Source organism: Botrimarina hoheduenensis (genome assembly GCF_007859815.1).
GTDB classification, from domain to species: domain Bacteria; phylum Planctomycetota; class Planctomycetia; order Pirellulales; family Lacipirellulaceae; genus Botrimarina; species Botrimarina hoheduenensis.
Genome location: NZ_SJPH01000008.1, coordinates 114,032 through 158,139 on the forward strand (window position 1 = coordinate 114,032; position 44,108 = coordinate 158,139).

The following is a 44,108-nucleotide window of genomic DNA, read 5'->3' on the forward strand; positions in this document are numbered from 1 at the left end:
GCCTTGGCGGCCAGCATGAGAGTCTGGCTGGCGATGCCGACAGAACGCATCGCTTCGTCGCGCTCCATCTGGGGGCCGGCTTGCGAGTAAAAGCCGCTGATCATCGGCACGAGCATGTCTTGCGTCTGCTGAGGCGCGTTGCGCCAGTAGCGTTCGGGCTCTTTGCCCCACGCCTTCAGATCGGCGCACACAAGGATCGTCAGGTTGGCGTCGGTCACCTGTGCCTGATCCCACGCCGCGGCGCGGAGCTGCTGTTTGAGTTCGTTGTCGCGAACCAACACAAAACGCCAGTGCTGAATATTGAACGATGTCGGAGACAGCAGCGTGAGGTCCATGAGCCGATCGATGTCGGTATCGGACATGACAAAGTTAGGGTCGTAGTGCTTCACTGCGCGGCGGGCTTCGATCGCATCGTGCGTGTTCATGGCGAGAGGTTCGTGCGTGAGGGGATTGATCGAAGGGTAAGGGAGGGTGCGCTCTCGCGCTGAAGATCGTATCGTCCGACGGCAGGCATGCGATAACCCTCGCGATACGGTCTTGCAGCGTCAAGGCGGCAAAGCCGATGAACTAGGTCTCGTAGGTAATCCGGCCATGCTGCTGGCTGCGGCTGATGCGGTCGGTGGCGTACAGCCCCGCGAGCACGAACTCGACGCAGCTAGCGCGGACCGCCGGATCGGCCGAGGCGTTGACTTCAAAGGCCTTGTCCCAGACCGGGGGGACCCTTTTCAGCAGATTCGCGTAGTGTGACGAGGGGAGCATGTCGCCCACCTCGATCTTCACTCCCTGCGAGAAGATCTCGGCGATCTCCGCGAGTCCGTGCTCTTCAACGTATTCGGAGAAGACCGTGCCAATCGCCTCGGCGACGACGGCGTCGAGCACTTGTGCCTCGCTCATCTGATGTGAGCCCATCAGGTCGAGCTCGAGTTTGCCCAGCGAGCTGGCGTAAAGGTGCCCAAGATCGCTGATGCGGGGTGCCGCCGACGCTTCGCCCAGCACCGCGGCCCGGTGCCGTGCCGAAGCGAGCATCGTGCGGTAGTTGGCGATCGACATCCGCGCCGAAACGCCCGAATCGTGGTCGATGTACTTGCTCTGTCGCGCGGCGCGGCTGATCTCTTCGATAAGTTCCTTCATGAAGTAGGGAACCACCACGGCCAAGCCGGAGTCCTGCTCAGACTCATGCTCGGTCTGCACTTCTTGTTCTAAGATCTCCACCCCAATACCGCGCTCACGCGGGTAGTGGGTCTGAATCATCGAACCGATCCGGTCTTTCAGTTGCGGGATAACTTTGCCGCTACGGTTGTAGGTGGCGGGGTTCGCGCTAAAGAGGATCATCACGTCGATGTCAAACTTGACCGGATAGCCACGGATCTGAACGTCGCGCTCTTCGAGAATGTTGAAGAGGCCAACCTGTACGAGTTCGTCGAGCTCGGGCAGTTCGTTCATGGCGAACAGGCCCCGGTGCATGCGCGGGATTAGGCCGAAGTGCAGCGCCTCCTCGGCCCCCATGCTGATGCCCGAAGCGAGCATCGCCGGATCGATCTCGCCGATCAGGTCCGCGAATTTTGTGCCCGGTGCGAGCCGTTCGGCATAACGTTCTTCACGCGACCACCAGGCGATTGGCAGTTCATCGGCGGGAGTGCTGCTCGTGAGGTGCTTGCCCCGTTTGGTGATGGGGCGATAGGGATCGTCGTGCAGCGGGATCCGCGGATCATCGATGTAGGGGATTTCTTCATCCAAAAAGTCCACTAGTCGCCGCATCAGCCGACTCTTGGCCTGCCCCTTTTCGCCTAAAAACAGCAGGTCGTGCTGAGCCAGCAGCGCGATGTTCAGCTCCGGCAAGACGGTGTCTTCGTAGCCCACGATGCCCGGATAGAGCTCCTCGCCGGCGCGTAGCTTGGCCAGAAAATTGTCGTGGATCTCTTGCTTGACGGTTTTACTCCGCCAGCCCGACTTGCGTAGTTCGGAAAGGGTGCGGGGAAGCGCGGCGGTGTCGAGGGGCATCGGCGGAATCGGGGGCTTGCCTGAAGGAAGAAATCGCTGCGCGGCGCGATACTGCGTTAAACACCGTGCAAAACGGTACGCTCCGACTATAGGCCGACCACCGCCGATGGCGAATCCACCTCTTCCAGCAGGATGGCCGGCGTACGCGAAAGCGGGCCTCGGTCTCGTCTGGCCAGCGCCGCCATCCCTACCGCCGCGGTCCCGAGCGAGACGATAGCGCACCACCACGGCAGGTTGGGATCCGAGCGATAGAGCGCGGTACCGATTACCGGCGCAATCACTCCGGCGACCGCGATCGTGACCGAGTAAGCCCCCATGTAAGCTCCTCGCTGCGAGCGGCGCGACCGGCCAGCGACGTAGGTCGCCGAGAACGGGGCCGAGATCATCTCGCCTACTGTCCAGAGAGCGACCAACGCGGCGGCTGCCAAGAAAGATCCGCACCACGGCGTCAGCCCAAAACCAATTGCTACGAAGATCGTTCCGATGGCGACTAGCATGAGCGGTGGAAAGCGTTTGATCGAATGCGTGAGCGGCATCTCGAAGAGGACCACCATCAAGGTGTTTACCGCATAGAGCACGCCAATCGCGAACTTGCTAAGGTGGCACTGCTCGCGCCAAAAAAGGGGAAGTGTTGTCACAGTTTGGAAGGCAACAACTTCGATCAAGATGAACAAGCCGAGAAAGGCCAAGAACTGTCTGTCGGTCCATGGACCCCGCGTGGTCGAGGCGGGCAGGTTGCCATCACTCGTATCGGGAAGCTCGCGCAGGTGTTTGCCGAGTGTTGTTAGCACCACCACCGCAGCAATGCCGCTGGCGGCCGCGTTGACCGGAAAAAGCCAGAAGAAGTTGATTTCCGCCAGCAAGCCGCCTATCACCGGCCCGATCGAGAACCCCAGGTTGTTTGCCAGACGATTCAGCGCGATCGCCTGGGCGTGTTGTTCTTCGTCAACAAAGAGAGTGACGCCCGTTGCCGCCGCGGGACGCGCCAGATCGGCCATGAACTGCCTTAGTACCAGCGCGGCCAGCAACCACTCCAGTTCGCTGCAGAAGGGAATCACGGCGTAGGCAGGTACGCTTAGGGCGAACGACGCAAGCATCACCGCCACGGGGCCGATGCGGCTAGTGAGCCAACCGCCCAGATAGCACCCCAGCGCTCCCCCCAGGCCGCTCGCCGCCAGTATCCAGCCGATCGCCAGCGGCTCGAATCCACGGACTTCGCTCAGGTACAAAGCCAGAAACGGGAAGACCATCGTCCCGCACCGATTAAGCAGCAGCGCGAGCGCAACGAGCCACACCTTGTGCGGCAGTCCCTCGAAAGAGGCGGCGTATCGGCGAAGCATCCAGCGCGCCATGGCCTTGCAAACCAAAGTGAGGGGGGCGGTTTATCTGAACACCTACGTGCAGACAGGGCCCAGCGGGCCCGGGTTCGCGTGAGGGGGGCGGCTGGCGATGATTGGCCGCGAGCCACTAATGCAGAAGAACCCCTGCCTTCTCATCAAGAGGAGGCAGGGGCTCAGACGCGATTGTTCAGCAACTCAATCGGTGTCGGCAAGAGCCGACGCGGCAAGCAAAATGGCCGCTACCGCTTAGCTCTGCGCGGGATCGACGCCGTTGGTCCAGGGCCCGGCGAGCTTCTGATAATCTTCGGGGTACAGCTTGCTGCCAGTGTCTCCGGCGGTCCAGCCGGGAACGTGGCGGGGGGCAGCGTGGGCGTACGACATCTCTTCCCACTGCTTTGCCCACGAGCTGTCGCCCGTGCCAAAGGTCATCGTGTCGCGATCGAAGTGATAGACCTTGCCGTTGCGATAGCTCATCGCACCGAGCTTAACGATCACCATCGCCGCGGCACCGAGCTCGGGATCGCAGTTGACCATCGCTGGGTCGTCGGCAAGCACCGCTTCCACAAAGTTATCGAAGTGTGCGAACGTGGTGCTCTCGGGTCGTGTGACGTCGACGCGCTCGCTCTTGATCTTCGAGTTCATGGTCACCTGCGGTCGCTCGGCGACGAAATCGTAGCCCGTGAACTCCTCACCCGTGCCGAAGACAGCCGAGCCGTTGTGGCCGCGGATCAGCTGCTTAATGGGGGTGTTCGAGCAGCACATGGTGGCGGTTGCTAGGCCCTGAACGCCCTCCGGGAAGTCCGCGGCGACGGTCGCCACGTCCGGCGCCTCGCGGCCGTCGTACTCAAAGAAGATGCCGCCGGCACCGACCACCCGCCCGGGGAAGCGGAGCCCCGTTGCGGTGAGCATCGACGTCGTGCGGTGCACGAACAGGTCGGTGTACAGACCCGAACCAAAGTCCCAGTAGCAACGCCACTGGGCGAACTTCGCTCGGTCGAACGCCTGTTTGGGGGCCAGTCCCTGCTCGTGGCCGAGGAACGTGTCCCAGTCGATATTCTTGGGCGTCATGGCCGGCGTTAGGGTGTAGTAACGCCACTGACCCATCGACGAGTTGCGATAGTACTCGGTCTGGTACTGCAGCACCTTGCCGAGCTTGCCGCCGCGAATGTCTTCGTTGACTTTCTTCCAAACGGGTAGCGAGGTGGACTGCACGCCCACCTGCATGACCTTGCCGGACTCTTTCCAGGCCTTGTGAACGTCCAGGGCCTCCTGGACGGTGTGCGTCATCGGCTTCTCGCAGTACACGTGCTTGCCGGCGCTGAGCGCATCAATCGTTTGCTTGGCGTGCCAGTGATCGGGCGTCGCGATCACCACCGCATCGATCGACGGATCGTTGATGATGTCGCGGTAGTCGCCCGTCTTGGTCGGTGCCTTGCCGGTTTTCTCTTCGATCTTGCGTGCGGTGCCATCGCGGTACTCATTAAACACGTCGCAGACGACCGCACACTCAACGCTGCCCGGGTTGTTCTGCAGCTGGATGGCGGAGTTGACGTGCTCTTGGCACCTGCCCCCCACGCCGATGAAGCCGATGCGGAGCCGCTCGTTTGCCGCCACGGCCGCTCGCGCTCGCGCCGCCGGAGCGACAACCGCCGCCGCAGCGGTAGCGGCGGCCGAGGTTTGGATAAAGTCACGTCGCGACACAGGGCCGCTCTTGTTTTCGGAGTTCTTCATCGCTTCGCACGTTCCTGGTTAGGTCACGCTGTACCGCAGATAAATCCAATGCCCCACAGCCGGAAGAAGCCCGGCTCATGGGCGACACTGATTCTGCGGAGATAATGCACGAGTTGTCGGAAGGAGTTTTGGTGCGGCCGCCGGATCGGTTGCCGAGGGGCAGATCCGAGATCTGAACGCCGCGCTAAGGCTGCTAGATTATCATATCCTGGCAAGCCAGCCAAACGGTAGCCGAACAGCCACACCGGACCGCTGGCGAGATGCTCGCCGGGTCCAAACGCCGGATTGTGGAGGCCCTGAGCAGGCAGCAGTCGCCGCGCAAAATCCGCACGCTGCCGAGTAACTTACGCGCTCCTATCCAGCCTCAATGGCGGTGACTGCCACCCTTCGCGACGCATCACTGCTGGCGTTATGGCGCCCGACCGATCGGCTGCCGACGACTTAAGTTTAGTTGCCGAGGGCGATCCTCCTGGCACAGAATACCCTCGTGAAAAGGAGGGGCCTGAAGCTGTACGCAGGGGAGCAAGAGTACGCAGTCACGCCGTGCGATACGCCCTTGCTGGTTACAGTATCGAACTGACAGCTCGGCTACCCCTTTGGCCTTATCCCCGGTGCACCTCATGCTGAAACCACTCCCTCGTCCGGTGTCACGTTCTTTTCCCTGGATCGGCATGCTGGCACAGTGCTGGCTGCTCTTGGCGTCACTCGTCGCGTGGGCCGACCTGCCCACGCCCCCCGACTTCACGCCCTATCGGGCAGAGATCGCGGGCTGGGAAAGCGACATCTCTAAGCTAGAAGCGATCCGTGAGCCCACCCCCCACCGTGATTCGATTTTGGTTGTCGGCAGCAGCAGCATTCGGCTGTGGGAGTCGGTTGATGCCGACCTCGCCCCCTACCGGGTGATCCGACGCGGCTACGGCGGTGCCAAGTACTCCGATTTGGCCTACTACCTTCCCCGATTGATCGAGCCCCATGCGTATCGCGCGGCGGTCGTTTTTGTCGGGAACGACATCACCGGAGGAGCTGGCGACAAGAGTCCGGCCGAACTTGGTGAGTGGTTCGGCTATGTCGCGGATCGGTTGCACCACCATGAGCCCGAGGCTCAAGTGCTCTGTGTCGATGTCCGACCTACGCCCCTACGTTTTCAAGCGTGGTCCGACATCGCGGCCGGCAACGCCGCCCTTAAGCACGCCTGCGAGAAGCGAGATCGGACTCACTACGTCGATACTTCAAACCACTTTCTCACCGAAGACGGGCAAAGTGTTAAGCTCTCATTGTATCGCGAGGACAATTTGCACTTGTCTGCCGAGGGCTACGCGGTCTGGTCGGAACAAATTGTCCGGGCCCTTGATCGCGTGCTCTCGGCGTCAGAGCCCTGAGCGGGTACCGAGCCCTTAGCTAAGGGGCAGGCTAAGCGTTTAGCGTTAGACGCCGCGCCACCGCGGACCGGCAAGGGTGGCGAGGGCCTCATCCAGCGGATCGGTCGAGGCTTTGCTGCCGGTTGGCGTGCGACCGTCTGATTTCAGACCACTCTCCTTGAGCTCCGAATCGCTGGCATTGGGGTCCGAAGCCAGCAGCAGCAACGCTTGCCCCAGGGCATCGTCTCCGGTGCGTGCCGTGCTGCGTAACCTTACGAGCCGCTGCGCTCGTGACGACGCAGCGGTAGCGAGCCTGTAGCCAACTGGTGTTGGCGGTGCTTCGGATGCGCCCGGTTCCGCCAGCGATTCGGCCGCCGTACTGGCGGGAGTCTCCGCCGTGGTCGCTTCCCGCGCTGCGAGCGGAGCGACGACCACGGGCGAAGCCGAAATGCCGATCGAGCCGGTGGCGATGCTAGAAGACTTGATCGCGGTCGCTTGCAAGACCGAGAAGCCCGCCGCTACCGCGCCGGCGTGGTCGCGATAGACCGTGTAGTCGGCGACGTCGACCTCGCCGTCTTCATTCAGATCGGCCGCGCGATCGGAAGAGCCATAGGCTGCTCGCCACGCCAGCTCGTCGGCGATATCGACCTTGCCGTTGGCGTCGATGTCGCCTGCCATGACGATCGCCGAAGCGATCGATGCGGGCATTGGTGTCACGCTGCGCGTGGCTGCGCTGAGGGCACCGCTGGTCGTGCCGGCCGAAGAGGCTCCCCCCGCAACCGGCGGATCGAAGTTGCCGACGATCGGCAGGGCCAGCTCATCGCCGAATTCGGCGTACCGATCGTTGCCGAACGGAGCTGGTGTGAACGGATGGTTGAGGTAGGTCGCGCTGCCGTAATTGGCGGGACGGGCCGCCGAGTCGGGGTTGCCCGACAGCTTGAGGTACCACTCCGAGGTTGTCCGCGGCGTTGCCGAGGAGTTGCGCGGGACCCACAGCCCGATGTCGTCGATGCCGTCTTGATCGAAGTCGGCGGCAACGGGACGGTCGAGCACCCCAGGATAGCCCCAGATAATCAGTTCTTCCGCGGCGTCGGTGAGACCGTCGTTGGCAAAGTTAAAAAAGAGCTGGTTGCTGTTGAACACCGCAGCATCATCGAGGCCATCGCCATCGAAGTCGCCAACGATCGGGTGCCCCATCAATCCATTGTAGAAAAGCGCGTCGCCTCCGCTGAGCACAAAGTCTCGGTTGGTGTCCAGCAGCCAGGATCCCCGGTTGTACAGGCCGATCTCGTCGCCGTTGGCGAGGTTGCCGTCAAAGTTGCCCGCAACAGGGATCGCCCCGGCGGTGTCAAACCACTGCACGTAGCGACTCTGAGCCGCGATGATATCGCCGGAGCCTAGCGACACCACGCCGTCGTGATCGCGATCGATCAGCCAGCGATAGATCCCCAGTTCGGCCGAGTAACCGAACGCGGCAAGCGTGTCGAACCCGTCAGACTGCCCCGCGGTGTCGAGGCTGAACTTGCCGGCGAAAGCAAGGTCGTTAACGTTGTATCCGCCCGGACCGATTGCACCGGCCGGTGTTCGCACGGGCAGCGTGAACGAGAGGTCTGCGTTGGTCGCGTCGCCACCGATAACGCTCGTCGAGGGATTCCAGACAAAGTCGCCGTTGGCATCGATCGAGATGTTGGCGGCGACGAAGGTTCCGATCTCGGGCCGGGAGTCAACGGTGAAGCGGCTCACGAAGTCACCGCCCGGCACTTTGTCTCCCGAAGGAAAGAGCGGCGTCTCCTGCGGCTCAGCGGCGTTCGACTCGCCGTCTAAGCGGTTGCCCGGATCGTCGGTCAACGAATCGACAATCGTCAGGGTGTACCGGTCGTCGGGGAGCGGATCGAAGAAATTGAGACGGATGGTGGTCTCGCCGGGGCCGCCCGACATGGTGTTGTCGATGAACTCGATTGACTCGATCGCGACCAGGCCTACCCGATCGCCAACCAGACGGTAGCGGCCCGGATTGGTCGCGATCGTGTCCGCGACTGCCGGGTAGACGAAGCCGCCGCCGACCGCCCCCGTCACCGCCGCAACGATCGCGCTCGCGATGTTCTCGCCCGAATTGGGATCGATCTGGAAGTAGAACGGATCGCCCGGATCGATCGGATCGCCGGCGATGCCGCTCGCGATACTCGCCCCGCTTTGGTTGGTGGAGCCTGTCAGGCGCGAAACCGCTTCCAGGTAATCGCGGGGACCGGAGCCGTTGAAGTTGGCATTGTCTCCCAGGCCGATCACGATCGCGCCAAGCCCGATCAGCGCGTCGATGGTTTCCTGGATCCCGCGTCCTGCGGCGACCGGGCCCGAAAACTCGGTGTCCCTGCCGGGCAAGAAACTCGCTTCGGAAACCATCACGCCATCGACTCCGACAAACACTTCGCCGCTATCAGCCGAATTGGTGTCGAAGTAGCGTGTGCCGACGTCGGTGGCGACCAGAATGATGGGGGTCGCTCCGTCGCGGAAGCCGCCACCGCCCCGGTTTCCCGCTGCCGGCAACTGCATGCCGGCCGGGGTGTAAGAACCAAAATTGGGCACATCGCCCGAGGAGCCCGGGTTCGTTTGCGGATTGTTTCCCGGCCCCTGCGAGCCCGCGACCCCGTTGTCCAGCACCGAACCGTTCGAGTTGCCGTCGTACCCTAACCCGGTCGCGATCTGAAACAGGGCTTCGATTCCCGACTCGGGCGAGTCGTCTCCGCCGCCTGGTGCCACTCGGGTCAAGGCGCTGTTGATTGCGTCGGTGAAGCCGACCGTGCTATCCAGGACGATCGGTTGGTTCAGAATGAAGGGCAGGTTGTTGCCCGTGCTGTTGCCCGAACCGTTGCCGAAGTCTTCGAAACGTCCCACGCCAAAGCCCAGGTCCATACCGGGAATGGCTGCCTGCAAGGCGGCGATAATGCTGGGGAACTGGCTCGTCAGGGTGGGGGCGACTCCCGAGAAGCTTCCCGTATCGTCAAACAGCAGGAACACATCGATTGCCCCGGCACCCACCGCGCCTCCCATTCCCCGCATCGGGAAGTCGACAAAGTCGATGTCTAGGCTGTTCACCAGCGGTGTTGGGCCGTCGGTCGATGGCTTGGGATCAAATAGGTCATAGTCCCGTTCGCCGGTGACATAGACTCCGCCGACCTGGGGTCCCTGCGTATCCAGGAAGATACCCAGCCGCTGCTCGGTGTCTCCTTCGCCATCCGAAGCGGTGTTGACGTTGCCGGCGACATCCTCGGCGGTCACGAGCAGTTGGCGTAGACCATCCAGGGGGAAGACCGAAGCCGCATTCAGGTCGATCGCCGAAGTGATCTCCCACCGACCGGTTGCGAAGGCGTTGTTACCGCTTAGGGGGATCGCCACGGTTTGGCCGAGCAACAGATCGCCCGCCGTGACGGCACCGTCGCCATCCAGATCAGCAAAGAGCCGGACAATGGCGTTCGCTTCGGCCTGGCCGAAGAACGTTGGGGTCGAGTCACTTGTGATGCGATCGCTCAGCGTGGTGGGGTCGGCGGCGACTCCGGTGTCACTCGCCGCGTCCAGCCCATCGGTCGCATCGGTCGGATCACCGAACGCTACAGGGGGCGCTACCGTATCGATCTCGAAGGGGAGCAAGAAGTCGGGGCTGATGTTGCCCGCGCGATCTTCGATCTCCAGCTTGAAGTTGTGAACGCCGTCGGGGATGGCGGTCCCGTTCGTGTTGTTCAGGGTGAGCGAAATCTGGCGGGTGATGTCGGCAAATGTCACAAAGTCGCCGGTGTCCGCAAAGCTGTCGTAAACGAGCGTTTCGCTGGCTCCCACGTTGCCGTCGGGACGCACGTACAGACGGAACTTCACGTCATTGGGGAAGCCGTTCGTGGCTCCTCCCGCCGTGGTGGCGTTGCTCCGCATGACAACCGTCGGGCGGGACACCAGCGTGACATCGTCGGCGCTGGACCGTCCGGCGTCGGTCGTCAGGTCTAGGAACGGCGTGTTGGGCGCGTCCGTGTCGATCCAGACACGCAGCGCGTCGCCCTCGGCTGAACGCACACCGGCGGCGTTTTCGTAGATCGCAAAGAGGTCATAGGTTCCGTCGGCAAGCGGTTCGAGCGTGATCTCCCAGAGGCCCTGACCGTCGCCCGCAACGCCGTCGCTGCCGTCGGTTCCGATCGTGCCTTCGCCGACCAGCAAAGCGGGGCCCGCGACGCCGTTCACAACCCGGCGGGCAAAGACATCAACCTCCAGGTTCTGCGGACCAAAGCCGCTGACCGCGATCTGGCGGATCGAGGTGACATTGTCCGTGTCTCGCATGCCCGTGTCGCTGCTAGCCAGCAGGTCGGGAGCGGCAGGAGCACCAAGCTCTCCTTCCGAGGCAATCGTGATGAAGATCGGTTCGGAAAGCAGCGAGTAGCCAACAGCGCCGCCACCCACGCCGCCCCCCCCATTGAATGCCGCGATCAGCTCATTGGTATTCGAGAACCGGATCGCCGCGGGGTCCATCGCCAACAACAGGTCTAGCGACGAGCCCGCACCGACGCCAAAGGCCCGTATGTTCTGTCCCAGGGTGTCGCGGATCGTAGCGACTTCATCAGCAAATCCGGAGCCGCCGTCACCGTCGGAGAGGAATACCACGTCCGTTGAGCCGTTGGGGAAACCCGCCTGACTGAGCGACGACAACACCCCTTGAAATGCGGATTCGAAATCCGTCCCGCCGGTGTCGCGCAACAGCATCAACGCCTCTTCGACGTTCGTTGTGCCATCGCCATCGGTGTCGGCAAGCGGCGTCGTGAAGAACTGAATCCCCGGCGTGTCGGGGTCCATGTCGATCAGATTCGCTACGGATTCGAACGCCACGATCGAGACCATCGCGGTGTTTCCGCTGCCGCGGTCAATCAGTTGCTGATTGAGCGCCTTGAACCCCGCGATCTCGGCGTCGAGGATCGTATTCGGTGTCCCGTCGCCGTTTTGGTCACCGATTGAATCGCCAGCAAAAGTGTTGCCGGTGCTGCCGGAGATATCGATCACAAACACCGCGTTCTCGGCGCTCAAGAGCGGTTGCCCAAGAATCACCCGCGTGCGTGCCGATACGATGTACTCTCCATCGGGCAGCGCGGGCGCGGTGGCGGTCCATGCTGCGCTCAGGCCGAGCCGATCGGCATCGATCACCGTTACGGCACCGCTGGTGCGATTGGTGATCAGCAGATCGGTGTCGTAACCGATGCCACCTTCGCTATCGATGGTGCCGATCTGAACGTCGGCGCGGGGAATCTCGAGAAAGGTTTCCAGATCGTTCTGGATGACGAAGGAAGGCGTGTTGTCCGAGGTGATACCGTCTGAATTCGAGGCCCCGGTGTCGGAGTCGGGCGTGAGCGCCAGGCCGCTGGGCACCGGCGCGTGGAGATTCTCGATTTCCAAGGCATAAACGGTCCCCGAACCGAGCGCGCCGTCTGAGTCCGTGACCGTGAAGTAGTAGAGTTCTCCCTCGATCGCGGGCAGGGTGATCACTTCCGACGCGGCGCGGGGCCCGCCGATAAGTGACGCGCCCAGATCATCAACCACATCGATATCGATCGCGTTGTTGGTGGCGAAAGCCTCGAGAACGATTTTGCCCGTCTGGTGAGCGCGGTAGCGAAACACATCGGTTTGGTCGCCGACGGCGCTATCCACGCGGAAGTTGGCGATCGAGACCGTCGGCTCCGAACCGATCGATTGCCCCAGCGGCGGCTCGAGGTCGTTCAATGCCTCGATGTCGTTGCCTCCGCCCCCTGCCCCGCCACCGATCAGCACTGCCAGCAGGCGGCGGTCCTCCAGCGGTTCGGCCCTAAGCCGACGCCCCCGTTTCCAATCCAGCACCCGGTCGATCGAGGAAGTCTTGCGAGAACCGGTGAGCAGCGCTTTCCCGCGGCGGACGAATCGGAACATGGCGGTCTGTCTGGGGGGGCAGGCTATCGAGACCGTGCCAGCAGATCGGCTAGCAGCGGGTCTTATGGATGGGCAATATGAGTTGGTTGCGGAGTATAGGCATTCCTTGCGGAGGGGATCAAGCAACTGTTGCGGACAACCCGATGCCACGCGGCCCTGTTGAGAACGTCAAATCAACAAAAAAACCCGCTCGCGCTGTCGCGCGAGCGGGTTGCTTAGTGCAATCTTGTTGCCGCTCTCGGCGGTTTGCCAAGAAGCGACCCCCCGTGCAGGGGGTTTGTGAGCCTTTAGTACCGAAGTTCCACGCGGGCAACCAACCCGTCGAAGCTCATCGTGTCGCCCAAGTCGGTGTAGTTGTCGGCCCGTACGGCATCGACCCAGTCGCTGGTCGTGACGACGTTGCCCCAGTGTTGGAACTGGTAGCCGGCCGATACCCGCATGCGATCGTTAGTCGTCTTAAGCCGGACACCGATCTCGTATTCAACCTGCGAGATGACGCGATTGTCTTGCCAGCGTGCTTCGGCAAGAAGAACGTCGGTGGTCGAGTTGACCATCGTGTAGTCGGCGTTGACGCGGCCGCTCATCGCCGCAGCAGACACCTTGCCATAAACCACAATCCCGCGTCCGACGTGACGCTCCAGATCGAGGCCCGCTTTGAGTCCTCCGCCATCGAAATCGATCATCGTGTCGGTGTCGATGGTTCCTGCGGCTCCGCCGGAGAAGACCCCCGTTTGGGCAAAATCCTGCTCGAGGTTGCCATAGACAGCACCTAGCGAGTAGCCCAGCGAGCACCAGTCGCAGCCGAGCAGCTGATCGTGAAACAGCACATCGACGAGTTGAAAGTCGATGTTCTGAGTCGCGTCAACAGGCCCGACCGACGCGGTGATGGTGGAAAGCGGGTGGTGCACCAACGAGCGAACAGCGCCCCCGCCCCCCGGGATAACTGGCGGAATGAGCGAATCCGCCGCGCTCGATTCAAAGAACGTGTAAGACGCTGTGAGGCTCGCGCAGTCATCCAGATTGATTCCCATGCCCGCACGGAACCCGGGCTCGTAGTCTTGCTGGATTGATGCGATACGTCCGTAAGGCGCGGTGCCGGCTCCGCCGATCCCGTCTTGCTGCTGGGCGTGCGTGACGTCGCCGCCCGTGGGCCGCAGATACAGGAACTCGCCAAAGAAGAAACCGTGGTGCCGGGGCTTACAGGGCGGGCCGCACTCGCAGGCAAGCTCGCCACATGCGTCGCAAGCCGGCTGATAGCCATAGTCACAAGACTCCGGCTCGTAATTGAAGCACTGCTCCGGCGAGGGATGGCAGGCTCGCTCGATGAGGTCAGCCCCCGTCGATACCGTGCGGTAAGCCGGGGCGGTTGGCTGCCCCGCCGCGGGGGCTTCTGGCCCGTCGCCGACAAACACGACCGTGCTTTGCGGCTCTTCGATGGCGTAGAAATCTTGATCGGCAAAGGCCGCTGAAGTCAGCGACAGCGCCATCAAGAACGAGTTTGCAACAGCTGCGCGGCGCGCACCCCAGGCGTGTCTGGCAGACATTGGGCCCCCCCATCTTGCCATCTTGTGGTTGGATCGAAAATCGATCGCTTACACTCCCGCTATCGACCCGTACGGTCGTTGGACTTCGATCGATCTTGACGATTGTGACGAACAATCGGGTTGTGATAGCGGCCCCTTGCGTCGGGCAAAGCGAGGCACAAGCAGGCCGGGACACTACCTGGAGCTGGTCAATGCCCGCAGCGGAGGTGTCTCCTGCACGATGTCTGCAGACGGGGCGAGGCTCGCTTCGGGGGGGGGGCTTTCTCCGTCTGTCCCCTTGCCCCGACGGCGGATCGCGCTAGTTTGTCATGGTACAGGCACGTTGGGTGCCACCTTGCCAGCCTCCCAAGCCCTCGCCCCCCTTTACGGTTTGCCCCGTCGCCTTCCTGGTGCCGAGACCCGGGCAGCCTTCTGCGAGGCATTCAAGTAGCTCTCCCCTCAGGCCCTCCGATTGTCCCGCTCGACGCCCCCCTCTGCCCGTCCCGCCTCCGCCAAAACGCATCGCCAGGAACCTTCTCGGGCGCGGTTTGAGCGGTTCCGCCAGGCGTACGCTACGGGCGATGTTCGCTCCTACACCCACGATGAAGAAAGCGAAGCTCCGTCAGCCGCCAAAGCCTCGGATCAAAAGAAAGATCGGCACGGCAATGACGAACGCCGCCGGTACCTTCGGCTGTACTTGGCGTGGCTCTGGCCTCATCGGGGTGCCATCCTGCTGATGATGGGCCTGGCCCTGGCGGTGGCAACGCTCGAGGTCGCCCAGCCACTCTTCATGCGCTATGTGGTTGACGATGTGCTCCTGCGCGAGGGGCTCACCCGTGCGGAGCGTCTTGCCCGGCTGCATGTGGCCGGAGCCGTCTTGTTGGTGGTGGTTCTCTCGGATCGGTTGCTCGATATCTGGAAGAACTGTCAGCAGCGGCTACTCAATCTGCGGGTGGTCCTTTCTCTGCGGCGGGCCTTGTTCGGGCGACTGTTGCGTTTGCCTCTCGGCAAGCTCAACGACATGAAGACGGGCGGGATCTTGTCGCGTCTGAGTGGCGATATCGACCGCACGACGGGGCTGATGCAGCTGGCGGTGATCTCGCCGGCGGTCTCGCTGGCGAGGCTGCTGATCGCGGTTGGCATCTTGCTCGCGGTCAACTGGCGGCTCGCGCTGACGGCAATGACGGTGATCCCCCCCGCCATGCTGATCAGCATGTGGGTGGCACGGCGTATCCGACCCATCTATCGCTCGATGCGCAAGGAAAACTCCGAGATCGACGCCCGCGTTAGCGAAACCTTTGGCGGCATCCGCGTGGTGCGGTCTTTCCAACGTGAGACCCGGGAACTGGCCGGCTTCCTGGTGGGTCGTCACACGATCGCCCGCAAAGAACTGTTCGCCCACCGGCGTGAGATCGTGCTCTGGAGCAGCTGGGCCCTGATCTTGGCCACCGTGAACGTGGTGATCATCTGGTACGGCGGATTCCTGCAGCTCGCGGGGAGCGCTACGGTCGGCGATATTATGGCCTTCCAGTGGTACACCTTCATGCTGCTCAATCCGGTCTGGCAGATTGTTAACTCGTTCAGCGAGATGCAGCGTTCGCTGGCGGGCATGGAGCGTGTGTTCGAGGTGCTGGAGAGCTCCGAGGATAAGCCCGATCGGCCAGGCGCTCTTGAGGCACCGCGCCATGTGGATGAGATCCGCTTCGAGGACGTCACGTTCGCCTACAACGACGGCGTGCCCGTGCTGCACGCATTTAATTTGACCGCCCCCGGCGGATCGGTTATTGCCTTGGTCGGCCGCAGCGGTGCCGGCAAGACCACGGTTACCGATCTTGTTGCGCGTTTTTACGACCCGACCGAGGGGCGCGTCACGCTCAACGGGATCGATCTGCGTGATCTGCGTTTGGACTCTTATCGCAGCCTGCTCGGCGTCGTCCAGCAGGAGACGTTCTTGTTCGACGGCAGCGTGCGTGACAACATCGCGTACGGCCGCCGTCACGCGAGTGATGCCGAGGTGATCGAAGCCGCGCGAGCGGCTAACGCCCACGAGTTTATTACGGATCTGCCCGCTGGCTACGATTCGCTCATCGGCGAACGCGGCGTGCGTTTGTCAGGCGGGCAAGCGCAGCGACTCTCGATCGCCAGAGCGATCCTTGCCAATCCACGGATCCTGATCCTGGACGAAGCCACCAGCAACCTCGATAGCGAATCTGAGCAGCTTATCCAGCAGTCGCTCGATACGCTGATGCACACACGCACAACGTTTGTTATCGCCCACCGGCTTTCGACGGTTGCCCAGGCCGATGAGATCGTCGTGCTAGACGAGGGGCGAATCGTTCAGCGGGGCAAGCATGAAGAGCTGATGCGGCGTGGCGGGCCTTACCGCGAGATGGTCGCCCGGCAACGCGATGCCATGAGCGACGGCGCGGCGCTAACCATCGGTTGACGTAGCGACGATTGGTTTAACCTGCTGGCCGGATGCCACGCGGCCAGTCGCCGCGATCGCGGACGATGTGCGGCTCAAGCGATCGTTGCCAAGCTTAGCGGTGCTGGCAACGTCGTCAGAGAGAAGTCTCGTCGGGACTGTCTTTCAAGGTCAGCCCAAACTCACGATCCCAGAATTCGAGCAGCTGTTCGGTAGTCTTGATTCCGCCCCCGGCGACATTGTTTCCGATCACCTGCGTAGGCAGGCCGATACGCTTGATCGAGTTGAGCGTGGCGAACAACTCGATGTGGCGTTTGAGCCGCTGATCGAGTTGGCCCGACTCGTCGCGCAGCTTGAGGCTCAGGGCATCGGCATCGACGAACCGGCGGGCCTCGAGCAGCGCGGCCGTGTACTTGGGCAGGCGGTCGCCTTCGAGCAACCAGCGATGCATGGGTTCAAAGGACTCAGGTGCCAACTCCGAAACAGCGAGCGACAGCTTCGCGAGCTTGCACGCTCCGCGGCGCTCTTTGGCTCCGCGGGCCACATAGGGATTGCACAAAACTTCGCCGGGAACGGGCATCACAATAACGGCTATCTGACCGTCACGCTGCGCGAGGGCTTCGGTTAACAGCTCGTGAAATTCGCGGCAGTGGGGGCACGCGTAGTCCATGAGTTCCAGGACCATGTGTGGTGCCTCGGGCGACCCCAGCACCGGGTGTTCATAGGCCTCGATTGAGAGCCGATTGTTGAGAAAAGCAACTTTTCGCGAGCCGCCCGGTCGTCGGTAGCTGGAAAGTTCGCTTGCCGACTCCTTATTTTCTGAGGCACTCGACGGCCCGTTGGAATCGTCGGGCGAAGTGAGCGGGAACGCAGAGTCGTCCGCCGGCGTTGCCTTTGCAGCAGGAGGCCGATCGAAACCCGTCACTTGCAAGTCTTCTGGAGCCGTGAACTCAGTCGCCGGGGGACCCTCGCTTACCGGACCGAAGAGTTGCCCCAACGCCAGACCCGCAACGGCAAGCACTCCTAGCAGGGTGGGTGCTCCCAAGGCCGGTGGGCTGCCAGCCAGCGGCGCGCTAACGGGTTTACCTAGCAGTGCGGCCCCGGTCGGGGCGGCATCGGCGCTGCGATAACCACGCAACACAAAGAGACCCGTGACTGCCAGCACTCCGCACGCATGGGTCGCTAGGCAGTAAATGCAGAAAGAATCCAACGCGGTAGCTTGCACCCCGACGAACCAGCAGGCAGCCCCAACGGCCGCGAAGCCGAGCCCCTCGACCAGGCGCCAACCCATCGCGGCGGCTGCGTTGTGGCGTCCGATCAGCGCTGTGGCTGCAAGCAACAAGAGATAGGTGCCGGCACCTAGCGCCGCGACGGGGGCTCCCCACCACTTGGCCCAGCGACTCGCCAACGCGGCTTCGCAATCAAAGGCGCTAAAGAAATCACACCCCGCGACGGCTCCAGCCTGGGCTCCGGCGATGATCAGGTAAATGCTCAGCCCCAGCGCCGTCACAAGCAGACACCTTGCTCCCCACAAGAGCCTGCTATCGAGCGGCATTGATGAAGAAGCGGAGTGCATTGCGGGGCTGCTAGCAGGCGGTGGGCGAAGGAAGGCCTTCCAGTATACGCCGCGTGAGACCCTCGTTGGGGGGGGCGACAGTGCGGGTCTTGCGGGTTGTTCTCATCCTGAGGCCTGGGCAGTGCCGATATCAGCGGGTGTTGAGAGACATGACGCCGCGGAGATGGCGTGGTGGCTTGGGAGACGCCCCTGCGCGTGCGGATTCCGGCCCTCTTTCAGCCCCCGACCTGTTCGCTATTCCGCCCCTAAGTACTGGTTGCGAGTTCTCTTTCAATGAATATGCATCCCAAGATTCGTCCGCTCTGGCAGCGGATTCCTTTGTGCGGTGCTCTGGGCGGGCTCTGGGCGTACAAAACGCTTCGGCTGCCGCATGCGGTCTTGCCGCGCGACATCAAGGCGATCGTCCGCAACTGGGATCCGCGGATGTTCAGCAAGCTGATCGGATCGGGTCTGACGAAGGCCTACATCGATCAGCCGTGCGAGTTTCGCATCCCCGCCAAGATCGAATCCAAAGCGGTCGTGGCTCCTGAGCATCGTATGAGCCAGGATCAGCTTAACTCGTTCTACAAACGCGGCTTCGCCGGCCCCTTTGATGTCTTCCAGCCGGAAGAGATGCAGGATTTCAAGAAAGACCTGCTCGCGATCGAGGGAACAAAGAGCAGCACGTACGGCTTCCAGACGCCGCGCGATCGGCACTTTGAGATGCCCCGTCTGTGGGACTACATGAAGACGCCCGCGGTCACGGACCGCATCGCCCAACTGCTGGGCGAGGATCTGCTTTGCTGGCGTTCGCAGATCTTCTATAAGGGGCCCGGTTCGCCGTCCATTCAGTGGCACCAGGCGAGCACGTTCATGGTAGAGGACTACCAAGACCCGGCTCTCTTTCCGCGTGATCGGAACGATCTGTTCCAGATCACCGCCTGGATCGCGGTGGATGAATCCACGACCGAGAACGGCTGCCTCCGTTTTGCTGCGGGCACGCACAACCGGATTCGGACCATCAGTTTCGGCGGCAACGAGGGATTTTACAACGCGTCCTTCTCGCTCGACTTTGAAGAATCTGAAGCCGAGATCGTAGAGGTTCCCTGCCGAGCGGGGCAGATGATCCTCTTCACCGAACGCTGCATCCATGGTTCGGCGGCCAACACGACCGATCGCCATCGCTTGGCGTTCAACATCCGCGCTATTCCGACCGACGTGGCCGTTTACCCGGGCAAAAAGTTCTACCGCTCGGTCTACAACGGCGGCAAGTACTACCTCGATAACTGGGGCGTTGCTCAGTTGCGGGGCGAAGATCAGCATCGCCTGAGCCGCACGATCGATCCGGCTGTGTCACAACGCGGCGTCACGCCGCACTCGCTCCGTGCCGCGGCCTAGTAGCGCGGCTACGGACAACACCGTTTCCCGGGGGGGAGAGACGTCGATATGCGATTGCTTCGGGGTCAACGTGCTCTGGTCACCGGCGCAGCGAGCGGCATTGGCCGCGCGATAGCGCTCGAGCTTGGCCGGAGCGGCGTAGACCTCATGTTGGTCGATGTCAACGTCTTGGGTCTTGAGCGGGTGCGTCGCGATCTCGAACCTTTTGGTGTCGATGTCGCGACGCACCACGCCGACCTCTCTGAGGTGGCACGCGTCTACGAGGTTGCCGAAGTGGCCCTGACGCGGTGGGCGGGTGTCGATGTTCTCGTAAACAACGCGGGCGTGACCTATCACGGCCCCACGCACACCATGCCCGCCGAAGAGTGGGAGCGACTCCTCGCGATCAACCTCCATGCCAAGCTGCGGCTGACGCAGCGGTTGCTGCCCGCACTGCTCGCGCGGCCCGAAGCGCACATTCTGAACGTGTGCAGCGTTTTGGGCCTGTCGGGTATGCCCCGCGTGGCGGCCTACTGCACCACCAAATTCGCGATGGTCGGCTTTAGCGAAGCGCTCCGCGCTGAGTACGGCCGCATCGGTCTGGGGGTGACGGCGCTGTGCCCCGGCTTTGTCGAGACCGGTCTGTTTGCCGCCGCGCGGCCTGAACTGCCTGGCGGCTCGCCCAAGCGGCCGCCTAGCTGGATGTGTGTGTCTCCCGAGCGGGTCGCCCGCCGCGCCGTGCGTGCGATCCGTTACAACCAGCAGCGCGTTGTGATCGATCCCGTCGGGCGTTGGGTCCATGGGTTCAAGCGGTTGGCCCCGGCTCTGTTCGATACTCTGCTGGCCATGGGCCGTACGCGGCGGATTGCCAAGAAGCACGCCGTGCTCAGCGCCCTCGACCCCGATCTTCAGCGGGCCTTGCGGGCCAAGCTCGGTCTGGGCGTGCCCACCGACGCTCCGCAGCGTGTCGCGGCCTGATTCGGCTCGCTACTGCGTCAGCGAACCTGTGCAGCTGCTCCCGGCACCGGCCGTGCATCCGAAGCAGTGCTGGGCGGTGCGGATCTCACGACCAACGAGGGTCGTCGGATCGAGATCCCACAAGAACCGATCCTCGCAGCCCGGTGTGCGGAGCTGCAGGGCGTAGTTGAAATCGCAATCGTGGACCCTGCCTTGGCTGTCCACGTGGATCTGACGCCGGCACATCAGCCCGTCGATCGTAGCGGGATTGTACGCTTCGCGCAGCAAACGTTCATAGTTTTCCAGTTCGCCTCGGCGCTGGAGATCGTCGCGCCAACGTGCGATCGGCATATTGGTGATGGTCCACAACTCGCTGAAGTGCAGGTCGAATCGGGCCTTCAGCTCACGGCGGTAGTCCGCTTCCAGCACGCCCTGAGGGGGCGGCAGCGAAGGCCCGGTTGGGTTGTAGACCAGCGTCAGTCGCAACTCAGGAGTGGTTCCGTAGCCCACCGCGTTCAAGCGCCGCAGGCCCTCGATCGAATCGCTATAAGCGTTTGATCCACGCTGTTTGCGAATGTTCTCTTCGAGGTAACACGGGAGCGACGCCACGACATGAACCTTGTGCTCCGCAAGAAAATCGGGGACCCAGTCGTAGACCAACTTCTCGCGAGCGTCGCGAACCTGAAGGATCGTCGGATTGCAGCGGTCCATGACCCGCTTTCCCCGCTTCCGTACGCCCTCCACCAGCGGACGGAAGTTTGGATTCATCTCGGGCGAGCCACCGGTCAGATCAACCGTGGTCACATCAGAGGCAGCCGCCAACCAGTCGAGCAGCCGCCCGGTTGTTTCCTCCGTTAGATTCTCGTGGGCCGCGGTCCGCAGCGGCGAAGACTGCACATGGCAATGGCGGCATGCCAGATTGCAGGCGAGCCCCACATTGATCTGGAGGGTGGTGAGCGTTTCCGCCGCGCGCAGCGTGCCCCCTATCTGTTCACGAAACGTCGGCAGCGGGACGAGCGGCAAGAGCATCGGTACAGAACGAAAATTGGCAGGCAGGAACTACCGCGTGAAACGAAAAAGCTCGCGGACCCTACCAGGGCCGCGAGCTTAACGTGTTAAGGGGGCGGAGTGAAACCGAGCCGTTTCCTGCTCAGTAAGCCAGATCACACGGTATGGTGACGGCGATTGATCTGCTTCGAGGGGTTACGGCCGCGCCAGCCACCTGTGTTGCGGTAACCGAACTCGGTTGCGAACCATTCGGCGTAGCGTTCGCGATCGGTATAGCCAGCATTACGGTTGTCCAGCAGGTGTCCCAACTCGTGGATGAGGATGTTGTTCAAGTAGAAGTCGCGGATCGTTTCTGTGGTCCAATGCAGCGTCCAGGATCCCGCATCACCCTGCCGCCACACGCCTCCGTACATGCGAGCCTCGTTCGCGATCGCCGGCGGGGGAGGAGTGGGGAAGTACTCGATGAGCCCTTCATCGACCGGATAAAGGTACAGCGTCGATCCCCATTGCATGCCGTAGCACGGCAAGCTCTGCTTTTTACGAGTCATTTGACTGAATTGGATGACCTGCAGGTCTTTCACGAAGTGTTGCGGAAGCTGAGCAAGCCGATCCGCGACTTCCGCGGGCGTAACGACGTGGCGATAGCCGAAGCCCGGCTTCTTGACGACATACCGCACGCGGTGCGGGGCTTCGGTCGGCTCGTGCCAGTCCTCGGGAGGCGAGAAGGGCAGCTCCAGGTTTCGCTGAGCGACGCCACGCAGCGATTGGGGCGTTACACTCCGCGACAAGCGCGCGTTGGCGGCGGAGTTGCGGCCACGCGCCTGGCGCAGCTGTGTCGGCGCGCGGTGCGTCGCTTGCTGCGGTGAGCGCGAACGGCCTGAGTTCTTGTGATTTTTCATGGCGATCGAAACCTTGGCGTATGACCGAATGACGCGGTCCGTAGTTGCTCGATCGGCCTCCATACCGGGGTGACAAACCGGACGAATCCGCCGAAGCTGACCCGCCGAGGAAGGGGCCTCTGTGATTGATGACGCACAGAAAGTCTCTCTGGTTCTCATCCTAGACTCGGTCTGGCTAGGTTCGCAAAAAAGTCCATAAACTGTTTTCATATAAGTACTTACGCATGGATTGCAGCGGCGTTTTGGCGGGCTGAATCGGCTTTAACGAGGTCCCCTGAAGCGGCTCTCATGGGGTTTGCGTCGCGTGGAAATGACGCAAATTGGGTGGCCTTCGCAACTTGGGTTGACCCGCGTCGCTGAAACCTCAAACCGATCTAAATTTCCCCCTAAATGGGGGGTGCGGTAAAACGCATCCTCTCCCCTCATGACCGAGCCGTCAGAACCGCTGCGGACAAGCAAGGAATTCCACCCGAACGGGGGGGGTGTGGCCGAGGGGGGGGGAAGTCGGCTTGGCGTCTTCGCTCGTCATTGGACCCCCGGCGAAACCAAGACACGCTTAGCGGCCTCGGTTGGTGACGGGCCTGCAGCGGCCGTTGCACGAGACATGCTCATGGCGACCTTGCACCGCTGTTCGACAATCGGCGCAGAGCGGTTCGTGGCTTTCACCCCCCCCCAAGCGCAGCCAGCCTTCTTAGAGATTGCGCAGGAAATATCCGGCCAGTGGCGCTGCGTCGCTCAACCTGGGGGGCCACTGGGTGACCGCATGCGCCGTTATCTTTCCGGAGCCGATGCTGCTGAGCCTGGTGCCACGATCCTGATTGGCTCTGACAGCCCCGATCTCCCGCTAGAAGCCCTGCGCGAGGCGCTCTCGTGGCTGGCCTGTGCCGGCAGGCGCTTTGTGCTGGGGCCAGCTTCGGACGGGGGCTACTGGCTGATCGGAGCCAAAGGCGAACTGCCGCCCGTCTTCGACGACATGCCGTGGGGCTCCGCTCGGGTTTACTCGCTTACTGTCAGCCGCCTCATCGCGGCCGGATGGCGTGAAGGGGTCGATTTCCGTACGGTCACACCCTGGTACGATATCGATCGCCTCGATGCACTCAACGAACTGCGTGTGCGTCTGTGCAGAAGCACGGGTGATGGGGCCCTCAGCACTTTGCAAGAACAGTTAACCGCGATTCTCGGGCCGCCCTCAGCGAGCACGATCTAAACTCACCAGAGTTGCTCGGCGAAGCAGGCACCGGTTTCGGCGGGATGAAAAATGTCAGCCGTAAATCGATCGAGCGAGCTAGTTGTCGTGGGCGGCGGTGTGATCGGCCTCTCGATCGCCGATGAGGCGCTGCGGGCCGGCCTTTCCGTAACCGTCCTCGAACGGGGGCGTTGCGGCCGCGAGGCCTCTTGGGCCGGTGCCGGCATCCTTCCGCCTCGCTCCTGGTACGTGAAGGATCCGCTGCTCGATCGCTTGGCAAAGTGTTCCGCCGAATTGTTTCCCTTGTGGTCCGCTCGGCTCCTGGAAGAGACCGGCATCGACAACGAGTACTGGCATTGCGGAAGCACCTATCCGGTGCGTGGGGCCTCGGCGGCGGAGACACGCGCCACGCTGGCTCGCTGGGAGCAAGACGGCGTAGTGATCGAGCCACACGATGAGCACTTTGTCCACGTGCCAGCGGAGGCTCAGGTTCGCAATCCTCGGCACCTTCGCGCGCTCATTGCCTCGGTGCTTCGCCGCGGCGGCAAGATTGTCGAAGGGGCCCGTGTTGTGGGTTTCCAGCACCAAGGCGATCGGTTGTCCGCCGTTTGCACGACTGACGGCGACTATCAGGGGGCGGCATGCTGCCTAGCCGCGGGGTGCTGGACCCCTCATCTCGCCGAGCTGACGAACGGTGTGGCCCCCGGGCAACCGGTCCGTGGACAGATTCTGCTCATGAGGCCGCGTAAAGCGCCACCACACATCATTCACGATCCTCCTTGGTACCTTGTTCCGCGGCGCGACGGCTTGGTGCTCGTGGGGGCGACGGTAGAGAACGTTGGCTTCGCACGCGGCGTGACCACCGAAGCGCGAGCGCGTCTGCTTGCAGCCGCCGAGCGGATGATGCCCGGGCTGGGGTCGGCACCGGTCGAGGCGTTTTGGTCGGGCCTGCGACCTGCTTCCGCAGACGCTCTGCCACAGATTGGCAGATTGCCGGGATATCACAACTTATTGGTCGCAGCCGGGCATCATCGCTCGGGGCTCCAGTTCTCTCCGCCAACAGCCAAGCTCATCGTCGCCGAGCTTACGGGAGCCAACCCTCCCCTGAGCGAAGAGCATATTGAGAGGCTGAAGCCAACGAGGTTTGCCCCCGCCGTTCGGTCGTAAGGGCGGCCAAGATCGGGGCCGACTAGGAAGCCGCCGTACCCGGGATCGCACTCGACCGGCCCAATACCTGGGCGATCATTTGCTGACGTACGGCGAGCATCTCCGCCGCGATCGCGATCGCGATCTCGCCGGGTTCGCCCCCCTCGATCGAAACGCCGATCGGGCAACGGAACGAGAGGGCTCGTTCTTTGCTCATTCCGTCGGAAACCAGCCGTTGGGCTAACTCGCGGCGTTTCTCCTTGCTGCCAACCACACCGAGATAGGGGATCTCTATATCGCGTGAGAGTATGGCACGCAGGATCGGATAATCCGTTTCGACGCCCATGGTTGCGCAGACCACGAACTCATCTCCCTCGAGTCGTTGGGCAAGATCGGCGGGTTCGGAGCGGCACAGGCGTTCGAGTCCCAGCGAAGCGGGAAGCAGGCCGACCCATTCGCGGTGAGAATCGATGCAGATCACCTCGCAGTCCATCAGCAGCAAGGCTCTGGCTAACCGCTGCCCGATATGGCCGGCACCAAACAGGTAAACCCGCCAGGGGCGCGTGTTTTGTGGATCAAAGAAAAGTGTCATGGTTCCCTCGCCGGGCATGCCAAGGTTGCGGTCGAGGTGCCACTCAACCAACTGCGGGCCAGGGGGACGAAGACTTTCGAGCATCGATCGCGCAAAGCCGATCGCTTTCTGCTCGACAGCCCCGTCACCGACGTGCCCCTGCACCCTACCGTGTTCACCAACAAGCATCTTCGTGCCGCGACCGACCGTGCCGTTGGATTCGACGACCGTCACCAGCACTAATCTTTCGCCCTGCACGGCGCGTTCGGCAAAACGGCTGATAAAACGCTGTGAGGCGTTCATGGACGGCAGCGGGGGCGCGCGGGGGGTGGCACAGAGGGGGCGGTCCGACGACAGATCGCCGGGTATGGGGATCGATTATAGCGACCCGCCGTTAGCTGACCCCCCCGTTTGCTGCGGGGTACCGCCGCCGTGGTGCCCGGTCGCGAGCATCGGTCCGGTCGTAGCGGTTGCTGCAATCGGTGCGGCCGCTCCGGTGGCCGGAGCCAGAAAGCGGGGTGGTGAGCATGACCTACCTTTCGAAAACCGAAGGGACTTCCGCGGCGAAACACGGCGCTCGTTATGCGCTTGTTGGTTCGGCTGGCGAGTCCGCTCGGCAGGGTTCCCTCTCCATCGAACAAGAGATGCTCACGCTCGATTCGCCTACCGCTGAAAGCCCGCTGCTGGGGTCCCTTCTTTCCGAGGACTCGTTCAGTCCCCGCGCGCCCGAATCGATTGAAGAGACCGGTGTCAGCCGAGTCTTTATCGAGTCGTTACTCGAGAAGTTGATGCTTCAGCTTGGGTCGGCAACCGGGCATGATCTGGCGAAGCGGATCTGCCTGCCGTTCCGTCTGGTCGAGCCGCTGCTAGAGGGCATGCGGTCGCGTCAGACCGCGTATCACCAGGGGCAAGCGACGCTCAACGATTACTACTACGCGCTGACCGATACGGGTCGCGAGCGTGCTGCGGTTGCGATGAAGGCATGCGCCTACACGGGGCCCACGCCCGTTCCGCTGGAAGACTATGTGCTCTCGGTGGAGGCGCAGACGATCACTGCCGAGGCGGTGCGTCGCGATCAGCTCGAAGCCGCTTTTGACGACATCAGCGTTGAGCCTCACCTGCACGATGTCTTGGGCCCGGCAGTCAATTCGGGTGCGGGGCTGTTCCTGTACGGTTCGCCGGGGAACGGCAAGACAACGCTCGCGCAGCGGATCACACGTTGCTTTGGTCGCCACATTTGGGTGCCCCACGCCCTGATCGAAGACGGGCAGATCATCAAGCTCTACGACACCGCGGTCCATTCGGCTGCTCCGGTCGAAGAGGAATCGCTCTTGAGCAAAGCGGTTGACACGCGGTGGATCAAGATCCGTCGGCCGACGGCGATCGTCGGCGGCGAACTGACGATGGATAACCTTGAGATCCGGCACGACGCCGTCTCGAACGTTAGCGAAGCCTCGCTGCAGTTAAAAAGCAACTGTGGCTGCCTGCTGATTGACGACTTCGGGCGGCAACGCATCGAGCCGACTGAGCTTCTCAACCGGTGGATTATCCCGCTCGAGAACCGCTGCGACTACCTAACCCTTCCCGGCGGGAAGAAGATCCGGGCACCTTTCGATCAGTTGATTATCTTCTCGACGAATCTCGAGCCGCACGAGCTGGCAGACGAGGCGTTCCTGAGACGGATCCCGTACAAGGTGGAGATCAAGGACCCCTCGATCGGCGAGTTCCGTCAGCTGTTTGACGCGGCCTGTCGATCGCTGGGCTGTGCGCGCCGTGCCGAGGCAGTTGATTACCTGATTCAAAAGCACTATCAGCCACGCAACATACCTCTGCGACGCTGCCACCCTCGCGACTTGCTGACGCAGATCCGCAACTACTGTGCTTACGAGGGGCTCCCCTTCGAGCTGCGGCCCGACTACCTCGATCGAGCCGTTTCGGCGTACTTCACGGCGATCGCGCCCGAGAAGGCCAAACCCTGCTAACCCGCTCCCACCGACCGGCGTGTCATTGTGACCGAATCTCACGAACAACCAAAGCAACAACTCGCGGGCTACGAGCTGATCCAGCGGATCGGATCGGGAGGCTATGGCGAGGTGTGGAGCGCTAGCGCCCCGGGTGGTCTCCAGAAGGCGATTAAGTATGTCTACGGGACCGACCTCGATAAGCGCGCACAGCACGAGTTCAAAGCGCTGGAGAAGATCAAGCAGGTTCGGCATCCGTTCTTGCTTTCGCTCGAACGCATTGAAATTGTCGAGAATCGCTTGCTGGTCGTTACGGAGCTGGCAGATGGCAGCCTGCGCGATCGGCTGCGTGAATGCTATCAGAAAGGACTTCCGGGGATCCCCCGTGAAGAGTTGCTAGGCTATCTCGAGGATGCGGCCGATGCCCTCGATTATCTTGCAACGCGGCACGATCTGGCGCACCTCGACGTGAAGCCCGAAAACCTGTTGCTAGTGGCGGGTCACGTGAAGGTGGGCGACTTCGGGCTGGTTAAGCACATCGGCAATATGTCGCAGTGTTCGCTCGTTGGTGGGATGACCCCTACGTATGCCGCCCCCGAAGTATTCCGCGGTTCGCCCGGCCGCCAGAGCGATCAGTACAGCCTCGCGATTCTTTATCAGGAACTGCTCACGGGTGCCCTCCCCTTTAACGGAGCTAACGCGGCCGAGCTAACGAGTCAACACCTCAACCAAGATCCCGATCTTCGCTCGCTGCCCGAAGCAGATCGCTTTGCGATCGCGCGAGCGCTCAGCAAAGATCCCGCACACCGCTACGAATCGGCGAGTGAGTTTGTGCGTCAGTTACGCAGCGCTGTCAACTGGACTGGCGGGGCTCAAGACGCCTCGTCACCGGTTGCGACTCAAGCCGTGAGGTCGGGCACCGATTTCACTTCGGAATGGGCGTCGTCTCCCACCGACGAGGACTCCACCGAAAGTGCCACGCCGCACCGCGCGGATCGCTGCAATGCCACGGAAGTGTTCGACGAGCCCGGAGTTCCGGCTGACGCGCGCGGCGGAGAGATCGTTTTCGCCGTCCCAACATTCGAGGGGGGGGAAGCCGTTGATACCCCGATCCCTGAGTACGATCCTCGCTCATTCTATGCCCAGCCAACCTTTGTGATCGGCATCGGCGGCACGGCCGGCCGGGTGCTACGTGGGCTGAGAGCATCAATGACGCAGCACTTTGGTGTTGCGGAGCCGTTGCGAGCGTTCCCGCTCCTGCTGCTCGACACCGACCCGGCAGCGCTCGGATGGGCGACGCGCGGCGGGGAGGCGGGTGCCGGGCTCTGTGCCAGTGACACCGTGGCCCTGCCGTTGCGCCGGCCCCATGCTTACCGCGATCGGGCAGACTCGCTGCTGCGTTGGTTGGGGCGTCGCTGGCTGTACAACATTCCTCGCTCGCTGACCACTGAGGGGATTCGTCCCCTGGGCCGGCTGGCGCTGGTGGACCATGCCCGCCGTACTTTCCAGCGGATCCGCACCGTGCTGCAAGACGCTGCTTCGGAGCAAGCGGTGATCGAAACCGAGGCGGCCACGGGGCAGCGGTTCGCCCACAACAAGCTGCGAGTTTATGTTGTTGCGTCGATTTCCGGCGGTGCGGGCAGCGGCATGTCGATCGACGTTGCCTACGCGGTGCGTTCGCTGCTCGAAAAGCTCAATATTGACGACGCGACGGTCACGGGTCTGATGCTGCACTCGACCTATCGGGAGTCCACCCGCTGCGATCTGGCACGGGTCAACGCCTACTCTTGGCTGAGCGAGTTCGAGCGTTTCCGCACGAGCAGCGCGGGGTTTCCCGGCGATTCAAGTTGCGGACTCCCCGCGCACAAGCCGGGGGTTGCTCCGTTCGACCACACCTATCTTGTGCCGCTCGGAGAACGGCTCGATACGGCGGGCTACGACATCGCGACCCGTTCGGTGGCCGATTACCTCTTTGCCGACGTCTTCACGCCCGCGCAGCGAGCGCTCGACGCGTGGCGGGCTGCGCCTGGCACCGACGCTCATGCGCTGCGATCGATCGCCGTAACGCGGCGGCAAGCGCGTGGTCGTGAAGAGCTCAGCCCGCTTGAGAGCGACGCCGCACGAGCGGTTGTTCGGCGCTGGGTTGGCGAATCGATCGAGACAAACAGCGCTGCTGACGCTGCGGCAGCAACCACACAGACCGACCAAATTGTGCACGGTGCCGTGGCGTTTATCGGTGAGTCTCAGCTAGAAGCAACAACGCTAGCGGCCAATTGTCGGTGCCTGATCGAGGCCGCGATCGGAGGTGACGCCCGCGCCTATGCCCAAAGCCTGCTCGACGCTGGTGTCAACACCGCGAGCGGCTTGCTGCAAGCCATGCTGACAATCGATCCGGCAACGGGGCGGCCCAGCGAGATCGATGGACGACCGCTCGGCGAACTGGTTCAGCCGCTGCGAGCAAAGCTCGCCACCGGTATCTCACGCTGGGTGCTCTCACGCATCGACGAGCCAGGAGAGGGACTCTCTGGCGCGTCACGTGCCGCCGGCTGGTGCCGGGACTATCTGCGTGCCTTGGCCCGAGAGGTTGAGCGGGTGACGGTCTCGATTGGTGCCGAGCTCCAACGTCGTCAGGATGAGGCGGCGAAAAAATCGCCCGAGCAGGTAATCCTGTTGCGCATGTTTGAACTCGCGCTTGACTTAGTGGCGCTTGAAGCCGCCGCGAGTGTCTCGCGCAGCCTGGTGGGGCATGTTTCGGAGGTTGACCACGAACTCGAATCGATCGGCAAATTGCTGGGCCGCATCGAGAGCCGTCTCGCGGAGGCAACTATCGAGGCCGAAGCCGATGCCACGCCATCCGCTTCAACCGAGTTGGTGGAAGCCCTGCGCGAGCGTCTTGAAGCCGATCACCTCAAACCCAACGGCGGGCTGCTCGCCACGCTGGCAACCAATCAGTCGGTCCAAGAGCTTACCAGTGCAATCACACATGCGGTGCGGAGTGTCGTGAGCGACTTTGGCTCGGCAGATGAGGCTGCCCAGACGATGGGAGAGTTGCAGTTCGCCGAGGCCCCGCTGGCGGAGTTTGGTGGGCGCTTCTGCCGGCTGGCGGTTGCTCCTCCGGCAGAGTCACTGTCTCCAAGCTGTGTCGAGGTTCTCAAGAACGTCACCCACGTTGTCAGCGGACAGCGAGAGTCGGTTCTCATTACCGAACTAGTGGGGATGTCTCTGCCGCACGTCGCCGCCGATCTGATCTCAGCGCGGCGCGACTACGCCGCCTTTGCTGAACGGGTTCGCACGCGGCGTGATATCTCCTGGATCGGCGTCAACGAAACCCGGGCGGAGGGGTCCGTGACGAACGCCACCAACACATCGACATGGGACAGTGTCCCGATGGACACCGCGATTCTTCGATAACAGCTAGCGAAACGCGACTGAACGTAGAGCAAACACTTTTAAGAACCACTCTGATCGGCTTGCCCTGATCACCTACGAGATTCCGATGAATGTACTAGACAGTGCCACCGATCGTGCCACCTGGCTATTAAGCGGCCAGATCAGCGATGACGAACCGATGCGTCAGATCTCGATCGACGTGTCTCCGTTCTCGGTTGGACGCCGCCCCGACCAGAAACTGACGATTCCTTCAGCGACCGTTTCGGGCAGCCACGCTGAGATGCGCCTGGACGAAGCGGGCCGCCTGATCGTCCGGGATCTTGGCAGTACGAACGGTACGTTCGTCAACGGTGAACGCGTCACGGAGTCGTGCGTGGTGAATCACGGCGACCTGGTGCAGTTTGCTCAAGTGGTGTTTCGTGTTGGACAGAACGTCCAGTCGCACCACAGTCAGACGGTACAGGACGATTCGGCCGACCGTGCTCTGTCGCTCATTCAGTTTGACAAGCTGATGACCGAGCGCGCCGTCGTACCCCACTTTCAGCCGATCGTTTCGATCAAGGGTCGGGCGACGCTCGGCTACGAGATCCTGGGCCGCAGCCGGCTGTTCGGTCTTACCGACCCGCACACTATGTTCAGCGCGGCGGCAGTGCTCAATCTCGAGTCGGAGTTGAGCCGCATCTTCCGCGAGGAAGGGCTCGCGCAGTCCACTTTCTTTCCCCCGCAAGCCATCCTCTTTGCCAACACGCACCCGAACGAGATTGATGAGCCCGAGCTGCTCGAATTTTCGTTACGTGAGCTACGCGAGGCGTCGCCCAACCGCCCCTTGGTGCTCGAGATCCACGAAGGGACCGCGACCCAAACCAGTCAGATGCGCGAGCTGCGTGCGAAGCTCAACGATCTGAATATTGGCCTCGCCTACGACGACTTCGGGGCGGGCCAAGCGCGGCTCATTGAGTTGGTCGAAGTGCCGCCCGACTATCTCAAGTTTGATATGAAGCTCGTGCAAAACCTCAGCGTGGCCTCGCCCGAGAGGCAGAAGATGGTGGGTCGGCTCGTGCAGATGACTCGCGAGCTGGGCATCATCCCGCTCGCCGAGGGCATCGAGACCGAGGCCGACCACCTGGTCTGCCAAGAGCTCGGATTCTTGAGCGCTCAAGGGTACCTGTACGGCAAGCCGGCAATGGCCAAGACCTTCACCAGCTAAACGTTCCGATGCGTTCGCTGAGGGGAGGAGTTACCGAAACAGCCCCTTCTTCGCAAAGGATTTTACGGCCGTGGCGGCGTCGGGCTCGATATCGAACAGCTTGTCGAGCTTCGTGATCTTAAACACCTCGCGGATGTCGCTCGACAGCCCCGCAAGCTTGAGCTTTGCCTTAAAGCCCTTCAGGCGTTTGTGCGCCGCAACGAGTTTGCCGAGCATCGAAGACGACATGAACTGCACCGCTGAGAAGTCGAAGACAACCCGATCTTGCTCCGACTTCTCGATGACCGCGGTGATCTCCTGATCGACTTTGCCGATCTGGGACTCGTCCAACAGTCGCTGGTCTTGCACCTGGATCACAAGAACGCCGTCGCGGAGGCTCGTACTGATGGCCATGGTGAGCTTGGGGGGCTGAGTTGAGATAAGGGTTCGAGGACCACGAATGCTATGCGAGAGCTTAGTCGAGCCTGACTTTTTCCGCGTACGATTTATCCGAGATAGCGATGAATCGCGTCGGCCCCTTACTGGCATAGGAACTTAGGCGTTCGCGCTGCAGGCTTTGGCAATCGCACAGGTGGAGCAGCCGCCCGAACTGGAGCAGCCGTTCTCGGCTTCGTCGGTGCCGCAACCGGGGCCGCACCCCGTTTCAAGAGCGTCGGCAAAGGCTCCGATGCGTGCTTCGGCGTCGTACGCCTCAGCGAGCTCGGCGATGAGCTGTTCGGCGATCGCATCGGGGGTGCCGAGGAAATAAAAATACAGCCCGCGTCCGTCGAAGAGATGCTCCACGTCGATAAGCAGCGATCCGGACCCGCGTTCGGCGAGCAGCTCAGCGCAGCGGAGAAACGCTTGGTCACGATTTTTTTCCAGGCGTTGGGCCAGCAGCTCATCGGCGTCCGCCATGCGCCGCAGCAGTGTGCCATCGGCCCGATCAGCCGCTACGGCGGCCTCGGTCGCCAGCACTTCGCCGATTTCCAGCCCCCGTGCGGAACGAACGACGACCCGCGCCCCTAGCGGGAACTCGAGACCCTCCGTCGAGCGAAACCGACCGAAGGCCCCCATGGCTCCAAGGCGAACGAGATGGATCATGCAGGAGCTAGCGGGGCTGAAGTCTGAATAAATGGCCCGAGCGTGGGCCCCCGGGGGGGCCGCTCCCTTGCGAAGCGGCCGCTGGGCTCAGGATACTATGGGGCCAAGATCCCTTTTCACCAAGACGTGACCCACCGATGACCCCTCCCGCTGTAGCCGATTCAAGTACCAACTCCCCCGTCGCGGCGTCGCAAGTCTGGTCGTCGCTTGCCGACCGTGTGCTGGCGGGTTTGCCGATCACCGAGGCCGAGGCGCTGGCCGTGTTGGCGTGCCCTGACAATGAGCTGCTGTCGTTGCTGGATGCCGCGTATCGTGTCCGCCGTAAGCACTTCGGCAACCGGGTTCAGCTCTACTTTCTGATGAACGCCAAGAGCGGCTTGTGCCCTGAAGACTGTTCGTACTGTTCTCAGTCCAAGATCTCGAAGGCGGAGATTCCCAAGTACAACCTGTTGGATCGCGAACGCCTGCTGGAAGGGGCCCGCATCGCTGCCGAGCAAGGGGCTTGCACCTATTGCATCGTGATCTCAGCACGGGGTCCGAATGAGCGCGAGATCAGCGCCGTCGAGGCCATTGTTCCCGAAATTAAACGCCAGCACGATCTGAAGATCTGCGCCTGCCTGGGACTGCTCTCCGACGAGCAAGCGCAGCGCCTGAGCAACGCCGGCGTGGATCGTGTCAACCACAACGTCAATACCGGTGGCACCTACTACAGCAAGATCTGCACCACCCACACGCACGAGGATCGGGTCGCGACGCTCCGCAGCGTGCGTGACGCTGGCATGGAGATGTGCTCGGGCGGGATTGTCGGCATGGGAGAGCAGCCGGCTGATCTTGTTGAGATGGCGTTTCTGCTGCGCGATCTGGGGGTGCATTCGATCCCGGTTAACTTCCTGAATGCGATCGATGGCACACCGCTCGCGGGACGCAGCGATCTTGATCCGCGTTACTGCTTGAAGGTGCTCGCGATGTTCCGCCTGGCGAATCCAGACCGTGAGATCCGCATCGCCGGGGGCCGCGAAATTCATCTCCGCAGCCTGCAACCGCTGGGGCTCTACGCCGCCAATTCGTTGTTCGTGGGCGACTACCTCACCACCAAGGGGCAGGCCCCGCAGGCCGACTACGACATGCTGACCGACCTCGGTTTTGAGGTTGTCATGACGGGCGAGGCCGCCGGCAACTGAGCGTTAACGCTCGCCACTTTGTGACGTTGTTTTTAAGTGCCATCCAAGCCGGAAGGATTGCTGCTAGCAAACCTTCCGGCTTTTTTTGCGTGGCCGCGATCCCGCCCCGCGGAAATCTCAACGCCTTTCCCTCAACCCGGAGAGTCTACCTAGTCGATACGACCGACAAGCGGGTTTGTATCCCGCGAAGACCGGCAGTGTTGCTATCGCCGCTGGCGAATAGCCACTGATGCTCCCGCAAGGATGCGAAGCATGATTCGACTCCGCTTGTTCGTTCTCGCCACGCTCTTGAGCGTTTCGTTTTCTCCTTATGCTGTCGCGCAAGAGTCGCCCGACTCGCTTGCCGACCGGTTGCGGGCGCTCCGCAAGGGGTGGTCGTTTGCTAGCGATCAGTCCTCGTCCGAGGCAGCCACACGCCCCGCACCGCAAGCAAAGCCTGCGAACGATGCTGGCGATGTGCCACGGGTCGATCCGCGCGAGGTCTTGCCCCGTCGCTGGTTCGGCGAGGGAGTTAGCGCTCCCGTAAACGCACGCGGTTCGGCTCAGGGCGCCGAGGTTTTCCCGCCGGCAGTCGCGACCGATGGTACGGCAGTCGATGGTTCGGCGCGTTCGCGCATGCTGCGTGACCTGCGCGCTCAACCGGCCGGCACCGCTCCTCAGGTCTTGGGGAGATCGTTGCTGGGAGTCCCTGCTACGCGGAGGCCGGTTGTTGTTACAACTGACCGCACCAATGCTTCAGCGCCCGTGCGAGCCGGCAGTGTGCTCTCGGGGGATGATGTTGCCGCCTCCCCGGCAGGGATCGCAACGGCGCAGGGACCCGGTAGTTCGAGTGCCTCTGCGGCGCTGGCCCGTTCGATCGCAGCTGACGTAGCGCGCAGCATGGCTGACGACCCGTTCCCGCCCACCAACGATCAGCAACAAGACTCTTACTCGATCGTTCCGCCGATCACGCAATCCACAACGGGGTCCGTGGCAGACGCGACGAGTTCAACGAGTAAGGGCAGCGCGGAAAGTGTCCGTGTCGCGATGAACACGAGTAAAGCGGGCAGCGATGACATTCAGATCAAACTCTCGGATTCGATGCCGCTCTTTATTGGCGAACGCTACGATCGTGGTCAGACGGAAGCGAAGATAGCTGCTTCGTCGATCCCGGCTGCCCGCACTCGAGTAGCCACGGCACCGACAGCCAGCGCCGATTCTGCTGTCGGCGATTCTGCTGTCGGCGATGACCGCTGGCTGCTGACGCAGGCCGCTCCGATGCTTGTTTCGCGGGTGCAAGGGCCGCGGACTATCACCGTCGGTCGCGAGGCAACCTACCGTGTGGTACTGGCAAATCGCGGCGACGCCACTGCCGACCAAGTGATCGTCAAGATCACGGTTCCCGCTGGCGCGGAACTGGTTGGCTCGGTTGCCAAGCAGGGGCGTGTTACGCGGAGTGCCGAAGCGGACGATTCTCAGGTCTTGCTCTGGAAACTCGATCGACTCGTCGATAAGTCGACCGAGTCGATCGAGTTGCGGCTGATTGCCCGCACCGGTAAGCCGATCGATCTGGGCGTTGCGTGTGAGCATCGCCCCATCGACGGCGCAACGACCGTCAACGTACAAGAGCCCCTGCTCAAGATGCAGCTAGAAGGTCCGGACGATGTGCTGTTCGGCAAGCCTCAAACTTATCGGCTGACGCTCTCGAATCCGGGAACCGGCGTTGCCGAAGACGTGGTGTTGCGTCTCACTCCGCCCGGCAGTCGGGCACGAACGACAACTCATAACCTCGGATCCCTCGCAGCCGGCGCCAGCCGGTCGGTTGAGGTCGAGCTGGTCGCCCGCGAGCCAGGCCCGCTCCGGATCACCGCCGATGCTACAGCAGCGGGCAGTCTGACTGCCGCGGCCGAGCGTGAGATCCTTTGCCGTAAGGCAGAGCTGGTAGTTGATTGGCGAGGACCCGACGAGCGCTATGCCGGTGCGCCAGCGCTCTACTACTTCCGGGTGCGCAACCCGGGTAACGCTGAGGCTCCTGGTGTTGAATTGACCGTGGACCTACCCCACGGTTTCCGCGTGCTGAATGCCGGTGAGGGCCGCACGACCAATGGTCGCCGTTTGACGTATGCGGTAGGAGCCTTGGACGCCGGCGAGGATCGCTACTTCGAGTTGCGCGGCGTCTTTGAGGCAGAGGGGACGAATGAGCTGGTTCTGCACGCCGAAGGCAGTGACGCTACCCAGTCAGAAAATGCTTCGGCCATTACCGAAGTCGTGGCGTTGGCAGACCTGAAGCTGGACATCCTTGATCCCAAGGGTCCGATCGCGACGGGACAAGAGATCGAGTACGAGATCCGCGTTACCAATCGTGGTGCCAACGCTGCACGCGATGTGCGGGTGATCGGCATGTTCTCTGAGGGGATCGATCCGCTGACGGCGGACGGCGCCATGTGCCAGATCCAAGACGGCCGGGTCGCGTTCGACACGATCGCAACCCTGGCCGCAGGAGCCGAGCAGGTCTTCAAGATCCGTGCCAAGGCGAAGCTTGAAGGGACGCACCTGTTTCGTGCGGAAGTTCTTTGCCGCGATCTCGAAATCAAGCTCGCTGCTGAAGAAGCGACCCGCTTCTTCCAAGACGAAACGCTCGACGTTGCTTCGGATGGCTACGGCCCCTACTACCCCCGCTGAGCGGGGGTGTCGGGATGAATGGTGCTAAGCACTCTAAAGGTCGCGACGGAATCCTGCTGGCGGCTGGTCACGATCGAGTGGGGAATCAACCGCGAGCGAGGGCGTCGCTCTGATCGACAAAGTCGTCGCCGGTCCACTCCTCGTCTCCTTTGATCATCTGCTTTGCCTCGGCCGCGGCCTTCTTGGCGGCGCGAGCTTCAGTCTGGCGTCGGACAAGGTCCGAATGGGTTGTGAAGTACGGGAGGCTCTTGCCGCGGAAGTCGTCCAGCGTTTCGAACCCATGCTTCTCCATAAAGGAGAGCAGTTGTTCGCACATGGGCTGGACGCAGCGGTAACCCATCTTCATGACCCCCGTGCAGACCTGCACGGTGTGGCTTCCTAGCAAGATGAATTGGGCGGCGTCTTCACCGGTCTCGACGCCCCCTAAGCCGCTCAGGGTGCGGCCCGGGAATTCTTTTTGGATGAGCGTGGCAATCTCCATGCACATCCGCAACGCAATCGGACGAACCGCGATCGAAGAGTAGCCGCCCGGTGTGGTGTACCCTTCCACGTTGGGCTCGGGGCGGAGCGTTTCTAGGTCGACGCCGATGACGCTCCGGATGGTATTGATCGCGGAAACGCCCTGGCAACCGGCACGCAACGCCGCGGTTGTCGGGTCTTCGATGTGCGTGACGTTGGGGGTCATCTTGGCCCACACCGGCTTCGTGGCGACCTCCATCACCCACCGGCAAACCTCTTCCAGGGTTGTGGGGTCTTCTCCCACGGCGGCACCCATGCGACGTTCGGGCATGCCGTGCGGGCAGCTCATGTTCAGCTCAAAGCTGTCGACGCCTGCCTCTTCGCAGCGGCCGACGATCTCCTGCCACGCGTTCTTGTTGTATTCCTCCATGATCGAGGCGATGAGCACCCCTTCAGGGTGCGAGTCCTTGAGAGCCTTGAACTCGTCGAGCCAGGTCTCGAAACCCCGATCGCTAATCAGCTCGATGTTCTCCCAACCATAGATTTCCTGCGACTCACGGCTGCGCAGCCGACCATAGCGGGGCTGAACATTGATGACCTTCGAGGCGTCGAGGCTCACGGTCTTGCAGATCACGGCCCCCCAGCCGTCGTCAAAGGCCCGCGCAATCACCTTGCCATTGGTCCCCGGAGGGCCGGATCCGATGACAAACGGATTGGGCAGCTTCAGACCATCGACCGTTGTGGCGAGCGTCGGCATCGTTTACTCCGGGGTTTCGAAGGCGGTCGCGAGCAGGGCGTTTTTGAGCGTGAGGCCGCAGAAGAGCCGACCTCAGTGCGGATACGGGCTGGGGTAATGACTAGCTCTTAAGCTTATCTAAGCAGATGTCGAGCGTGTCAACCAAGTAGTCGGCGTCGTCTTTGGTTAGGCACATCGGTGGCTTGATTCGGAGCGTGTTGCCGTGGAGTCCGCCCTTGCCGATGAGAACACCGTGCTCCTTCATGCGTTCCATAACGCTCGCCGCCTCGGTGTTGGCGGGCTCCTTGGTCTGCCGATTGCGCACCAGTTCGACGCCGAGCATCAGCCCCATGCCGCGCACCTCGCCGATCAAGGCGTGCTTCTCCTGCAGGCCGAGCAAGCGTTCTTTGAGGTGCCCGCCGATAACGCGTGCATTCTCTTGGATGCCTTGCTCATCGATCACTTCGAGGGTTGCGAGGCCCTGGGTCATACTAATCGGATTGCCGCCATAAGTGTTGAAGTGGATGCGATTCTTCATCACCTGCGAGATGTCCGGAGTGGTGGTAAAGGCACCCAGCGGCGCCCCGTTGCCGATCCCCTTGGCCATCGTGATGCCGTCGGGGACGACTCCCCAGTTTTGGTGAGACCAATAATGCTCGCCCGTGCGGCCAAAGCCCCCTTGGACTTCGTCGGCAATGCAGAGGCCACCGTGCTGCCGAACGATGTCGTAGACGACCTGGAAGAATTCTTTCGGCGGCGTGACGGCTCCGCCAACGCCCTGGATCGGCTCGCCGATGAAGCAGGCCACTTCCCCTGAGGTCTGGTACTGGATCACGTCTTTCACGTCGTGGGCACACCGCAGGTCGCACGACGGATAGCTGAGGCCGTAGGGGCATCGGTAGCAGTAGCCGGCGTGCGTGTGGAGCACGTTCAACGCCGGGTTGGTCTTGAACTTCCACGTGCCGTGGGCGGTGAGCCCCATGGTGGTTGCCGTGCCGCCGTGGTAGCAGTTGCGCAGGGCGATCACGTCGGTGTTGCCGGTGTGCTCGCGGGCGGACAGGATCGCGATCTCGTTGGCTTCGCTGCCGGAGTTGGTGAAGTAGGTGCGCGAGAGACCCTCGGGCATCTTAGCGGCGAGCTTCTCGGCAAATTGGGCGATGGTCGGATGCAGATAAATGGTCGTCGTGTGCTGCAGCTTGCCGGTCTGGGCTTGGACCTTCTCGATAATCTGCGGATGGCAGTGCCCGACGCTGACCGTAACGATGCCCGCAAAGGCGTCCAGGTAGCGCGAGCCCTTCTCGTCCCACACGTACTGCATCTTCCCCTCGACGATCATCAAGGGGTCTTTGTAGTAGGTGATCACCCCCGGCGAGACGTACTGCGTGCGAAGGGCGATCACCTCCTCGCGCGACGGACCGTCGTAGGGCGTTGGGGTGTGATCGCACGGGGGCAGTTGGGGCTTGGTCGTGGTCGCCATAATGATGTCGGGGGCTGTCAAAATTGCTCCACCAGTGGTGGAGGCCAAGATGTGTCAGACGGTCATTTCGACTTGGTCGATATCCGCAGCTTCGGGCACCAGCACACCGGGTCCCTCTTCCAGCCCGCGTTCTTGGGGTGTGCCAGGAATCGCGTTGTCCAGCACGATACCGAGAATCGCGGCGACCGCCATGCCGGTCTTGCCAATCGCGCCCAGCACCGGGCCGATCCCCCACGGCACACCGGCAATCAATGCCGCGCCCGCCTCGCTGTTGAAATATGCCGGCACGCTGAGCCCCATAAAGAGCGCGAAGCCGCCGATCAGTAGGTTGCGGTTGCTGTCCAGTTCGGCTTTAGCGAATTGACGGACGCCGACGGCGCTGATCAGTCCGAAGAGCACGCAGTACAGGCCCCCAACCACCGGCTGGGGGATCGCGGCGGCGATCGCCCCGAACTTGCCGAACAGGCCCAGCAGAATGAGGAGCACCGCGGCGATCTGCACCACATAGCGGCTGCCGACCTTGGTCAAGCCGATCAGGCCGACGTTCTCCGAGTAACTCGTTGAGCTGAACCCACCGAAGACGCCGGTCAGCGCGCAGCCAACGCCTTCCCAGCCGATGCCACGCGAGATCTGCTGGGCGGTCGGATCGCCTCCGCCCGCCATGTGGCTACAAGCGTGGTAATCGCCGAACGATTCGATGATGCTTGCCAAGTAGCCGGCTAATACGGCCGCGACAAAACCCGTTGTGAAGGCTGGTGCGCCCCACGGGAAGAACACGCTCGTCGTTCGTAGCCACTCGGCATTCTGCATCGCAGCGAAGCTGACCCGTGCGGGGTGCTCGGCACCAAACCATCCGATCGCAGTCAACAAGTGGCACAGCCCGACCGCGGTCAGGATCGCTAGCAACATGGGGAAGAGCCGGAACACTGTGCTGCGCAGCGCAAGGACGAGCGAGAACACAATGATCAGCGTCATCGTCAGGATACTGATCGGCCAATAGCTGGCCGCCACCGGCGCACCGGCCTGATAGAGCGCGAGACCAATCAGCATGATCACCGGCCCCACCACCACAGGCGAAAGGTACTGCCGCAAGGCACCGACGAGTCCCGAGAAGCCGAGCGCCATCTCCGCGATGGCACCCAGGATGACGGCACCGGCGATGTAGCGCATGCAATCGCCGCCGTCGCCGCCCAGCCCCCCCTCACTCACCGGCGCGAGCACCGTCGGAATAATCACCCCGGAGAACGCCGCCAGGAACGAGAAGCTCACCCCCTGAATGATTGGCAGCCGCGAGCCAAACGTTGTTTGCAGTAGGGTCGCTACGCCGCTGCAGAGCATCACGCTCGAAATCAGCAGCGCCGTCTGCTGGGCGTTCATCCCCATCGCGGGTGCCAGCAAGAGCGGCACCGCCACGGTCGAGCCGAACATGGTCAGCACATGCTGGATCGCCAGCACCACCGCCCGCGGAAACGGGGGTTTGTCGTCGAGGCCGTAGAGGATGCCACGATGTTCGGTAGGCCTTTCAGGAGTACGTATCACAGTTCCGTGATCGCTCCGTAGGTCTCCGGCCGGCGGTCGCGGAAGAATTGCCACGTGTTGCGCACCTCGCGGATCAGGTCGAGGTCCATGTCAACCAAGACGATATCGTCCTCATCGCGTTTGTCGCTCTTGGCGATGAACTGGCCACGTGGATCCACAAAGTAGCTCTGGCCGTAGAACTCCCCGATCCGCCAGGGCTCTTCCCAGCCCGGCCGATTGATCGCGCCGACAAAGTACTGATTCGCCACCGCGTGCGCCGGTTGCTCGATCGTCCACAGGTACTCGCTCAGCCCCGCGACGGTCGCCGACGGATTGAACACGATTTCGGCACCGTTCAAACCCAGGCAGCGCGCGCCATCGGGGAAGTGGCGGTCATAGCAGATGTAAACCCCCACCTTGCCGACCGCGGTGTCGAACACCGGGTAGCCCAGATTGCCGGGGCGGAAGTAAAACTTCTCCCAGAAGCCGGGGTTGCACTGGGGGATGTGAATCTTACGGAACTTGCCCAGGTACGTGCCGTCGGCGTCGATCACCGCTGCGGTGTTGTAATACACGCCGGTGATTTCTTCTTCGTACAGCGGAACGACCATCACCATGTGGTGTTTTTTGGCCAGCTGCATCATCAGCTGCGTTGTTGGACCGTCCGGCACGCGCTCGGTTAGCTCGTACCACTTGGTCTCTTGCTCCGCACAGAAGTAAGGGCCGTAGAACAGCTCTTGCAGGCAAACCACTTGGGCCCCCTGGGAGGCGGCCTGCTCGATCATCGCCACATGCTTGTCGATCATCGCCTGCTTGATCTTGGCGACGGGGGACGTGCTCGGCTCGCAGGTGGTCGCTTGGATTAGGGCGCCGCGGACAGGTCGGGCCATCGACATTTCCTCTTGGGGTAGACGGGCTGCTTGTGGAGACAGGGGGATTCTGAAGGACGACGCGTGCTGACCCAACACAAGACCTCCCCGAGAGCCAGTCCGGAAGCCCCGGAGTAAACTCTCAACAAACCGGAGGTCCGTCACCCCGTTCGGGGGTGAGAAGCGCGCGAACCGCTGCGCGGCTGGCCCCTATAATCTTGTTCTGGGCGGCGGTGTGGTTCTTGCTGCGGGTCGTCCGTATTCCGATGGTCGTGCTTGTGTCCTGCGCCTGGCGGGGATTACCTTAACCCAATCTTAACAGACCTCCTAGCTCTTTCTCTCGAGTCCTGAACATGTCGACCGCCGCCCCTGTCGCCGCCAAGACCGTCCCCCTGCTCATCGGTGGCCAGTGGATCGAGCCCGCCGCCTCGGCGTGGGAAGAAGTCTTCAACCCCTCGAGCGGTGCCGTGATCGCGCGGACCCCGCTGGTTGGTGCCGCGGAAGTCGACGCCGCCGTCCGGGCCGCGGCGGCCGCCCTGCCCGACTGGTCGGCAACGCCCGTCGTCGAGCGCGCGCGGGTCATGTTCCGCTTCCGCGCCCTGCTGGAAGAACGCTTCGAAGAAGTCGCCACCCTGCTCACCCGTGAGCACGGCAAGACGCTTGCCGAGGCTCGCGCTGAAGTGAACCGTGGCGTCGAGATGGTCGAATTCGCGTGCAGCATCCCGGCGCTCATCACCGGCGAGATCCTGCCCGACATCGCCAGCGGCGTCGACGCCGAGTGCGTCCGCCATCCGGTCGGCGTGTGCGTGGGGATCACCCCCTACAACTTCCCCAACATGGTGCCCCTGTGGATGTTTCCCGTAGCGATCACCTGCGGCAACACCTTCGTGCTGAAGCCTTCCGAAAAGACGCCCCTCTCGGCGGTGCTGCTCGGCGAGCTACTGGCCGAGGCCGGTCTGCCCGACGGGGTATTTAATCTGGTCCACGGCGCGCGTGACTGTGTCGAAGCGCTTCTGACGCATCCGCAGGTTGCCGCCATCTCGTTTGTTGGTTCCACGCCCGTTGCCAAGATCGTTTACGAAACGGGCACCGCGCACGGCAAGCGGGTGCAGGCCGCCGGGGGTGCCAAGAACCATCTCATCATCATGCCCGATGCGGACATGGATCAAACCGTCAAGCAGCTAGCGGCCAGCGCCTACGGCTGCGCCGGTCAGCGGTGCATGGCGGGCAGCATCGCGGTGGCGGTTGGCTCGGCCGGCGATCCGCTCGTGGACGGTCTCGTGAATCTGGGCACCGCCATGCAGGTTGGTGCCAGCGACCCGGCTCTGTCCGCCGCAGCCGAATCGATCGGCATGGGGCCGCTGATCCGCGAGGACCATCGCCGCCGGGTGGCGTCGTATCTCGACATCGCCGCTGAAGATGGTGCCAAGATCGCGCTCGACGGGCGGCAGGCCGCCGCGGCCCAGTCGGGCGACGGCTTTGTCTTGGGACCCAGCGTGGTTGACCATGTCGCTCCTACGATGCGCGTTGCCAAAGAAGAAATCTTCGGCCCCGTGCTAAGCGTCTCGCGCGTCGGCTCGCTAGAAGACGCGCTCGCCCTGGGCGACGGCTGCGAGTTCGGCAACGGTGCCGTCATCTTCACGCGCGACGGTTACGCCGCCCGCGAGTTCAAGCAGCGCTTCAACGCCGGCATGATCGGCATCAACGTGGGCGTGCCGGCACCGATGGCGTGGTTCCCGTTCACGGGCTGGAACCGCTCGTTCTTCGGCGACCTGCACATCCAGGGCAAAGAAGGGATCCAGTTCTACACGCGTCAGAAGGTGACGCTCACCCGCTGGCCACGCACCGACGAGAGCCACCTCGACCCGGTCTGGCGCAGCGGGCGGTGAGTTTTTGATAGAGCGGGCCTTCGCTAGTTATCGGAACTGCTGGCTATGCTTTTCTTTGATTGTCAGAAGTGCTGTTGGCGTCGCAGCAATGCCATGCTTACGGACAGCAGCATGAGAGCAGCGTTGGGTTCGGGTACAGAGCCGATCGTTGCGGGGACGGCGGCCACCGCCCCGTAGTTCGCCGACCATACGTCGTAATCATTTTGGGTGTACGCCAACCCGAGACCGTCGCGCCATACGGTGTAGTCGCCCAGATCGACTGTTCCGTCTCCGTTATAGTCGCCCGGCAGAGTTGGCGTGGTGACAACGTTCACCTGCATCCGGTACGGATTGAGTGGCGAGTAATACGTCCAGTTGGTGCCGGCGTCGGTCGAGTCGGCAAACAGCACAATGCTGCCCGGCCCGTACGTGTTCTGGCCCATGCCGATCGTCGAATCTTCGTACGACCAATCAAGCGAGCCATCGGCAACGCCCAGGACAAACCAGTAGGAAGTATTAGCGTCGAGCAGTACGCCGCGGTCTGCTAAGAACACAACATCGTTTAGTTCGCTGGTCTTCCCCCCTGAAACTGAGCCATGCTGAATGAGAGAATCCCGAGCTGGGCGGTCCCCCGGCATGGAGGTTCTTTGATGAAGCGAACGAAGCATTCGACGGAGCAGATCATCGAGA

General features: G+C 62.4%; 29 protein-coding genes (1 of these 29 cut by a window edge). 12 read left to right on the forward strand and 17 right to left on the reverse strand.

Annotated elements, in window-relative coordinates; translation table 11 throughout:
* The 4 genes from Pla111_RS14675 to Pla111_RS14690 form a co-directional block, all read right to left on the reverse strand.
* Nucleotides 1-425, reverse strand: partial view of a nitroreductase family protein gene (locus Pla111_RS14675; protein ID WP_146575199.1) — the 5' portion only. Its footprint begins 187 nt before the window's first position; only the first 425 of its 612 coding nucleotides appear in the window; its start codon is at nt 423-425; its stop codon lies off the left edge, out of view.
* A 142-nt stretch (nt 426-567) separates the two neighbouring features.
* Complete coding sequence (locus Pla111_RS14680) at nt 568-2,001, reverse strand: magnesium chelatase (RefSeq protein ID WP_146575200.1); 1,434 nt, start codon at nt 1,999-2,001, stop codon at nt 568-570.
* A gap of 86 nt (nt 2,002-2,087) precedes the next feature.
* Entirely contained in the window at nt 2,088-3,353 is a 1,266-nt protein-coding gene (locus tag Pla111_RS14685) for an MDR family MFS transporter (RefSeq protein ID WP_146575201.1), read from the reverse strand.
* A gap of 234 nt (nt 3,354-3,587) precedes the next feature.
* Nucleotides 3,588-5,072, reverse strand: a complete 1,485-nt coding sequence (locus Pla111_RS14690) for a Gfo/Idh/MocA family protein (protein WP_146575202.1) — start codon at nt 5,070-5,072, stop codon at nt 3,588-3,590.
* Between the two features lie 644 nt (nt 5,073-5,716).
* Between Pla111_RS14690 and Pla111_RS14695 the strand changes: the two genes are divergently transcribed.
* A complete protein-coding gene (locus Pla111_RS14695) occupies nt 5,717-6,451 on the forward strand; it encodes a GDSL-type esterase/lipase family protein (protein WP_197525059.1) in 735 nt (244 codons plus the stop codon).
* A gap of 45 nt (nt 6,452-6,496) precedes the next feature.
* On the opposite strand, the gene Pla111_RS14700 is transcribed toward Pla111_RS14695, so the two are convergent.
* A complete protein-coding gene (locus Pla111_RS14700; RefSeq protein ID WP_146575204.1) occupies nt 6,497-12,361 on the reverse strand; it encodes an Ig-like domain-containing protein in 5,865 nt (1,954 codons plus the stop codon).
* 287 nt (nt 12,362-12,648) lie between these two features.
* Nucleotides 12,649-13,848 (reverse strand): Lpg1974 family pore-forming outer membrane protein, encoded by a 1,200-nt coding sequence (locus tag Pla111_RS14705; protein ID WP_146575205.1) that lies wholly within the window; start codon nt 13,846-13,848, stop codon nt 12,649-12,651.
* A gap of 508 nt (nt 13,849-14,356) precedes the next feature.
* Between Pla111_RS14705 and Pla111_RS14710 the strand changes: the two genes are divergently transcribed.
* Nucleotides 14,357-16,330: an ABC transporter ATP-binding protein gene (locus Pla111_RS14710; protein WP_146575206.1), complete on the forward strand. Its 1,974-nt coding sequence runs from the start codon at nt 14,357-14,359 to the stop codon at nt 16,328-16,330.
* A gap of 115 nt (nt 16,331-16,445) precedes the next feature.
* Here the strand turns inward: Pla111_RS14710 and Pla111_RS14715 are convergent, their stop codons facing one another.
* Complete coding sequence (locus Pla111_RS14715) at nt 16,446-17,885, reverse strand: vitamin K epoxide reductase family protein (RefSeq protein ID WP_146575207.1); 1,440 nt, start codon at nt 17,883-17,885, stop codon at nt 16,446-16,448.
* A gap of 273 nt (nt 17,886-18,158) precedes the next feature.
* Between Pla111_RS14715 and Pla111_RS14720 the strand changes: the two genes are divergently transcribed.
* Nucleotides 18,159-19,262 carry a phytanoyl-CoA dioxygenase family protein gene (locus Pla111_RS14720; protein ID WP_146575208.1) on the forward strand — a complete coding sequence of 368 codons (1,104 nt, stop codon included), beginning with the start codon at nt 18,159-18,161 and terminating at the stop codon, nt 19,260-19,262.
* A 48-nt stretch (nt 19,263-19,310) separates the two neighbouring features.
* The gene (locus Pla111_RS14725; protein ID WP_146575209.1) at nt 19,311-20,219 is read left to right on the forward strand and encodes an SDR family NAD(P)-dependent oxidoreductase; all 909 of its coding nucleotides are present in this window, start codon (nt 19,311-19,313) and stop codon (nt 20,217-20,219) included.
* Between the two features lie 9 nt (nt 20,220-20,228).
* On the opposite strand, the gene arsS is transcribed toward Pla111_RS14725, so the two are convergent.
* Nucleotides 20,229-21,227, reverse strand: coding sequence for an arsenosugar biosynthesis radical SAM (seleno)protein ArsS (gene arsS, locus Pla111_RS14730; protein WP_146575210.1), 999 nt, complete (start codon nt 21,225-21,227; stop codon nt 20,229-20,231).
* Between the two features lie 134 nt (nt 21,228-21,361).
* On the reverse strand, nt 21,362-22,105 hold the full coding sequence (locus tag Pla111_RS14735) for a hypothetical protein (RefSeq protein WP_146575211.1): 744 nt from the start codon (nt 22,103-22,105) through the stop codon (nt 21,362-21,364).
* A 424-nt stretch (nt 22,106-22,529) separates the two neighbouring features.
* Here Pla111_RS14735 and Pla111_RS14740 point away from each other — a divergent pair, with 424 nt between their 5' ends.
* Both Pla111_RS14740 and Pla111_RS14745 read left to right on the forward strand, forming a co-directional pair.
* On the forward strand, nt 22,530-23,312 hold the full coding sequence (locus Pla111_RS14740) for a TIGR04282 family arsenosugar biosynthesis glycosyltransferase (RefSeq protein WP_146575212.1): 783 nt from the start codon (nt 22,530-22,532) through the stop codon (nt 23,310-23,312).
* 51 nt (nt 23,313-23,363) lie between these two features.
* Entirely contained in the window at nt 23,364-24,458 is a 1,095-nt protein-coding gene (locus tag Pla111_RS14745) for an NAD(P)/FAD-dependent oxidoreductase (RefSeq protein WP_146575213.1), read from the forward strand.
* Nucleotides 24,459-24,480: 22 nt separating this feature from the next.
* On the opposite strand, the gene Pla111_RS14750 is transcribed toward Pla111_RS14745, so the two are convergent.
* Nucleotides 24,481-25,311: an XdhC family protein gene (locus tag Pla111_RS14750; protein ID WP_146575214.1), complete on the reverse strand. Its 831-nt coding sequence runs from the start codon at nt 25,309-25,311 to the stop codon at nt 24,481-24,483.
* A 224-nt stretch (nt 25,312-25,535) separates the two neighbouring features.
* Here Pla111_RS14750 and Pla111_RS14755 point away from each other — a divergent pair, with 224 nt between their 5' ends.
* The 3 genes from Pla111_RS14755 to Pla111_RS14765 all read left to right on the forward strand — a co-directional run bounded on the left by Pla111_RS14755 (nt 25,536) and on the right by Pla111_RS14765 (nt 31,566).
* Complete coding sequence (locus Pla111_RS14755) at nt 25,536-26,990, forward strand: AAA family ATPase (protein WP_231931072.1); 1,455 nt, start codon at nt 25,536-25,538, stop codon at nt 26,988-26,990.
* Nucleotides 26,991-27,017: 27 nt separating this feature from the next.
* Entirely contained in the window at nt 27,018-30,380 is a 3,363-nt protein-coding gene (locus tag Pla111_RS14760) for a tubulin-like doman-containing protein (RefSeq protein WP_146575215.1), read from the forward strand.
* 85 nt (nt 30,381-30,465) lie between these two features.
* Nucleotides 30,466-31,566 (forward strand): EAL domain-containing protein, encoded by a 1,101-nt coding sequence (locus Pla111_RS14765; RefSeq protein WP_146575216.1) that lies wholly within the window; start codon nt 30,466-30,468, stop codon nt 31,564-31,566.
* 30 nt (nt 31,567-31,596) lie between these two features.
* Here Pla111_RS14765 and Pla111_RS14770 read toward each other — a convergent pair whose 3' ends face one another.
* On the reverse strand, nt 31,597-31,959 hold the full coding sequence (locus tag Pla111_RS14770) for an STAS domain-containing protein (protein ID WP_197525060.1): 363 nt from the start codon (nt 31,957-31,959) through the stop codon (nt 31,597-31,599).
* Between the two features lie 141 nt (nt 31,960-32,100).
* Nucleotides 32,101-32,649: a PSP1 C-terminal domain-containing protein gene (locus Pla111_RS14775; RefSeq protein WP_146575218.1), complete on the reverse strand. Its 549-nt coding sequence runs from the start codon at nt 32,647-32,649 to the stop codon at nt 32,101-32,103.
* A gap of 137 nt (nt 32,650-32,786) precedes the next feature.
* Here Pla111_RS14775 and bioB point away from each other — a divergent pair, with 137 nt between their 5' ends.
* Complete coding sequence (gene bioB, locus Pla111_RS14780; protein WP_146575219.1) at nt 32,787-33,830, forward strand: biotin synthase BioB; 1,044 nt, start codon at nt 32,787-32,789, stop codon at nt 33,828-33,830.
* A 252-nt stretch (nt 33,831-34,082) separates the two neighbouring features.
* Nucleotides 34,083-36,491 (forward strand): DUF11 domain-containing protein, encoded by a 2,409-nt coding sequence (locus tag Pla111_RS14785; protein WP_197525061.1) that lies wholly within the window; start codon nt 34,083-34,085, stop codon nt 36,489-36,491.
* Between the two features lie 85 nt (nt 36,492-36,576).
* On the opposite strand, the gene preA is transcribed toward Pla111_RS14785, so the two are convergent.
* From preA to Pla111_RS14805, 4 genes are all read right to left on the reverse strand, one after another.
* Nucleotides 36,577-37,707: an NAD-dependent dihydropyrimidine dehydrogenase subunit PreA gene (preA, locus tag Pla111_RS14790; protein ID WP_146575221.1), complete on the reverse strand. Its 1,131-nt coding sequence runs from the start codon at nt 37,705-37,707 to the stop codon at nt 36,577-36,579.
* Between the two features lie 100 nt (nt 37,708-37,807).
* Nucleotides 37,808-39,163, reverse strand: a complete 1,356-nt coding sequence (locus Pla111_RS14795) for an aspartate aminotransferase family protein (protein ID WP_146575222.1) — start codon at nt 39,161-39,163, stop codon at nt 37,808-37,810.
* Nucleotides 39,164-39,217: 54 nt separating this feature from the next.
* A complete protein-coding gene (locus Pla111_RS14800) occupies nt 39,218-40,702 on the reverse strand; it encodes a uracil-xanthine permease family protein (protein ID WP_197525063.1) in 1,485 nt (494 codons plus the stop codon).
* Entirely contained in the window at nt 40,699-41,571 is an 873-nt protein-coding gene (locus tag Pla111_RS14805) for a nitrilase-related carbon-nitrogen hydrolase (RefSeq protein WP_146575223.1), read from the reverse strand. Before Pla111_RS14805 ends, Pla111_RS14800 begins: the two co-directional genes overlap by 4 nt.
* Nucleotides 41,572-41,903: 332 nt before the next feature.
* Between Pla111_RS14805 and Pla111_RS14810 the strand changes: the two genes are divergently transcribed.
* Nucleotides 41,904-43,439: a CoA-acylating methylmalonate-semialdehyde dehydrogenase gene (locus Pla111_RS14810; protein ID WP_146575224.1), complete on the forward strand. Its 1,536-nt coding sequence runs from the start codon at nt 41,904-41,906 to the stop codon at nt 43,437-43,439.
* A 62-nt stretch (nt 43,440-43,501) separates the two neighbouring features.
* Here Pla111_RS14810 and Pla111_RS14815 read toward each other — a convergent pair whose 3' ends face one another.
* A complete protein-coding gene (locus Pla111_RS14815; RefSeq protein WP_315851492.1) occupies nt 43,502-44,086 on the reverse strand; it encodes a choice-of-anchor R domain-containing protein in 585 nt (194 codons plus the stop codon).
* Nucleotides 44,087-44,108: the final 22 nt, after the last annotated feature.

Coding starts and splice junctions, on each gene's coding strand:
- Pla111_RS14680 (WP_146575200.1), bottom strand. CDS start 2,001: ATGCCCCTCGACACCGCCGCGCTTCCCCGCACCCTTTCCGAACTACGC.
- Pla111_RS14685 (WP_146575201.1), bottom strand. CDS start 3,353: ATGGCGCGCTGGATGCTTCGCCGATACGCCGCCTCTTTCGAGGGACTG.
- Pla111_RS14690 (WP_146575202.1), bottom strand. CDS start 5,072: ATGAAGAACTCCGAAAACAAGAGCGGCCCTGTGTCGCGACGTGACTTT.
- Pla111_RS14700 (WP_146575204.1), bottom strand. CDS start 12,361: ATGTTCCGATTCGTCCGCCGCGGGAAAGCGCTGCTCACCGGTTCTCGC.
- Pla111_RS14705 (WP_146575205.1), bottom strand. CDS start 13,848: ATGGCGCTGTCGCTGACTTCAGCGGCCTTTGCCGATCAAGATTTCTAC.
- Pla111_RS14715 (WP_146575207.1), bottom strand. CDS start 17,885: ATGCACTCCGCTTCTTCATCAATGCCGCTCGATAGCAGGCTCTTGTGG.
- Pla111_RS14720 (WP_146575208.1), top strand. CDS start 18,159: ATGAATATGCATCCCAAGATTCGTCCGCTCTGGCAGCGGATTCCTTTG.
- Pla111_RS14725 (WP_146575209.1), top strand. CDS start 19,311: ATGCGATTGCTTCGGGGTCAACGTGCTCTGGTCACCGGCGCAGCGAGC.
- arsS (WP_146575210.1), bottom strand. CDS start 21,227: ATGCTCTTGCCGCTCGTCCCGCTGCCGACGTTTCGTGAACAGATAGGG.
- Pla111_RS14735 (WP_146575211.1), bottom strand. CDS start 22,105: ATGAAAAATCACAAGAACTCAGGCCGTTCGCGCTCACCGCAGCAAGCG.
- Pla111_RS14740 (WP_146575212.1), top strand. CDS start 22,530: ATGACCGAGCCGTCAGAACCGCTGCGGACAAGCAAGGAATTCCACCCG.
- Pla111_RS14745 (WP_146575213.1), top strand. CDS start 23,364: ATGTCAGCCGTAAATCGATCGAGCGAGCTAGTTGTCGTGGGCGGCGGT.
- Pla111_RS14750 (WP_146575214.1), bottom strand. CDS start 25,311: ATGAACGCCTCACAGCGTTTTATCAGCCGTTTTGCCGAACGCGCCGTG.
- Pla111_RS14755 (WP_231931072.1), top strand. CDS start 25,536: ATGACCTACCTTTCGAAAACCGAAGGGACTTCCGCGGCGAAACACGGC.
- Pla111_RS14765 (WP_146575216.1), top strand. CDS start 30,466: ATGAATGTACTAGACAGTGCCACCGATCGTGCCACCTGGCTATTAAGC.
- Pla111_RS14770 (WP_197525060.1), bottom strand. CDS start 31,959: ATGGCCATCAGTACGAGCCTCCGCGACGGCGTTCTTGTGATCCAGGTG.
- Pla111_RS14775 (WP_146575218.1), bottom strand. CDS start 32,649: ATGATCCATCTCGTTCGCCTTGGAGCCATGGGGGCCTTCGGTCGGTTT.
- bioB (WP_146575219.1), top strand. CDS start 32,787: ATGACCCCTCCCGCTGTAGCCGATTCAAGTACCAACTCCCCCGTCGCG.
- Pla111_RS14785 (WP_197525061.1), top strand. CDS start 34,083: ATGATTCGACTCCGCTTGTTCGTTCTCGCCACGCTCTTGAGCGTTTCG.
- preA (WP_146575221.1), bottom strand. CDS start 37,707: ATGCCGACGCTCGCCACAACGGTCGATGGTCTGAAGCTGCCCAATCCG.
- Pla111_RS14795 (WP_146575222.1), bottom strand. CDS start 39,163: ATGGCGACCACGACCAAGCCCCAACTGCCCCCGTGCGATCACACCCCA.
- Pla111_RS14805 (WP_146575223.1), bottom strand. CDS start 41,571: ATGGCCCGACCTGTCCGCGGCGCCCTAATCCAAGCGACCACCTGCGAG.
- Pla111_RS14810 (WP_146575224.1), top strand. CDS start 41,904: ATGTCGACCGCCGCCCCTGTCGCCGCCAAGACCGTCCCCCTGCTCATC.
- Pla111_RS14815 (WP_315851492.1), bottom strand. CDS start 44,086: ATGCTTCGTTCGCTTCATCAAAGAACCTCCATGCCGGGGGACCGCCCA.